The 57,671-nt window shown below is 41.9% G+C and carries 37 protein-coding genes and 1 tRNA gene (1 of these 38 running past the window's edge); 24 read left to right on the plus strand and 14 right to left on the minus strand.

The annotated features are described in order from the left end of the window. Positions 1 to 17: 17 nt before the first annotated feature. From DXA54_RS19960 to pheS, 8 genes are all read right to left on the minus strand, one after another. Positions 18 to 2,249, minus strand: coding sequence for a tetratricopeptide repeat protein (locus DXA54_RS19960; protein ID WP_207903517.1), 2,232 nt, complete (start codon positions 2,247 to 2,249; stop codon positions 18 to 20). A 7-nt stretch (positions 2,250 to 2,256) separates the two neighbouring features. Continuing rightward, complete coding sequence (locus DXA54_RS19965; protein WP_004304398.1) at positions 2,257 to 3,441, minus strand: DUF418 domain-containing protein; 1,185 nt, start codon at positions 3,439 to 3,441, stop codon at positions 2,257 to 2,259. Positions 3,442 to 3,627: 186 nt separating this feature from the next. Further along, the gene (locus DXA54_RS19970; protein WP_120080516.1) at positions 3,628 to 4,671 is read right to left on the minus strand and encodes a porin; all 1,044 of its coding nucleotides are present in this window, start codon (positions 4,669 to 4,671) and stop codon (positions 3,628 to 3,630) included. A gap of 10 nt (positions 4,672 to 4,681) precedes the next feature. Continuing rightward, positions 4,682 to 5,656, minus strand: a complete 975-nt coding sequence (locus tag DXA54_RS19975) for an ABC transporter substrate-binding protein (RefSeq protein WP_120080518.1) — start codon at positions 5,654 to 5,656, stop codon at positions 4,682 to 4,684. Positions 5,657 to 5,762: 106 nt separating this feature from the next. After that, the gene (locus DXA54_RS19980; RefSeq protein ID WP_004300866.1) at positions 5,763 to 7,022 is read right to left on the minus strand and encodes a phosphoglycerate kinase; all 1,260 of its coding nucleotides are present in this window, start codon (positions 7,020 to 7,022) and stop codon (positions 5,763 to 5,765) included. A 93-nt stretch (positions 7,023 to 7,115) separates the two neighbouring features. Next, positions 7,116 to 7,793: an endonuclease III gene (nth, locus tag DXA54_RS19985; RefSeq protein WP_061447805.1), complete on the minus strand. Its 678-nt coding sequence runs from the start codon at positions 7,791 to 7,793 to the stop codon at positions 7,116 to 7,118. Next, positions 7,790 to 8,989 carry an MFS transporter gene (locus DXA54_RS19990; RefSeq protein WP_118161344.1) on the minus strand — a complete coding sequence of 400 codons (1,200 nt, stop codon included), beginning with the start codon at positions 8,987 to 8,989 and terminating at the stop codon, positions 7,790 to 7,792. The genes nth and DXA54_RS19990 overlap by 4 nt, the downstream gene beginning before the upstream one ends. A gap of 148 nt (positions 8,990 to 9,137) precedes the next feature. Next, positions 9,138 to 10,157, minus strand: coding sequence for a phenylalanine--tRNA ligase subunit alpha (gene pheS, locus DXA54_RS20000; protein ID WP_004300862.1), 1,020 nt, complete (start codon positions 10,155 to 10,157; stop codon positions 9,138 to 9,140). A 120-nt stretch (positions 10,158 to 10,277) separates the two neighbouring features. Here pheS and DXA54_RS20005 point away from each other — a divergent pair, with 120 nt between their 5' ends. From DXA54_RS20005 to DXA54_RS20015, 3 genes are all read left to right on the plus strand, one after another. Then, the gene (locus DXA54_RS20005; protein ID WP_004304392.1) at positions 10,278 to 11,294 is read left to right on the plus strand and encodes an energy transducer TonB; all 1,017 of its coding nucleotides are present in this window, start codon (positions 10,278 to 10,280) and stop codon (positions 11,292 to 11,294) included. Between the two features lie 890 nt (positions 11,295 to 12,184). Then, on the plus strand, positions 12,185 to 13,051 hold the full coding sequence (locus tag DXA54_RS20010) for a hypothetical protein (RefSeq protein ID WP_009040537.1): 867 nt from the start codon (positions 12,185 to 12,187) through the stop codon (positions 13,049 to 13,051). 128 nt (positions 13,052 to 13,179) lie between these two features. Further along, positions 13,180 to 13,392 carry a hypothetical protein gene (locus tag DXA54_RS20015; RefSeq protein WP_004304389.1) on the plus strand — a complete coding sequence of 71 codons (213 nt, stop codon included), beginning with the start codon at positions 13,180 to 13,182 and terminating at the stop codon, positions 13,390 to 13,392. 54 nt (positions 13,393 to 13,446) lie between these two features. On the opposite strand, the gene DXA54_RS20020 is transcribed toward DXA54_RS20015, so the two are convergent. From DXA54_RS20020 to DXA54_RS20030, 3 genes are all read right to left on the minus strand, one after another. After that, on the minus strand, positions 13,447 to 13,866 hold the full coding sequence (locus DXA54_RS20020; protein WP_004304388.1) for a hypothetical protein: 420 nt from the start codon (positions 13,864 to 13,866) through the stop codon (positions 13,447 to 13,449). Between the two features lies 1 nt (position 13,867). Then, positions 13,868 to 14,866 carry an AAA family ATPase gene (locus DXA54_RS20025; protein WP_004311410.1) on the minus strand — a complete coding sequence of 333 codons (999 nt, stop codon included), beginning with the start codon at positions 14,864 to 14,866 and terminating at the stop codon, positions 13,868 to 13,870. 97 nt (positions 14,867 to 14,963) lie between these two features. Then, positions 14,964 to 15,037 (minus strand) — tRNA-Ala (locus tag DXA54_RS20030). 115 nt (positions 15,038 to 15,152) lie between these two features. On the opposite strand from DXA54_RS20030, the gene DXA54_RS20035 reads away from it, so the two are divergent. From DXA54_RS20035 to pulA, 3 genes are read left to right on the plus strand one after another with little or no spacing between them, the layout of a single operon-like run. Beyond that, complete coding sequence (locus tag DXA54_RS20035; RefSeq protein WP_004304386.1) at positions 15,153 to 15,455, plus strand: DUF4286 family protein; 303 nt, start codon at positions 15,153 to 15,155, stop codon at positions 15,453 to 15,455. Further along, positions 15,452 to 16,018, plus strand: coding sequence for a crossover junction endodeoxyribonuclease RuvC (ruvC, locus tag DXA54_RS20040; protein ID WP_004300848.1), 567 nt, complete (start codon positions 15,452 to 15,454; stop codon positions 16,016 to 16,018). The genes DXA54_RS20035 and ruvC overlap by 4 nt, the downstream gene beginning before the upstream one ends. 51 nt (positions 16,019 to 16,069) lie before the next feature. Beyond that, complete coding sequence (gene pulA, locus DXA54_RS20045; protein WP_120080520.1) at positions 16,070 to 18,076, plus strand: type I pullulanase; 2,007 nt, start codon at positions 16,070 to 16,072, stop codon at positions 18,074 to 18,076. Between the two features lie 80 nt (positions 18,077 to 18,156). Here the strand turns inward: pulA and DXA54_RS20050 are convergent, their stop codons facing one another. Continuing rightward, positions 18,157 to 22,290, minus strand: a complete 4,134-nt coding sequence (locus DXA54_RS20050) for a two-component regulator propeller domain-containing protein (RefSeq protein ID WP_120080522.1) — start codon at positions 22,288 to 22,290, stop codon at positions 18,157 to 18,159. 395 nt (positions 22,291 to 22,685) lie between these two features. Between DXA54_RS20050 and DXA54_RS20055 the strand changes: the two genes are divergently transcribed. From DXA54_RS20055 to DXA54_RS20100, 10 genes are all read left to right on the plus strand, one after another. Further along, positions 22,686 to 25,859: a SusC/RagA family TonB-linked outer membrane protein gene (locus tag DXA54_RS20055; RefSeq protein WP_004311414.1), complete on the plus strand. Its 3,174-nt coding sequence runs from the start codon at positions 22,686 to 22,688 to the stop codon at positions 25,857 to 25,859. A 19-nt stretch (positions 25,860 to 25,878) separates the two neighbouring features. Next, positions 25,879 to 27,525 carry a RagB/SusD family nutrient uptake outer membrane protein gene (locus tag DXA54_RS20060; RefSeq protein WP_004300844.1) on the plus strand — a complete coding sequence of 549 codons (1,647 nt, stop codon included), beginning with the start codon at positions 25,879 to 25,881 and terminating at the stop codon, positions 27,523 to 27,525. Positions 27,526 to 27,539: 14 nt separating this feature from the next. Then, positions 27,540 to 28,943 (plus strand): glycan-binding surface protein, encoded by a 1,404-nt coding sequence (locus tag DXA54_RS20065; protein ID WP_004304381.1) that lies wholly within the window; start codon positions 27,540 to 27,542, stop codon positions 28,941 to 28,943. A gap of 24 nt (positions 28,944 to 28,967) precedes the next feature. Next, positions 28,968 to 31,190: an endo-1,4-beta-xylanase gene (locus DXA54_RS20070; RefSeq protein WP_120080523.1), complete on the plus strand. Its 2,223-nt coding sequence runs from the start codon at positions 28,968 to 28,970 to the stop codon at positions 31,188 to 31,190. Positions 31,191 to 31,522: 332 nt separating this feature from the next. Continuing rightward, complete coding sequence (locus DXA54_RS20075; protein WP_120080529.1) at positions 31,523 to 33,181, plus strand: sialate O-acetylesterase; 1,659 nt, start codon at positions 31,523 to 31,525, stop codon at positions 33,179 to 33,181. Between the two features lie 16 nt (positions 33,182 to 33,197). Further along, on the plus strand, positions 33,198 to 34,613 hold the full coding sequence (locus tag DXA54_RS20080; protein WP_004311418.1) for an MFS transporter: 1,416 nt from the start codon (positions 33,198 to 33,200) through the stop codon (positions 34,611 to 34,613). Positions 34,614 to 34,652: 39 nt separating this feature from the next. Further along, positions 34,653 to 35,783: an endo-1,4-beta-xylanase gene (locus tag DXA54_RS20085; protein WP_008648849.1), complete on the plus strand. Its 1,131-nt coding sequence runs from the start codon at positions 34,653 to 34,655 to the stop codon at positions 35,781 to 35,783. Between the two features lie 26 nt (positions 35,784 to 35,809). Next, positions 35,810 to 36,787, plus strand: a complete 978-nt coding sequence (locus tag DXA54_RS20090) for a glycoside hydrolase family 43 protein (protein ID WP_004300838.1) — start codon at positions 35,810 to 35,812, stop codon at positions 36,785 to 36,787. A gap of 37 nt (positions 36,788 to 36,824) precedes the next feature. Continuing rightward, complete coding sequence (locus tag DXA54_RS20095; protein WP_008648848.1) at positions 36,825 to 38,963, plus strand: alpha-glucuronidase family glycosyl hydrolase; 2,139 nt, start codon at positions 36,825 to 36,827, stop codon at positions 38,961 to 38,963. 107 nt (positions 38,964 to 39,070) lie between these two features. Continuing rightward, positions 39,071 to 40,525, plus strand: coding sequence for an ATP-binding cassette domain-containing protein (locus DXA54_RS20100; RefSeq protein ID WP_008648847.1), 1,455 nt, complete (start codon positions 39,071 to 39,073; stop codon positions 40,523 to 40,525). Positions 40,526 to 40,560: 35 nt separating this feature from the next. On the opposite strand, the gene DXA54_RS20105 is transcribed toward DXA54_RS20100, so the two are convergent. After that, on the minus strand, positions 40,561 to 42,381 hold the full coding sequence (locus DXA54_RS20105) for a PAS domain-containing sensor histidine kinase (protein ID WP_004311422.1): 1,821 nt from the start codon (positions 42,379 to 42,381) through the stop codon (positions 40,561 to 40,563). 492 nt (positions 42,382 to 42,873) lie between these two features. Here DXA54_RS20105 and DXA54_RS20110 point away from each other — a divergent pair, with 492 nt between their 5' ends. The 8 genes from DXA54_RS20110 (at position 42,874) to fsa (ending at position 54,971) form a co-directional block, all read left to right on the plus strand. Next, positions 42,874 to 43,377 (plus strand): RNA polymerase sigma factor, encoded by a 504-nt coding sequence (locus tag DXA54_RS20110; RefSeq protein ID WP_008648845.1) that lies wholly within the window; start codon positions 42,874 to 42,876, stop codon positions 43,375 to 43,377. A gap of 66 nt (positions 43,378 to 43,443) precedes the next feature. Further along, positions 43,444 to 44,511, plus strand: a complete 1,068-nt coding sequence (locus DXA54_RS20115) for a FecR family protein (RefSeq protein WP_004326488.1) — start codon at positions 43,444 to 43,446, stop codon at positions 44,509 to 44,511. A 19-nt stretch (positions 44,512 to 44,530) separates the two neighbouring features. Beyond that, entirely contained in the window at positions 44,531 to 48,127 is a 3,597-nt protein-coding gene (locus DXA54_RS20120; RefSeq protein WP_008648842.1) for a SusC/RagA family TonB-linked outer membrane protein, read from the plus strand. Between the two features lie 20 nt (positions 48,128 to 48,147). Further along, a complete protein-coding gene (locus DXA54_RS20125; RefSeq protein WP_008648836.1) occupies positions 48,148 to 49,575 on the plus strand; it encodes a RagB/SusD family nutrient uptake outer membrane protein in 1,428 nt (475 codons plus the stop codon). Between the two features lie 19 nt (positions 49,576 to 49,594). Continuing rightward, complete coding sequence (locus tag DXA54_RS20130; protein WP_004326491.1) at positions 49,595 to 52,099, plus strand: zinc-dependent metalloprotease; 2,505 nt, start codon at positions 49,595 to 49,597, stop codon at positions 52,097 to 52,099. A 321-nt stretch (positions 52,100 to 52,420) separates the two neighbouring features. Next, complete coding sequence (gpmA, locus tag DXA54_RS20135) at positions 52,421 to 53,167, plus strand: 2,3-diphosphoglycerate-dependent phosphoglycerate mutase (protein WP_004300826.1); 747 nt, start codon at positions 52,421 to 52,423, stop codon at positions 53,165 to 53,167. Positions 53,168 to 53,194: 27 nt separating this feature from the next. Beyond that, on the plus strand, positions 53,195 to 54,247 hold the full coding sequence (locus DXA54_RS20140; RefSeq protein WP_004300825.1) for a class I fructose-bisphosphate aldolase: 1,053 nt from the start codon (positions 53,195 to 53,197) through the stop codon (positions 54,245 to 54,247). A gap of 67 nt (positions 54,248 to 54,314) precedes the next feature. Beyond that, positions 54,315 to 54,971: a fructose-6-phosphate aldolase gene (fsa, locus tag DXA54_RS20145; RefSeq protein ID WP_120080525.1), complete on the plus strand. Its 657-nt coding sequence runs from the start codon at positions 54,315 to 54,317 to the stop codon at positions 54,969 to 54,971. Between the two features lie 107 nt (positions 54,972 to 55,078). Here the strand turns inward: fsa and DXA54_RS20150 are convergent, their stop codons facing one another. Then, a protein-coding gene (locus DXA54_RS20150; protein WP_008648834.1) for a two-component regulator propeller domain-containing protein crosses the window boundary here: on the minus strand, positions 55,079 to 57,671 show its 3' portion. The gene runs 1,355 nt beyond the window's last position; 2,593 of the gene's 3,948 nt are visible here — the last part of the coding sequence; its start codon lies beyond the right edge, outside the window; it ends in the stop codon at positions 55,079 to 55,081.

Genomic DNA, 57,671 nt, shown 5'->3' on the forward strand with positions numbered 1-57,671 from the left:
TTGTTGTATATAAAGGTTTAATACCTGTAGTTGGCCGAATACTTACATAAATCCAACATCAGAGGAATATCTTCTTCCCGAATTCCTTGTGTGAGAAGAGCTTCTTCATCTTTATGGAACATTTCCAGGAATCGTTCCCGGTTTCCACTAGCCGTAATGGCTTTTCCATAGAAAACGGACGCTTTCTGAATATCTCCCATCACCCAGGCAACATGTCCTGCATTCATATAGTCAATAGCCAGAGGCTTTTGTTCTATTATTTTTTCATAATACTTCATCGCCTGTTCATGTTTCTGGCTGATAAATGAACACCATCCGATACCACGCCATGCCTTAATACAGTTGTTCTCGATGAAATCCAGTTTGAAGAAATAATTCAGTGCTTCTTCATATTGCCCCAATTCGGCCAGACAGCTACCGATATGGAAAGTCACATTGGTATCTTCCGGAGCAGCTTCTTCTACCTTCTTATAATAGGTGATTGCTACCTGGTAATTTCTGTTCAACCGATAACAAATAGCCAGATGGCGATTGTTCCAGATATTATCCGGTTTCAACGTGTCTGCTTTCAGGTAAGCCTGGATAGCTTCTGCATATTTCTTTCTTTTCTGCAATGCATAGCCAAACTTCTGGTAATATTCAGCACTCTCTCCTTCGAATCCGCCAATCGTTTCCAACTCTTCATAAATTTCAATAGCCTCGTCCCAACGTTCCTTTGACAGGTAGAAATCGGCAATGGGGAATAATACATCTTCCCAGTGCAATATATTGTCGAGTGCAGGGACATGATGAAGATCGAGCTTCTCTTTAAAAATATCTCTGAATTCACTCTTGCGCACACTAAGTTTGAAGAAACGATACAAATCGTGCAGGTACTGGTTGCTGACCGTTCCCGGACGTTCATTGAATTTCTTCATCGTCTCAACATTCGATTTCTCCGCCAATTCTGCAACCTGTTGTTCATTCAGTTGGCTCAACATCATATCCTGTTGTGACTGTGGCAATTGATGGATCGTGAAAAAGAGAGAGTACTTATCACTGTTACTGAAGAATCCCGATTGAAGAATTAAATCCAGTAGACTGCCTCCCTGATTTCCTGCCTGCTTCATTGCCTTGAGCACATTAGACTGTTGCTTGCTGAATGGATAAAACCAGTTATGCACCTCGCGGAAGAACGGATAGTTTTTCAAAGCCGCAAAAGTACTCATATATACATCTGCACCCTCCAACTGCAATTCGTTCATTTCACGCAATTTATCCCCCAGTCCGGATTTCTCGAATGCATCTTCCCAATCCGGATTCATGTCGTTGTTCTCTTCATCGCTTTCTTCAAAGCCGAACCGCATATTTTTCATGGAGGAAACATTCTTCAGCATTTCGGGAATAATCTCCTCCCTCATTTTTTTGTCAATCTTTTCCGTTTCCTGACATAATAGCATTTGGCGGTAAATGCGAGCGACATCTTCTCTGAATGAAGGAATTTCTTCCATGAGATCCACCCTTTTTATCAGTTCCGGATAGAAAGTAAGGCGGCTTCTGTAAATGTGGAAAATAATCATCGCACCAACCAATGCCCGTTGGCTGACGTTGACGTTGGGATGCTCGTAAGCATCAAGCAACCACATTATTTTTCGTAAGTCGAAACATTCCATCAAGCTCAATGTGAGGGCACTGACAAATAAGCATAAGTCGTCTCCCGGAAGTAATTCCGAGGCAAGCATGGCTTTTGCATCTTCCTCGTCTTCGGGAGTCCAGGCACTGTTTGTCCATGTTCTGATAAACATAAACTTGAGCGTGTCCTCATGCCGCTTTAATACTTCATCCATCTTTTCGTCAGACAGTAATCCACTGACTGCCAAGTCGTCATTAAAAGACTCCAGTATGTGCAATATGGTTTTAAGACCATAGTTTGACAAATCTGACGATTTGGGAGTACGTCGTACTTCATGATAGTATCTTGATGAAGCGTTATCCAATATGAGCAAACGTGATTGGTCGGCAATTCCCCACGTGTCTGATACCATTTTCTGATACAGATTCCATCGTTCAGGGTCATTTGCTCCCTGTTTCATGTATTCCAGCATATATTTGTAGGAAGTCTGCAATTGTTCCAGGCGAGTGCGTAGATCCCAGTCAGGACACTGCCACAGCAGAGATTCCAACTGCATCAGAGCTTCCTTGAGCCTTTTCTCTTCAAGTAAGGTACGTATATATGCGTATTGTTCATTAATCGTTTTTTCGTTCATCATTATTTAATTATTTATTTTTTCCAATCCAGGTCAAACGTTTCCAGAGACCCTCAAAAGGACCATGTTTATGGTGTCGGAGCCACCACGAACAGAATACCATTTGTAATAGAACAAAAAGGATGCCAAAAAGGAAGCTATAGGTGATTCCTAAATATCGTCCCAATTCGAATCCCCAATGATAGAACAAAAGAGAACCGAAAATGGATTGCCCGAGATAATTCGTTAAACTCATTTTACCATAAGATGTGAAACGCATAAAGAAACTGCGGTCTTTCACACGGTAGAAAGTCAACAGTAATCCTGTCACCAGTAATACCATGAAACTAAGGCTGCTGAATGAACTTAATATCAACTGTAGAGGAACAAGGACGGCACTCCGTTCGATGAATTCCGGCAACATATTGTTCAATCCGTAGATGGGGAAGAAGCAGAGAAGCGAAATGGCTAATGCTTTTAACCACAAGCGTTCGTTCTGTTCGCTATACAGGAAATATTTGCGGCGGCCAACCAGCATTCCGAATAGGAATAATCCCGGTGTTTGTAAGATACGTCCATGTTCCAAAGCCCAGGTCATGTTAGCCATTTGTCCTTCCCACATATTCATGCGGACTGTTTCAAGGAAGTTGCCATGTTTTTGTACGTCGAAAGCGATGCTGAAATAATAACCTGCCAAACTTTTACCTGCCACATAGTCAGGATTGCACAAGGCATAGATCAGTTTTGCCCAGTCGATAGGTTGAAGGATTAATAAAGTAGCAAAGATGGCAACTGTACGGTCACTCATCCGGCAGAATATCGGCAGGATAATTCCTAAAATCGCATACATGGTTAATATTTCGCCGGTAAAGAAAGCGGCATTGAATTGTCCTATAATGAATAGGATGAATAATCTCCATAAAAAACGCAGGCGGAAATCTTTCCCTCTCCGTTGTTGGTTATTGTCCTGAATATAGAAACTGAAACCGAAGAGCAAAGCAAATACAGCGTATGCTTTATTACTGAATGTGAAGAATAATCCTCTCCAGATAGCCTGATCGGTAAATTTCATCCATTCAAAAGGGACTTCTTCCGGGAAAGAATAGAAATTAAAGTGTTCGATGCTGTGCAAGAGGATGATCCCCATTACTGCCAATCCTCTTAATACGTCGGCCACGTCTATTCGGGCGTTGGTTTCGGCGATTTTGTGTTCCATGATTTTTGTTCTGTTATTAATAAGGTTTATATTTTATAATTATTTGATTCGGCTGCTTCAACTCTACTGCTTTAATCCTATTGTTAAGGTACTACTTACTATAGCCTTGATACTTTACCTTGGAACTTAACCCTGATGCTTCGGCTCTAATACTTGATACCTAATACTTAAATTTAGTCCTTGAATTTAAAACCTCACTTGTACCTGTGCTTGTATCAGGTTGGAATCTTTTTGTCCATCTCCTTTCTTATTACAAAAGGTGTATTGTGCCTGTAACCGGCATCTGGGATAAAACCAGTATTGTACGCCTGCAATATAGTTATTTTGTTTGAAATCTGCACTCTTGTTAGGGTTGAAATAATCGAACGAAGCGATGAAATCGAAATTCCGGGCAAAACGCACGCTTCCTGTTGCATAGAAACCTTCGCTTTTCACACTCCGATCTTTTCCGGCAAGATATTCCGTACGCAGATTAAAAGTGGAAGTGGTGACAACCCCTCCTGCACTCCAGCGTCTCTTGGCGTAATTTTCTCCTACTTTGATTCCGGTATATTCAGAGTCAGCTATGGCGTGTCCTGTTCCGCGGATAAACGAACCACCTACGGACAACCATTTCAGCGGATTAACCATCAGATTACCGACCACATCTTTTTGACTGTTTTTGTCTTTGGTGTTCAGTCCCTGTCCGTTCATTACAGCTACTTTATATTGTAGGAAGTCACGAAATAATTTCCCGTGAAGCATCATACCGATATCCCGTCCGGAAGTCATTCCGTAACACTTATCGCTACCGCTTACTCCTGCCAGATAGCAGACAGACTGTGAATAGCAATTGATAAGTTCTACTGTAGTAGGAGACAATTCGTTTTCTATGGTATAAGGAACCTTGAATTCACCGATACGTGCCGTAAGTCCGGGGAGAAACTGATAATCGGTATACACTTCGAGTAACATGCCCCCGTTGTAGAAGTCGTACATAAAATCACAAGTCCACCGTTTGGTGATCTTTCCGTGTGCCATGAAAATGATTCGTTTGATGTCGAATGTGTTATCCGGATTCGCTGCATCGTCATAAGTGTATCCCAGTTGGGCATATCCGGAGAGACTAATCCGTTCTTTCAGTGTGTTGACAACTTGATTTAATGGTGTCTGCTCCTGTGCCAGGAGAGGATTTTGCATACTTGTAATGCATACTACAAAGGTTAAGAGTTGGAGTAGTGTTTTTCGCATGAGTTAGTTGTTATTTGATTTTGATTATAGTTGATACTGTGGGAATAAATGTAGTGTCAATCAGATTCTTTTCAGAGTAGGTTTGGGGTATTCGGTGGTTTTCTTTCAACCAGTGTATAGCCTTGTCTATCGCTTCAGCGGAGGGGCGTTTTGCTTTTTGATAATTGGGGAGGGCGACGAGTCCTGTCAGATTTTCGGGCACACCTATTTCTATCAATACTTGCTCCCATTCTTTCTGCGGGTGCATTTTTATGTAATCTACTCCCAGGTTATATCCTGTGATGAGTAGCTCGATTTCTTCTCTCTTCTCGTTGAGCGCTTTTCGTGAAAAAGCGGTAGCGGTGAAATCGATACCCAACTCTTGCGTACTTACCAATGAACGATGTTTACTGTTCATGGCGATGGATGCGGCAGGGTCGGGTAGGAAAGAGGCATCAATTTGATTGTACTGCAACATTTGCAGACGGAGAGGAAGCTGGCCGATTTCCGGCATGTTTATTTCCGCATGCTTGATTCCGGCTTTGCTTAATAGCTGGTCGGTGGCATATTCGATAACTGTGTTGCGCGACACGGCGATATTCTTTTCCTTGAGCTGTTCCAGTTGGTTGATGTTACTTTCTTTGGAGACAATGAAGCAGAAATAACCATCATTCTTCAGGATGAATCCTAAATCAGTATGATGAATAGCTTGTAATGCTACCGCACTGGGATAGTCAGTAATCATGCCATCTATTTTCCGGGTTTGGAAAGCAGCGTCCCGGTCGTTGGCAGAGTTGAATGAAAGAATGGTCAAATCCAGTCCTAATGAGTCGTAAATGCCTTGCGTTTTGGCTATATGAAAAGGAAGTCCGTCCAGTGTAGGCATCATGCCCAGGGTAAGTGGTTGCAGTTCGGTTAGAGGTAAAAAAGAGCTATCTCCTTTCTTTCTCTGACAAGAGTAAAGGAAGAAAAGGATGAACCAAAAGAATAGTATCGGTCTTTTCATACCTCGTTTTTATAAATAAGAGGAATTCTGTTTTTATAAATAAGGGCAACTCTTTTCACAAAGAACTGCCCTTCTAATAATTAACTATGTGATTTTAACAATTATCTTATTCTTGAATAGCAGCGATACCCGGAAGAACTTTTCCTTCGATTGCTTCGAGCAATGCGCCACCACCAGTTGAAACATAAGATACACCGCTAGCCAAACCAAACTTGTTAACACAAGCTACAGAGTCGCCACCACCCACAAGTGAGAATGCGCCGTTCTTAGTTGCTTCAACGATTGCTTCACCTACTGCACGTGAGCCGTGAGTGAAGTTGTCAAATTCGAATACGCCTGTAGGACCGTTCCAAAGAATAGTCTTAGATTCTTTGATAACGTTAGCGAAGATTTCTTCAGTCTTAGGACCGATATCAAGACCTTCCCATCCGTCAGGAATTTCGTCAACAGCACAGAATTTAGTATTTGCATCGTTAGAGAATGCGTCAGCAATCTTAGCGTCAACAGCCAATACCAGGTTTACACCTTTTTCTTTTGCTTTTTTCATCAAATCCAAAGCCAGGTCAAGTTTGTCGTCCTCACAGATAGAGATACCGATTTTGCCGCCCATAGCTTTAGTAAATGTATAAGTCATACCACCAGCGATAATCAGGTTGTCTACCTTGCTCAACAGGTTTTCGATGATTTCGATTTTAGAAGAAACTTTAGAACCGCCCATGATAGCAGTGAACGGACGTTTGATATCGTTCAATACTTTATCAACAGCTTTCACTTCTTTTTCCATCAAGTAACCGAACATCTTGTTGTTTACATCGAAATATTTAGCGATCAATGCTGTAGAAGCGTGTGCACGGTGAGCAGTACCGAATGCGTCGTTTACGTAGCAGTCAGCGTAAGAAGCCAATTTCTTGGTAAATTCTTTCTGGCTTTCTTTTACTGCTTTCTTAGCAGCAGCTTTTTCTTCGTCAGTTGCATCTTCTGCCAAACCTCTTGGTTTACCTTCTTCTTCAGCGTAGAAACGAAGGTTTTCGAGCAACAGCACTTCTCCCGGTTGCAGAGCAGCAGCTTTTACAGCAGCTTCTTCGCCCATGCAGTCGTTAGCGAACTGAACTTCAACGCCCAGCAATTCAGACAGATGCTTGATGATATGTTTCAAAGAGAATTTATCGGCAACGCCTTTCGGACGGCCCAGGTGAGAGCCAATGATGATGCTTCCGCCGTCTGCCAGGATCTTCTTCAAAGTAGGAAGAGCTGCACGCATACGAGTGTCATCTGTAATGTTGAAGTTTTCGTCCAGGGGTACATTGAAGTCCACGCGAACAAATGCCTTTTTACCGGCAAAATTGAATTTGTCAATTGTCTGCATAATACTCTATTTTTATTTAAAAGTGTTTTTAAAATTCTTCTTTTAGAACGACCGCAAAGTTACTATTTATTTCGGTTCCTTGCTATTAAATCGTTATTTATTCTTGGCTTTTGGTTCCTCTTTTGTAACTTTATAGGTGTTACAGAAATATTTGCACATCATTTGCAAACCACAGGTGTCACATTTGGGAGTACGTGCCTGACAAACGTAACGGCCGTGCAGGATGAGCCAGTGATGGGCAATCGGTATGAGCTTTTCCGGAATATTCTTCACCAGTTCTTTTTCCACGCTGAACGGGGTGGTGCAACTGTCCGGCACCAGTCCGATACGGTGGCTGACACGGAACACGTGTGTATCTACCGCCATTGCCGCTTTTTTGAATACAACCGACTGAATCACATTGGCAGTCTTTCTTCCTACACCGGGCAACTTTATCAGATCTTCCAGATTATCCGGCACCTCGCTATTGAAGTCATTCACCAGCATCTTTGCCATACCGACCAGATGTTTGGCTTTGTTGTTGGGATAAGACACGCTTCGTATATATTCGAAAATCACTTCCGGCGTAGTGGCAGCCAGTGCTTCCGGAGTCGGAAAATCTTTATACAAAGGAGGAGTGATGATATTCACCCGTTTGTCCGTACATTGTGCAGAAAGAATAACAGCGATCAGCAACTCATACGGATTGTTGTAATGCAGTTCGGTTTCGGCTACAGGTACATTGTCCTGAAACCAGGCGATTACTTTCTCATAACGTTCTTTCTTTCTCATCGTAGCTTGTTTTTATGGTAATGAGGCGTCACTTTTAGTTTGAAATAGAGGGTGGAAACTACCGTCAGGCAGGCTCCGAAAAGATAGGCCTTATCAAATGTACTTATTTCTGCGATATATCCTCCCGTCAGCATACCGATACCGATTCCTACATCCCAGGAAGTGAGGTAGGTGGAAGTCGCTGTTCCCCGCTGACTGTTGGGGGCGAGGTTGACAAACAGCGTGTTAAATGCCGGAAACATAATTCCAAACCCGACGCCCATTAATAATGCGATGCCAAAAAACAGCAGGGTACAGGCTGTATCATTCCATTGAATCAGATATACACAAGTTGAAAGCAGGAAGAAGCTGAAAACAACCAGGTATAATCCGGCAGCTATTACTTGCGTTATTTTTCCGCGATCCACCAGTTTTCCTGAAAAGATACGCGAGATGGCCATACCGACTGCCATAAAGGTGAAGAAGAATCCGGTTTGTGTGTTCAATCCTATTTGGCGGGCGTACATGGCAACATAGTTGGTCGTCATTCCGTAAGGGATGGAAAGCAGCAGCAGACTAAGTCCGGCAGGCAGTCCTTTCATCAGGATAAAGCGGTCGAGCGAGATCGGTTCCCGTTTCACAGGAGGCTTGTAGGGCGTTTTAACCAGACTTGCGCATAGAAAACCTAAAATACAGGAACCGAATGCATAGCAGAATATCGTAGCAAAAGAAACTCCCGCATCATGCAGAAACAGTCCGAACATCGGTCCGATGGACATGGCTGTGTTGTTGGTAAGTCCGTAATAACCTAAGCCTTCCCCTCGCCGGGAAGAGGGCATAATGTCTATTACTACCGTGTTTCCGCCTACTGTGACCATTCCGAAAGAGACGCCGTGAATGATTCGGAATATAATAAATAAGGTAAGGGAACCGGCAATTAAATATCCGCCGAACATCATCATAAAGATGAAGTAAGCAAACAGATAAAGAGGTTTTCGGGCAAACGTGTCGAGCAGATAACCGGAAAATGGACGGATACAGAGAGCTGCCACCGTGTAGCAGGAGAGGACAATGCCGATAGTGGAATTTCCAGCCTGGAAGAATTCGGATAAATAGAACGGCAAAACAGGAATCAGCAACCAGAAACCGAAGTATAGCAGGAAGTTGGCTGCCAAGATGAAACAATAACTGGGAGTAATGAGTCTATCCTTTGCCATAATGAATGATCGTTCAATCGACCGATTCGCATTGATTGGAAACCAACGCCGTTGGCCTGATTGGTCTGTTGATGAATATGCCAATGTCCCGATCACCGTCCGACGGTTTCATTGGGAACATTGGCATACTGGTAAATTTAGCACATTATTAATATGCCGCTTCGAATTCTTTTAGGAAGCGTGTATCGTTTTCAGAGAACATACGGAGGTCTTTCACCTGATATTTCAGGTTTGTGATACGCTCGATACCCATACCGAGGGCATAACCGCTGTATATTTTGCTGTCTATACCATTTGATTCAAGTACGTTCGGGTCTACCATACCGCAACCGAGGATTTCTACCCAGCCGGTGTGTTTACAGAACGGACATCCTTTACCGCCGCAGATATTACAGCTGATATCCATTTCCGCACTTGGTTCGGTAAACGGGAAGTAAGACGGACGCAGACGGATCTTTGTATCAGCACCGAACATTTCTTTGGCGAAGAGCAGCAATACCTGCTTCAAGTCGGTGAATGATACGTTTTTATCTACATACAGCGCTTCTACCTGATGGAAGAAACAGTGTGCGCGATAGCTGATAGCTTCGTTACGATATACACGTCCCGGACAGATGATGCGGATAGGAGGCTGTGAAGTTTCCATCACACGAGTCTGTACAGAAGAAGTATGTGTACGCAATACTACGTCCGGGTGAGCTTCGATAAAGAAAGTGTCCTGCATATCGCGTGCCGGATGGTCTTCGGCAAAGTTCAGTGCCGAGAACACGTGCCAGTCATCTTCAATTTCCGGACCTTCGGCAATGCTGAATCCCAGACGGGCAAAGATATCAATGATTTCGTTCTTTACAATGGTGAGCGGGTGGCGTGTACCGAGTTCTACAGGATAAGCCGAACGCGTCAAATCCAGTCCGTCACAATCGTTGTCCTGACTTTCAAACATTTCTTTCAGCGCGTTGATTTTGTCCTGCGCTTTTGTTTTCAGTTCATTCAGTCTCATGCCGACTTCTTTTTTCTGTTCGGCAGCTACATTACGGAAATCTGCCATTAAGTCGTTAATGGCTCCCTTCTTACTTAGGTATTTGATGCGGAGAGCTTCGAGTTCTTCGGCATTGGAGGCGTGTAAGGCTTCCACCTCTTTCAGAAGTTGTTCAATCTTAGCTATCATATTTTTGATGTATTGTTATTCAGTTTCTTAGTAAAAACCGTGCAAAGATATAATTTTATCACGAACCATCGAAATAATTTGTATCTTTGTTGCCGATATGTACCGAAAATCCGGCAACTTATGAAAAAGATTGTTTTCTGTCTTCTGCTTTTAACCTTTTCTTTTCGCCTTGCGGCCCAGATTGACTATTTGGAGCCGGTGAAACCTTTTTCCACTTATACAGGCGAGTTAGGCGAATATTATCGTAGTGTGTTTTCTTTACTTAATACGGGCTTCCAGAAACAGCCTTATGCGCGTTTTGCAGCTATCCCTTCCTTTTCGCCGGAGTATGCAATGTCGGTAGAGAAGAGGAATGGACGTTATACCCTGGTTTCGAACACATTATCGCGTACTTATTGGCAGGCAGAGAAGGGGACGGTGACGGTGGATACTAAATCGGTTGTCATTAGTGCTTCCCTATATCAGTCTTTAGGGGCTATCTTTCGTTTGGTGACAGAACAGGTACAGGATTTGGACGGTTCTACGGCTGGTTTGGATGGAATTGTTTATTTTTTCTCTTCTACGGATGCTAAAGGTAAAGAGCAGATGGGACGTAAATGGTCGCCGGAAAAGGGAACGTTGATGGAACGTCTCGTGTTGGTTTGTCAGTCGGCTTATATGTTATCCCGAGGGGAAAATATTTCTGAACAGACGTTGGCAGTGGAGGCCGCTGCTTTATTAAAAGCATTGCAACAGCGCACCAAGGAAGAGCCGGATGCTTATAAGCGGCCGATGTATATCGGAATTTATCCGGTGGGTCCCCGTTCAAAGACGCTTTCCGGAAGGCAAGTGGAAGAACCTGCTCATTTCTCTGCGATGGCTCCGGAAGAATATATTGCCAGTGAAATGGTTTATCCGTCAGGGCTTTTGGAGAAGAATGTTTCGGGTTATGCTTTATGTGAGTTTACTATTGATAAAGAAGGGGTTATCCTTCGTCCTCATATTCTACGTTCCACTCATCCGGAATTTGCAGAGGAGGCTCTCCGCATTGTCAAAGGAATGCCGAAATGGTCACCTGCATTGGTGGGAGGAAAGCCGGCGGATAGTAATTACACTCTTTATGTTCCTTTCCGTCCGCAACTCTATCGGAATAAATAAGCAACTTTGCATCTAAAGTCCGATTAATAAAAAAGAAATATTGCATTTATAAGTTGAACTTATACTCTCTCCAATAAATAAAAAAAATAAATTTGCTGTCATCTGTCACAGATTGTAACTTAACTGTTTGATTATGAAAAGTTAATGGCGTGACAGCAGCATGGTGACAGCACTGTGACGGCAATAATGCTGTCACTGCAAAGCTAAGAAGATATAAACGCACTGCAAAGACGGTATGGTAGAGATGCATACCCAAATCAAGTAAAAATCACAGATGAAGTTTCATTGCCTGAATAGTATTAACCACAGGCAGATAAGCTATTTTATTTATTACCCCTGTACTTACGGGGCGGGACCTGCCTTGTAACCGATAGTTTCAAGCCTTGAAACTATTGGTTTTGCGGTTCGAAACTACAGTTTCATCGCCTTGAAACTTTAGTTTCTCTTGCTTGGAACTATTAGTTTCTTACTGATGAAACTATAGTTTCACACTGATGGAACTTTAGTTTCTCACCGATGAAACTATTCTCCCGTGTAGTTGTTTACTTATTTGTCTTATATAAAATTCTATTGTAACTAAAAAGCTTGTCATTTATTATCTTTCTTTTCAGAAAAAAGAAGTATATTTGCAATCAAGGACCGGACCTTTGACAGCCGGACTTGTATTTATAGGACATTTAATTTATTAGTAGGAAAGTCGCATTTTCGAATAGATGATAAATCAAATGTCCGTGCCAAGCTTATATCCCTATCGATATATAAGTTCTGGTGCGGGCATACTGTATTTTTCATCTATGGGTATGCGACTACCTCTACTAGGAAATACATGTATCGTTCGCACCTTTTTTTATATCTGGTTGCGACGCATACATCTAAAAATAAAACGAGGTATGACAACAAAACAATGGATTGGTATTGAAGAAGCGGCAACCAAGTATCAGGTATCTACCAGACGTATTATTACTTGGTGTAAAAGGCAAGAGATTATTTATTCAGAAGTCGGCGATTATCTAATGCTTGATGAAAACAGTCTGACGGATTGTCTTGAACGAAATATCCGGTTCAGTCTTTCCGAAGAAGAACACAAACGCCGGATGGATGAGAAGATGAAGGAAAATGAAGAGGAATTTTTTCTACTTCAATCACTGAAAGAGTTGACCCCATTGATCCGGTTAATAATAAAGGAGCTTGCCGGAATGATAAGGAATGATGAAAGACGGCAACTATTTCTTTATACCGTCTTACAAGGAAATATTAAGGATTTTAGTGTCCGGAAACGCATGAAATATCGTCAAGCGCAGAAAGCATTTGAGGGACTTGTACAGGAAATAAAATCTCAAGCGGGATTCCTTAGGACTTATAAGGAAGAAAATATCCGTCTTAAAGCAACAGTACGGGCGTATGAAATGAAATTCCGCCAAAATGGCTTTGATAATGATATGTTCATGAGAGAGGCGGAAGAAACGAATCCGGAAATTTTTATTCCCGAAGATATAAAAGCGGCAAAGGCTTTACTTGATACTCCTATCACAGAATTGAAATTCGATATTCGGTCGCAGCGGATCATTTCTGAAGCTGATATAAAAACACTTCGGGAACTGCTACAAATCACTTCTCAATATGGGTTTAGGAAGTTGCGTGATATGTTACGGAATTTCGGGCTGGTTTCACAAAAGAAAGTGGAAAAACGCTTGAAAGAGCTGAATGTACTGGACGTTGCCGGCAACTGCAATTTATATAGGTATCTGGATGAATGACACAGATTGGGCTGGAGTGTTTCTTTGATAGTATAATAACATGGCTGATTTCTTCAAAAATCATTAAAATAGAAAACTTTTCTTCGTTTGTATTGTCTTATAGCCATAAACTTTTAAAACGAAAACTTATGGATGATATGATTAACAGGCATGATTCGATAGCCGAGGAAAATATCGAGCCGAATGGTCGTCCGGCTAAGGACCAGTTTGAGGAATGGAGCGGCGAGGTTGCCGACCGTGCCGATGACGCATTTAAGAATGACAAGAAAGACGGTCCCATTAAAGATCGTGAGAAACGTATAAAAGAAATGGACGAAGTGATTAAAAAGGACCTTGAATAAAGGTCCTTTTTTTGCTATTTATGCAAAAAAAAGGAAGTCTGATTTGTCGGGATATTATTTGATTGTAATTTCTATTTGTATATTCTTGGGTATAAGCTCTACTCCATATTTTTTCTTGAACATAGCTTTAGCTCTTTGTACCGAAGTGTCATTGGAGGGATTACGGCTTGATACAATAATAGCCTTTTTTTTAATTGTATGGTTGGGGGCTGATAATTGCTGGATACTGGCTTCCAGTTGTTCAACAGCATGAGGCAGATCTTTCCCCTTTAATTCAACAAAATATTCGTTGTGACAATGGTCGAGTATCAGGTAGTCACATCTGATGCCATCAGTAATTTGGCAACCATCAACCTTTATTTTTGTGAGTAGATGCTGATTGGGATTTGAGAAAACGCATTTGCATTTATTTTCTTTTACTACCAGCAACTTATCTGTTACTTCCCATGTGCAGGCTTGTTTGAATATTGCCATATTATTCTAAATCTAATAATGAAGAAAAAATCCTTCCCTGTTCATCTGAAGTAGAGTCTATTTGGTCGGCGACAATGATGTTATATTCTTTATCTAAGATAGAAATGATATGTCCTTTTTCTATCTTATAGGCAGTAATTTTATTAAAGTCAACCCAACTGCTTTTAGGCATGAGTGCTGCAATCTCTTCTTCTTTTTCCGGGTGTAACTTAGATACGTTACCGGCTTCTAGCATATTGTTTAAAGCCGACAGTAGATATGGGCTATGAGTTGTTATTGTCAGCTGATGACATTCTTTTACTATGTGTTGGAGCAAAGCAATTTGAGTTTCAGGAAAGAGATTAAGTTCCGGTTCTTCTATTACGAAGTGAGTGTCCGATTGCTCCTTGGTGATGTAATCAATAACCATGAGTAAGGGTACGACGGATTGAATACCCGACGATGCGTCTTTGAATGGAATGATTTTATCATAATTGCTTAAAACTAGATTCTCACTAGCCTCACGGACTTGGAATATTATATTGAAAATAGGAACTTGATAATTTACGAATAGGTTCTTTGCTTTTTCATAGAAAGAGGCAAATTCCAACAATGTGACTGGTATAGGTGCTTTGGACAACACCAAAGTAGCTATGGAGCGGGAGAATGTACTAATGAAGAAGCGTTCTGCCGGAATGTATAAATTATGGCTTGTCGAATGGTACGAAAAAGTGAAATTGAAGGAACCATCTTCGTAGGTGATATCTCCTTGTTCTGAAGAATAACTAATATAGCTGTCCGGATTAAAATACGAAATAATATTGTACTCGGAGAACTTAGTCATTAAATAGTCGGAATCAACCTTCAAAACTTTATCCCTACTATTCTCGAAGATAGTAATTAGTTTGGCCACTGTGCTCTTTCCGGCTCCTTGTTCACCTATGAAGATATTGAAGTCTTTCAATGCAATATCTGCTGAAGCGATAGCTCCAAAATTACGAATGATAAGTTTGCGCTCCATAATTATCAAATAACTTGGTTCTGATTCGTACAATATAATTACTTCAAGAAGGCTATCAAAAAAGAGCAACTCTTTTGGAAATTGCTCTTTTAAAAAGTGGAGCGTATCGGACTCGAACCGATCACCTCGACACTGCCAGTGTCGCGCTCTAGCCAGATGAGCTAACGCCCCTTTTCTATCTTATATGATAACGTTTGTAAACGAATCTTTTTTGTTGCCGCAAATATAATGCATTATTCTGAAATAATTGCTATGTTTGCGGTAAATAATAGTATGAAATTAAGATATGCTGATTTATAATACAACTTTTCAAGTGGACGATGACGTTCACGACAATTTCATGATTTGGATAAAAGAGAGTTATATTCCTGAAGTACAGAAACACGGTGCGTTGAAGGCACCCCGCATTTGCCGGATATTAAGTCATCGGGAAGAAGGAAGTGCGTATTCTTTGCAATGGGAGGTGGAAAGCAGTGGGTTACTGCATCGTTGGCATTTGGAACAGGGAGTACGTTTGAATGACGAACTGGCAAAAATATTTAAAGATAAAGTGATCGGGTTTCCGACCCTGATGGAGGTGATAGAGTGATTCAACCGGTAAAAGAAAAGATAATCCTGGGGATTGACCCCGGTACGACAATCATGGGATACGGTGTTCTAAGAGTGAAAGGAACCAAGCCCGAAATGATTGCGATGGGGATTATCGACTTGCGTAAATTTGCCAACCACTATCTGAAACTTCGCCATATCCATGAACGGGTATTGAGTATTATTGAAAGTTATCTGCCTGATGAGCTGGCTATTGAAGCGCCTTTCTTCGGTAAAAATGTACAATCGATGTTGAAGTTGGGCCGTGCACAGGGGGTAGCGATGGCAGTGGCGTTGAGCCGGGACATTCCGATTACGGAATATGCTCCTTTGAAGATAAAGATGGCTATCACCGGAAACGGGCAGGCATCCAAAGAACAGGTAGCGGATATGTTGCAGCGGATGTTGCGCTTTCCCAAAGAGGATATGCCTACTTTTATGGATGCAACAGACGGATTGGCAGCAGCCTATTGTCATTTCCTGCAAATGGGGCGGCCGACCATGGAAAAAGGTTATAATAGCTGGAAGGATTTTATAGCGAAGAATCCGGATAAGGTGAAGTAAAGCGACTGATTATAGGGATAGATATAAAGGAAATATCTAGGGGAGGTTTAAATGAAGATGGGAAGTAATTATTTAGCAATATTAGGGGTGACTACAGTGACAACAGTAATGAGCTGCTCCCCTGCGAAAAAGGAATATGCTTCTTTTGAGCTGTATCCGGTTCGTACGGGAAGTCTTACGGAAATGGAATATACGCCGTTGGCAACCAAATTTTATCTTTGGTCACCAACTGCAGAAGAAGTACGCCTGATGCTATATGATGCCGGTGAAGGCGGACATGCTTATGAAACAGTAAAGATGGAGCCCACAGAAGATGGAACCTGGACAACTTCAGTAGATGAGAACCTGCTTGGCAAATTCTATGCCTTCAATGTAAAAATCAATGATAAATGGCAGGGAGACACGCCGGGAATCAATGCCCATGCTGTCGGAGTGAATGGGAAACGTGCTGCCATTATTGACTGGAAGACTACAAATCCCGAGGGATGGGAGAGTGACAGACGTCCTTCTCTGAAATCTCCTGCTGATATGATTATCTATGAAATGCATCATCGTGACTTCTCGGTTGATTCTACTTCGGGAATTAAGAATAAAGGTAAATACCTCGCATTGACTGAACACGGGACCATGAATTCAGATAAGTTATTGACCGGTATCGATCACTTGATAGAACTGGGAGTGACACATGTACATCTTCTTCCTTCTTCTGATTATGCTTCTATCGACGAAACAAAACTGGAAGAAAACCACTATAACTGGGGATATGATCCGGCGAATTATAATGTGCCGGATGGCTCTTATTCAACTGACCCTTATCAACCTGCCACTCGTGTGAAAGAGTTCAAACAAATGGTACAAGCACTGCATAGAGCTGGTATCCGTGTGATAATGGATATGGTTTATAATCATACTTTTAATACCGTTGAAAGTAATTTTGAACGTACTGTTCCCGGTTATTTTTATCGTCAGAAAGAAGACGGGACATTGGCAAATGGTTCCGGATGCGGTAATGAGACGGCAAGTGAACGCCCTATGATGCGCAAGTTTATGATAGAGTCCGTTCTTTATTGGATAAAAGAATATCATATTGACGGTTTCCGTTTTGACTTGATGGGAGTGCATGATATTGAAACCATGAATGAGATCCGGAAAGCGGTGAACAAGGTTGATCCTACCATTTGTATTTATGGAGAAGGTTGGGCAGCCGACACTCCCCAATATCCGGCAGATTCGTTGGCAATGAAAGGGAATGTTTCCCACATGCCGGGAATTGCCGTATTCTCGGATGAATTGCGTGATGGGCTTTGCGGACCTGTGTGGAAAAAGGAGAAAGGGGCTTTCCTCGCCGGAGTTCCGGGAGCAGAAATGAGTGTTAAATTCGGTATTGTGGGTGCTATTGAGCATCCGCAAGTACGGTGTGATTCTGTTAATTACAGTCAGAAACCGTGGGCGGAGCAGCCTACCCAGATGATTAGCTACGTTTCCTGCCATGACGGTTTGTGTCTTGTTGATCGCTTGAAAGCAAGTATGCCGGGAGCTACTCCCGAGCAACAGGTTCGACTTGATAAGCTTGCGCAGACGGTAGTCTTCACTTCGCAAGGTATTCCTTTTATCTATGCAGGAGAAGAAGTGATGCGCGATAAACAAGGGGTGGACAATAATTATAAGAGTCCGGATGCAGTCAATGCTATCGATTGGCGACGTAAAACGACGAACGGAGATGTTTTCATGTATTATAAGCGACTCATAGATCTGCGTAAGTCCCATCCCGCTTTCCGTATGGGAGATGCGGAAAAGGTTCGGAAGCATCTGGAGTTTCTTCCGGTGGAAGGACAAAACCTGATTGCATTCCGCCTGAAGGATCATGCGAACGGAGATAGTTGGGAAGATATTATCGTGGCTTTTAATTCCCGTATGACTCCTGCGCGTTTGGAAGTGCCTGTTGGTAAATATACAGTGGTATGCAAAGATGGTGTGATAGATGTGCGTGGATTAGGTACGCAGATCGGACCGGAAGTAATTATTCCCGGACAGTCTGCATTGATTATGTATAAGTAGCTTTAGTCATTATTTGTCATATCAATAACGGCTTTCTTTCTAATTTAGATTCTTGTTTGTAACAAGTCTAATTCTGTTTGTTACATCTGTTGTTCTTTATATTCACTCGGTGAAATTCCGTAAAAGTCTCTGAATGTATTGGAAAAATGAGAGAGGTTGGAGAAGCCTGTAGCGTATGCAACTTCCGAAACGCTTAGATTCTTCTCACGTAGCAGATTGGCAGCTTGTTTCAGTCTGATAGAACGAATGAAATCTCGTGCTGACTGATTAGTCAACTCCTTTAATTTGCGGTGCATATGTACGCGGCTCATTCCAACGTTGGCTGCCAGCATCTCTACATTAAGGGTAGGGTCGGCAAGATGGTCATTGATGGTTTTCATTACTTTACTCATCAAGATCTCATCATTGGACTTCATTTCTATCTTTGTTATTTTTTCTTCTACTTGTTGTTCACCTACCAGTTTGCCGCGCAGTCTTTCCCGATTGGCTATCAGATTACTGATAGTAGTTCGTAATAATTCAGTGTTGAATGGTTTTACGATATAAGCATCTGCTCCAATTTCAAGCCCTTCGATTTGGTCTTCGGCTTTCGATTTGGCGGTTAATAATATAATCGGTATATGATTGATATTGATATTCTGTTTTATTTTCCGGCAGAGAGTGATCCCATCCATTTCGGGCATCATAACATCACTGATGACGAGATCGGGTTTCTCCTTCAAAATGGTTTCCAGTCCTTCCCGTCCATTTGTACATTCATAGATACGGAAATCACTATCCAGTTCGCTACGTATGTAGCGGCGTATTTCTTCATCATCTTCTACGATTAAGACGCGATAACGTGTTTTTGCTTTGGGTTTCCTGTACTCGTTAGTTTTGTTTTCTTCTTCCGTTTCATAGATCGAATCTTTGGGAAGTTGGGAGATTGTTGGTTCGCTTCCGGTTTCTTCAGGATTTTCCAGTTCTTCTGCTTTCAAGTGATTACTACCTAACGGCAGGCGGATGATGAAACGGGTTCCTTGTCCGTCTTCGCGGTTTTCTGCTTTGATGATGCCGTGGTGCAGTTCCACTAACGACCGTGAAAGATGCAGTCCGATTCCTGTACCGAAATTAGATTGTGTCATGTCGTTGTCAATCTGATAGAAACGTTCGAATATTTGTTCTATTTTGTTTTTGTCAATACCGATTCCGTTATCGGTGATATCTATCTCGAAATAATCTTTCAAAGCACCCCGGTAGGCATCGTTGTGACCGGTTTTCAATAACACTTCGATATTTCCTCCCTCATGTGTATATTTGAAAGCATTGGAAAGGACATTCATCAATACTTTGTCAAAGTTATTTGGATCAATCCATACTTTCAGAGAATCAGCACCTTCCAGTTCTTTTTCGAAAGTAAATGTGATGTTCTTTTTTTGCGCTTGATAATTGAATGTTTGCATCAAGTCATTGATAAATCCTACGATGTCTGTTTCCCGGAATTTCAGATGCATTTGTCCTTTGTCCAGTTTTCGTATGTCCATCAGTTGATTGATCAGACGTAGAATACGTTGGGCATTCCGGTAAATCATGAGATAAACCGGTTGTTTCTCGGAATGTTCGGCTAACAGTTTCTCTAACGGGCTGATGATAAAAGTCATCGGGGTACGTATTTCATGTGAGATATTAATGAAGAATTGTAATTTGGCTTCGTTAATCTGTTCCATGTGTTTTTGTCGCATCACTTCTTGCCGGTGGCGGATACGTGACAGAATATACATGGTAAGAGCATAGATTAGTAATGCTCCGAGGCATCCCCAGATTACTTTTGCCCACCAGGTCTGGTACCAGGGTGGAGTGATGGCAATAGTAACTGTGCGGATATTAGAGAAATTATTATGGTCGCGTGCCTGTACGGAGAAAGTGTATTTCCCCGGTTTCAGACTGCTATAAGTCACCCGGTTTGTTCCCGGTTGCGTACTGATCCATTCATCGCCTAATTCTTTTATCTTATATTGATAACTAATCCGGTCGGGATTGCTGAATTCCAAAACAGAAAAATCAATGCTGAATGTATTTTCATTATATGCCAGTGTAAATTGCTCGGTATCCATGACAGCAGTATCAGTGATGACATTGTTGCCGGATTTATCCCCTTTTTTCACAGGGCGGTTAGCAACGTGAAAGCCGGTAATCAATACATTCATTTCTTTTTTGATTTCGGTGATATCCTGGGGGTAGAAAGCTGTTACTCCATTGGTACCTCCAAAAAATATCTTGCCGCGTTTATCTTTAAATACAGCAGTGCGCGTAAACTCATTTCCTTGCAGACCGTCGCCTGCATAATAGTTGATAAACTTCTTTTCCGGAGGATTCAGTTTGGAGATTCCCTGATGGGTACTGATCCATATATTTTTTTTCTCGTCTTCAGCCAGGCCGCAAATAATATCACTGGGGAGTCCATCGGCAGTAGTGAAAAGTACAGGTGTTAGTCTGTCTTTATTCAGGCAGACCAATCCTTCGGAAGTACCAGCCCAGATCTCTCCATTACTACTTTCCAATAAACTGTAAACGACATACCCGGGGAGGAGATTGTTTTGCTTTTTATAATTGATAAAATTGTCCGTTTGAGGATTGAGTACGGCCAGACCTTTATAAGTGCCGATCCATATCATTCCCTCTCTATCTTCCAGTAGGTAGCTGATCCAATCGTTTGGAAGTCGGTTGATGCTCCAGTCATCGTTTTCGTTGCGGGTAGATTCGTAATAGGTGACATGTTGAGTTGGTAAATTGATTTTGTATAAGCCCGAACCATAAGTACCCACCCAGAGATTCTTGTTTTTGTCTTCAATGATGCAGGAAACTTTGGGCTTGCCTGCGTTAAGATTTCCTTGTAAAAGCGAGGTGGCATCTTGACATGTTCCGGTTTGTTTGTTCATCCGTGCCAGACCATTGAAGTAAGATCCTAGCCAAAGTTCCTGATTGGAATCTTCATAGAGACATAGGATAGTGCCGGGGACAGATTGGGGATTACCTGCCTGATGGGTGTAATGGCGTAATTGTTTTCCCTGATCGTTTATGGCATATAATCCGTCGTTATCCGTACCTATCCAGATTGTAGCTTGTTCATCTGTATGAATAGCCATAACACAGCTGGAACCAATGGTGTTGTTGTGTATTGATTTGTAGCCGTAGTAGTCGAACTTATTTGAAATGCCGGGCACTAGTATCAAACCTTTCTGAAAAATGCCCAGCCATAAATTGTGATCTTTATCTTCGATTAACGAGTGAACCTTGGATTTGGAGAAGTCAAAGGGACCCGCATTAATCTCACTGTCCACAATAATATCTTGTTGAGGCTGATATTCTTTTACTCCTTCACCGTCTGTTCCTATGATAAGTTTTCCACGGGTATCAATGATGAGAGTCCGGATATTCAAATTCATCCGGTTTTGGTAGAGGACAGGTTCGAAGTTTCCTTCCTGCCGGGATGATAGTCTGAAAAGACCTTTTGTCAAGGTTCCTACGAAAATTTGTCCGTGTGCATCCTCACAAATGGCAGAAACGTCATCACCTGCTATATGATAAGGTGCTTTATAGCTTTTAAGCTCTTTATTTTCCGGAGAATAACGGTAAAGTCCTTTTTCTTCTGTAGCAATCCATAAATTTTGCCGGGAATCTTCGAAAATGACATTCAGGTAGTTACTACCTATCCGGTCTGTCAGTTCGGTTTCGATATGGAAGGAGGCGGGATTGCTGTTCTTTTTTAGGGATATGGCGCCTTGTCCGGAAGTTGCTATCCAAAGATCTCCGTTCCGGCGTTCAATAATGGAAGTGATATGAGGATTCTTTCGTCCGTCTTTCCGAGAGATGAATAATTCGTGAAAGTTGTCTGTGGCGCGGTCATATCGCTGTAAGCCATTGATGCATCCGATCCAGAAATTACCGCGACTGTCTTCGAATAATGTCCGTACATAGTTGTTTTTCAAACTGGTGCTATCCGTAGCATTATGTCGATAGATCGAGAAACGTGTCCCGTCGAATTTATTAAGTCCGTTTTCGGTAGCTATCCAGATAAATCCTTTCCGGTCCTGATATACGGCATTGATCAGACTGTTGGAAAGTTCTTTGTCTGTTGAATAGAATTTGCCGGTCTGTGCTTTCATAACAGGAGTGCTTCCTATCAGGAAATAGTATATGGAAAAAAGGAATAGGATTTGTGCTTTCATACTCATTAATATAAGCAGGGTTTATTGGTGCTTTTTATATAGACAAAGATACTATATTAAATTAAAATAGCATTAGCTTTGTTACTTTTCCTTTTACTGATGTTACGTGCAAACCCTTTAGGGATGCTTCTGGGAGGGGTATGTAACGGGTGTGCAATAGCTTGTAACGTACATGCAAGTGTATGTAACCGCCTGTCAATTGCTTGAAACAAAATCTCCACCTATGCTTGATATATTATCCATAAATTTGCATTAACCAAAAAAATGAATTGTCGGACACCTTAAAATAATAACTGCTTATGGAAACATGAATTCCTTACTCTATTCCTTATTATAAATAAGAAGAGAAAAACCTATAACTTGGATTAACCACTATCATTATTAATTAAAAAAATGATTTTATGGAAAGCACAAATCATTATTTTCGACCGTTAGGTCTTATCATTCTTTTCTGCCTCTTCCCTGTATGGGTATTGGCACAGACTGTTTCCGTGACGGGGATGGTCAAAGATGCATCGGGCGAACCGATTATCGGAGCCAGTGTAGTAGAAGCTGGCACTACCAATGGTATAGTTACCGATTTGGATGGTAATTTTAAGTTGAATGTATCAGCCAAAGGTAGCTTGAAGATTTCTTTTATCGGATATCAGACACAAACGATTCCTGTAGCCGGGAAAAAGCAGTTTGATATTACCCTCAAAGAAGATGCAAAAGTATTAGACGAAGTAGTTGTAGTTGGATATGGTCAGATGAAACGTAGTGACCTGACCGGTTCTGTTGTATCGGTCAACGATGAAGCCATTAAGAAATCTGTAGTGACTTCCGTTGACCAGGTACTGCAAGGACGTGCTGCTGGTGTGCAGGTACAGGCTAATAGCGGTATGCCCGGTGGTAGTTCTTCCATCCGTATTCGTGGTATCAACTCTTTGAATGCCTCCAATGAACCTATCTTTGTCATTGACGGTGTTATCATCGACGGTTCCACAGGTTCGGGAAGTGATAATGCACTGGCATCTATCAATCCTTCGGACATCGTCTCTATGGACGTATTAAAGGATGCTTCCGCCACTGCTATTTATGGTGCGCGAGCTGCAAACGGTGTGATTATGATTACTACCAAACGTGGACAGAAGGGTGAGGCGCAAATAACTTATGACGGATATATAGGATGGCAGGAAATGCCTAAAAAACTGGATATGCTGAATCTGCGTGAATATGCGGAGCATAAGAATGTTCGTTCAGGAAAAGACTATTCGGGAAATGATTGGGGAATAGTGAACAAGGATAATAACTTTGTTCGTCCGGATTTACTAGGTGAGGGTACAGACTGGCAGGATGAGATGTTCTCTAAAGCTATGATGACCAGTCATAATCTTTCTGTGACCGGAGGTACTGATAAAAGTAACTATGCATTGGGAGCAGGTTACCTCAATCAGGATGGTATTGCTGTTGGTTCAGGGTTCAGGCGTCTGAACTTACGAGGTAGTTTTGATGCCCAGGTGAAGAGCTATTTAAAAATGGGTATTAACTTTGCGTTTAGTAATTCCCGTCAGAAATTGACTGTATCTGACGAGTCGTTGATTAGAACTGCTTTATTGCAGAGTCCGAGTGTGGCTGTTCGTAATGCTGAAGGCACATTTGACGGACCGGATACGGACGAATGGGTACAAACGAATCCGGTGGGTCTTGCCATGATTAAGGATAACCGCAACGAGAAAATGGGTATTCGGGCAAACACCTATGCTGAAGCTACTATCATTGACGGACTGACGTTTAAAACGGAATTGTCTTTCGATTATGGGGTAACTAATACTTATAAATTTGATCCCTCATATACTTTTGGTGCGATTGAAAATACGGACCGTCAGGGGACTTTCTCCAAATCATATAATAAGTTCTGGAGTTGGAGAAATATCGTGAATTACATGAAAACTTTTGGAGTGCACAATGTGAATGCAATGATTGGCCAGGAAATGCAGGAGAGCAAATGGGAATATCTGATGGGAAGCCGTATGGGATATTTGTCCAATGCCGCAACCGACCTGACATTGGGAGATGCCGCAACAGCCAAGAATAATGGTAATAGTGGAGAAAGTTCGATTTTATCTTATTTCGGCCGTCTGTTCTATTCATACGATGACAAATATCTGTTGACATTTACTCTTCGTCGCGACGGTTCTTCCAAATTCTACAAAGATAATCGTTGGGGATGGTTCCCGTCGGCTGCTTTGGCTTGGAAGGTTTCCAATGAATCTTTTTTGAAAGACAACAATATTATTAATAATCTGAAATTGCGTTTAGGATGGGGTGTTGTAGGTAATCAGAATGTGCCTAATAATGCATATAAAGCCATTTATTCATCTGTTGCTACCGTTTGGGGAACAGGATTGCTGGCTGGCAATACTCCGAATCCCGAATTGAAATGGGAGTCTACTTATTCAAGTAATCTGGGACTTGATATTAATCTTTTCCAGAACAGGATTGAATTGATAGCCGATATTTATTATAAGAAAACAAATGATTTGTTGTTGCAAGTGCCTCTTCCTGCTTACGTGGGAACTTCAGGTCAGGGCTCTACTTCCGCACCCTGGAAGAATGTGGGTTCTTTGGAGAATAAAGGACTTGAGTTGACTTTAAATACAGTGAATATTGATAAAGGCGGATTTCAATGGAGAAGTAACGTGGTATTCTCTATGAACCGTAATAAAGTAAAATCGCTGGATACGGCAACCAGCCTGATAGATAAGAGTAATCAGACAGGCGAAACAATAACCGTACTGACACGTACATCGGTAGGAAACCCTATCGGACAGTTTTATGGTTATAAAGTGATTGGCCGCTTTGAAAAGGCTACTGACTTTTACTATAAAGATGCTTCCGGAGCAATTAAGCCGGTAGCATTGCCTGAAGGTATGTCGATTTCCAAGAATAGTATCTGGATTGGTGATTATATTTTTGAAGATGTAAACAAAGACGGTGTTATCAATGAACAGGACCGTACTTATATCGGTAATCCTGAACCGGACTTTACTTTCGGCTTCGGTAACTCTTTCTCTTATAAAGGCTTCGACTTGAGCATTAACCTGACCGGATCGGTGGGAAATGAAGTTGTAAACTGGGGGCGTCGTGAACTTGAAAATCCACGGGGCAATAATAATATCCTGAAATCGGCGTTGGATTATGCACAACTGGCTTTGATTGATCCGAATGGTCCGGATGATTATCGGAATATACAGATTGTAGGCGGTGACCCTTATGCTTGCCGTATGGCTATTGCCAAAGGGACAGATGATTCCAATTATCGTTTCAGTGACCGCTTTGTGGAAGATGGTTCTTTCCTGCGTATTCAGTCTATCTCTTTCGGCTATACGTTCCCGCGTAAATGGTTGGCACCGATTGGTATTCAGAATCTGAAACTTTATTGTAACCTGCAGAATGTATATACATTCACAAAATACAAAGGGATGGACCCGGAAATAGGTTCTGCCAATCAGGACGCTTTGCTTACAGGCTTTGATAACTATCGTTATCCTTCTCCGCGAATTTATACATTCGGTCTGAATTTAACCTTTTAATCATTTAAAGTGACTAAATATGAAAACAAGTAAATATATATACTCTTTCATGTTGGCTGTAGCTTTGGCGTTTGCAGGATGCAGTGACTTCCTCGATTCTGAAGATAACTCCAATATCGCAGGAGATAACTTTTATCAAACGGAAGATGATTTCCGGGCAGCAACAGCTCCTTTGTATAATAAGGTGTGGTTCGACTTTAACGATAAGTTCTATTATGGACTGGGTGATGGACGCGGATTTAACCTTTGTGCGACAACCTCTAATTATATCTATCCTTTTGCCGATTTGACCGAAACCGGATTGACGGGGCCGTTAGTTTCGGCTTGGGGCTCATTATACAATATAGTACAGCAAACTAATAAGATTATTAACGGGATCAAAGGTAACTCATCCAATAGCGAAGAAGTGAAGAACCCATATATTGCTGAAGCACGGTTCATGCGTGGAGTTGCTTATTCCTATCTGGCGATGTTATGGGGAAATGTTATTATAAATGAGGATACGGATGAACTGGTGGCTAATCCAATTGTCAATACTAGCCCGGTAAGTGATGTCTATGAATTTGCGATGCGTGACTTGGAATTTGCGGCAAAATATTTGCCGGAGGTTTCTTCTGCTGCCGGACGTGTCAATAAATACAGTGCCTTTGGCATGTTGTCGCGTGTTTATCTGACGTATGCCGGTTATAGTAGTAACCCTAATAGTGCGACCCGTAATCAGGACTATCTGGATTTGGCAAAGAAAGCGGCTTTAAAAGTGATAGAAAACAGAAATTTTGAACTGATGACTGATTATGCCGATTTGTTTATGATTGATAAAAATAACAACTCGGAAACACTGTTTGCTTTACAATGGGTTAGTAATGGTACGTATGGGGAATGTAATACGATACAGGACTATTTTGCTTGTGAGTCGGCTATTACCGGTAATGACCGTGCATGGGGCGGTTATGTTTTTGCACAACCGGACGTGATTTGGGAGTATGAAAAAGGAGATAAACGGCGTCAGCCGACTTGGATGGCTTATGGCGATCATTATCCTGAAATACAGAAAGCAAACGGAGGATATACTTGTGAGAAGAAAGCATCGGGTACTGTTTCCGGAATTTATTGTAAGAAATATGTTTGTGGTTCTAGCAAAGATAATGCGAAGATCACTTCCGGAAGTACTCCTATCAATACTTACATGTTGCGTCTGGCAGAAGTATATCTGATTTATGCAGAAGCTATATTGGGAAATAATCCTTCAACAGATGATGCCGATGCAATGGAATACTTTAACAAAGTGCGCAAGCGTGCCGGTTTGGAACCCCAAAATTCGATTACTTACGAAGATATTCGTCGTGAGCGTAGACTGGAACTTTGTCTGGAAGGACAGTATTGGTATGACTTGGTACGTAGAGCTTATTATAAACAACAGGAAGTACTCAATTATATCACCGGACAGGATAGGGGTACTGCTATTCCTGTAGTATGGGATGCGGATACACAGACTTTGAAGAGAGACGAGGATTCGGATGAAACGAAGCGTGCCATAGGTGACGTCGATTCCAGTATATTCCTTCTTCCTTATCCGGAATCGGAGACTGTGCAAAATCCTTTGTTGAAAGCGGATCCTATGCCTTATGCATTTAAGGAAGACAGAATAACCGATTTGTTTAACTAAAAACGAGAATACGAATGAAAAGCTTGATATATAAAAATAGTATGAAAGCATTTGGCTTATTGGTGAGTCTGCTCATCTGCTCTTGTTCATTTGTTTCGTGTGACGACGATGACGATAATGGCGGAAGTTCTGTGATGAACATAACAGGGATCTATCTGGAAGACGCGAAGTCGAATGTTCCTGACCGTTTGGTTGATTTTGCCCGTTTGGGACAACTGATCCGAATTGAAGGTGAAGGATTCAACGGATTGAAGAAAGTGTATATTAATGGATATAACTGTTATTTTAATCCGGTATTTGTTTCGAATAAATCTTTTCTGGTTAGTGTGAACAGTAAAGTTCCGACTACAGAAGCAGACGAGAATGTACGTAATACAATTCGTTTGGTAAAAGATGGCGGTGAATACGTTTATGATTTCCAGATTCGTGCTGCTGCACCGTCTATAACGAAAATCTCCAACTGTATGCCGAATGTAGGTGAACCTATCATTGTTTATGGAAGTGGATTGACGGAAATAGCAAAAGTCGTTTTCCCCGGAAATGTGGTGGTGACAGAAGGTATTATTTCTGATCTTGACGGTGAATATTTTATGGTGGATATGCCTGCCGGAGTTTCTGAAGAGGGCGGTTCTATTTTCGTAGAAGGTTCGAATGGTGGTGCTTATTCTCCTGCCTATTTCAATTATAAGAAAGGCTTGTTGTTGAACTTCGACGGAGTGGGTGCACAAGGGGCATGGGGCGATTCTGAAAGTATGATTCAAACAACCGAACTGGAATCAGCTTCGATTGGTGAAGGTAATGTGTCGCAAGGTGCTTACTGTCGTTTGCCATTAGAAAGACAGTTGCCGGTGGCAGCAGCGAAGAATCGTTGTGCTGAAGTTTGGACAGCTGGTAATGGCACTGATCCTGACTGGTTGACGCTGGGTGTCCCTGCTGAAACTCCTGTTGCCGAATGTGCTATTCAGTTTGAAATTTATGTGCCCGAACCTTGGTCTGAATCCGGATTCCTGAAGATTTGTGGTCAGAACGGATTCAACGGTGGAGAATGGGAGAGAGACTGTTATAATTACGTACCGTGGCTTGTAGACGGAAAGATTGTTCCTTTCCAGACAACCGGTTGGCAGACTGTAACTGTTCCGTTCAGTGAATTCTACAAATCGAAAGCATCCAGCGGAGCTTGGACCACTTTTGCCGATGTGGCCGCTACCCGTGCATCTGCTTCTTATGCCAACTTCGGTTTCTATTTTGAGAACTCTGATATTACATTGGATAAGATCACAGGTGCGAGCTCGGATAAAGAAACAGAGTTTCTATCCAAAGCAACTTCCGTGAAAATTTATATTGATAACTGGCGTGTCGTACCTTTGACGAAGCCGGAATATACCGATTTCCCGGACGAAGAAGAGGATGCAGAATAATAATGACTTTAAATTGAAAAGATTATGAAATACAGAAATATGCTTCCGTTTGTTGCCTTGTCGGTGCTGATATTGACATCGTGTGACGATAATAAGATGGAGTGGTATAAAGACCCTACACATGGAGCGGTTACTTCTTCCGAACTGCCTTTACAGTTGGCTGAAAAGATTTCCCGTTACAAGCCGTTGAAAGAATATTTATCCGATCCCAACTTTAAGTTGGGTATCGGAGTGGGGATGGATGAATATCTTGGTGACGAGACAACGACTACTATTGTGAATGAGAACTTTAATGATCTGACGATAGGATATGCCATGAAGCACGGTCCTATGGTTGATTCTAAAGGGAATTTGAAATTTGATAAGGTAGATCAATTGTTTACAAAGACTACAGAAGCGGGTATAAGCATTTATGGGCACTGTCTGATTTGGCACACTAATCAGAATGCGAGTTATCTGAATAGTCTGATTGCACCGGAAGTTATTCCGGGACCGGCGGGCAGTAATTTGTTGGATCTGTCAGGCATTGAAGATGGAACCTTTGATGGCTGGAATCGTAAAAATGGAAGTGATGCGATGTCCATTGTGGAAGGGGAAGGACTGACAACTACTTCCAAAGCATTGAAATTTGCAGTAGGATCTTCTGTAACGGCTGCTCATTCAGTGCAATTATATACTCCTGACATTTCAGCAGTAAGTGGGCATAATTATGAAATTTCATTTTTTGTCCGTTCGGATAATCCCGGTAAAGCCCGGTTGACTTTTGATGGGTTAGGAAATAATTATCCATATAAGGATTGGTATGCTACAGGTGGCAGTTGGACGGAAGCTTTTGAGACGACGTCTCAATGGCAGCAGGTAAAGATTACAGTGAATGATTTTGTTAGTACTACATTTCAGGTTGCATTTGAGTTTGGTTATTTGCCGGATGTGACTTATTATGTAGATAATATTGTTGTGACAGACAAAGATGCGGAGCCTACTGTGGCTAATCTGATTTCTAACGGAGATTTTGAAAGCAAAGCTATTACTCCTTGGGGAGCTTGGAGTAGTGGAAAGGCCACGATTTCGGAAGAAGGTGAAGGATATGGAAGTTCATATTCGATGAAGCTGACTAGTTCTGTTGACGGAGGGGCGGGCAATGCATATAAGGCACAGGCTGGATATGGCTTTGATACTCCTTTGGAAGTCGGCAAGACCTATGAGTTCTCTGCTATGATTAAAGCAAGTGTCTCAACTACTTTCCAAATTCAAATTCAGAACTCAACGAGTTATGCAGGTGAATGCTATGTAGATGGAAATGTGAGTACGACTTGGACAGAATTTAAGAAAGAGTTTACAGTGTCTAAAGAGGATATGAATCGATTCTGTATCAATTTCGGAGTTAGTGCGGGTGATTATTATATAGATAATATCGTATTGTCGGAGAAAGTGGTGGAGACACGTGCTGTCACTCGTGCTTCCGGTCCTACTATCATTGAGAAGACCGACCAAGAAAAAGCCGAGATTATCAGAGATGCTATGGAAGACTGGATTTCAAAGATGGTTACCCATTGCAAACCTTATGTTCATGCATGGGACGTAGTCAATGAACCAATGGATGACGGAAAAACATCAGACATTAAGACAGGTAAAGGCAAAACTGATCTGGCTTCTGATGAATTCTACTGGCAAGATTATTTCCTGACTCCGAAAGACTATGCAGTAGAAGCTTTCAAACTTGCCCGTCAGTATGGAAATCCGGATGATAAACTATTCATCAATGATTATAATCTGGAATATAACCTCAATAAGTGTGACGGTCTGATTAAATATGTGGAATACATCGAAAGCAAAGGGGCCACAGTGGATGGTATTGGTACACAAATGCATATTGCTATTGATTCCAATAAAGACAATATTGCTCAAATGTTCCAGAAACTGGGTGCTACCGGCAAGTTGATTAAAGTATCCGAGTTGGATATTAAGGTTAACACCTCGTCGCCTACTACTGAAAATCTGGCACAACAGGCAGAAATGTATCAGTATGTTATTGATATGTACAAGAAGTATATTCCGGTGGATAAACAATATGGTATTACCATCTGGGGAGTATCGGACAATGAAAAAGAACATGTGAATTGGATACCGAATGACGCTCCGAACCTTTGGGATGCTAATTATGCACGTAAACATGCTTATAAGGGAGTGGCCGATGGTTTGGCTGGTAAAGATGTCAGCGGAGACTTTACCGGAGATTTGGAATAAATGATTTTATAACGATTAAAGAAGGGGAGAGTGAGGGTTACAGTAGTTGTTATTATCTTGGAGTGGATCAAATGAATAACAATAACTACTGTAATCCGCTCGTTCTAAAACTTTCCCTTTCCTCTTGTTTATCGGTGGTTTCAGCTTGAATGTAACATTGCAACAAGTTTTTGTAACATACGTAAACGATGATGTAACAAGCGAGTAATGATTTGAATCAGAATTTCTGGGTAAGTGGGAAGAAACTTCCTAAGTTTGCAAAGTGGAATCCCGATGGATTTCTTCTCTTGCTAAATTATCATGAAATAAAGACATATAAAAGAAAAGACAGAATGAATAAGTATTGGTTTTATAAGGTAGGGTTAGTAGTTGTGTTCCTTTGCTTCGCCTTGTTGGGTGGAGCAAAGGTTAAACTTCCGACTCTTGTTTCCGACGGAATGGTACTTCAGCGTGGGGAACCTGTCAATATCTGGGGAACGGCTGATCCTGATGAAACCGTTGATATAACTTTCCTGAAAAAGAAATATAAGACTGTTGCTGATGTACAAGGTAACTGGAAAGTGACTTTGCCTATATTGAAAGCTGGCGGACCTTATACGATGGCCATTAATGATATCGAATTAAAGGATATTCTTATTGGTGATGTTTGGGTATGTTCGGGACAGTCGAATATGGAATTGCCTGTTTCACGGGTTACAGATCGTTTTCGCGATGAAATATCTACGGACAGTAACTATCCGATGGTACGCTATATAAAAACACCTCTGCTCTATAATTTTCATGCTCCGCAGGCAGATATTCCGGGAATTTCCTGGCAAGCGATGACTCCTGAAAATGTGATGCCTTTCTCTGCTTTGGCCTATTTCTTCGCTAAAGATGTCTATCAAAAGACAAAGGTTCCGGTAGGAATCATAAATTCCAGTGTCGGAGGTTCACCGGTAGAAGCGTGGATCAGTGAGGGAGGGTTGAAGCCTTTTCCATTTTATTTGAATGAAAAGCGTATCTATGAGTCAGACGATTTGATGGAGTCGATGAAAAAAGAGGAGAGGAAGAAAAGTCATGCCTGGAATGTGGCGTTGTTTCAGGGAGATAAAGGGATGCATGAGGCTACCCCTTGGTATGCTGCCGATTATGATGATAGCAATTGGACAGAAACAGATTTGTTTACTTCCGGCTGGGCAACAAACGGACTGAATACCGTCAATGGCTCCCACTGGTTCCGTAAAGACTTTCAGGTGTCTGCACAACAGGCGGGAGAGAAAGCGACTCTTCGTTTGGGATGCATCGTAGATGCAGATTCGGTCTATGTAAATGGCGCATTTGTGGGGACTGTCTCTTATCAGTATCCTCCCCGTATCTACACCATTCCTGCCGGATTGTTGAAAGCCGGAAAAAATACAATAACCATACGCCTTTTCAGTTATGGCGGTCGTCCTCAATTTGTAAAGGAAAAGCCTTATAAAATCCTTTTCGGAAAAGGTCAGCCGGAAAAAGGAGAATCGGAGATCAATTTGGAGGGGAGTTGGAAATATCATCTCGGTGCTCCTATGCCCGCTGCTCCGGGACAAACGGCTTTTCATTATAAACCCACAGGACTGTATAATGCAATGATTGCTCCTTTGCTGAACTATACGGTATCCGGTGTCATCTGGTATCAGGGAGAATCGAATGTCTCACGCAGAAATGAGTATAAAGACTTGTTGACGGCTATGATTAGCGATTGGAGACAACGATGGAATAAGTCGGATATGCCTTTCTATATCATTGAGCTGGCGGATTTCCTTTCACCCACAGATAAAGGAGGACGCACTGCCTGGGCGGAATTCCGGAAAGCGCAGGCGGAAGTAGCCGATACAAATAAAAATGTTACTCTGATTAAAAATAGTGATTTAGGAGAATGGAATGATATTCATCCATTGGATAAAAAGACGCTAGGGCAACGAGTGGCAGCAGCTATCTTGATAGAAATGAATACGAAAAACAGAAAATGACCAATTTATCTATTTTATGGAGAATACAATAAAGACCAATGAAGCGAAAGGTTTCTATAAACTCTCTTGGCTTCAACGTATAGGATTCGGTTCCGGTGATTTGGCGCAAAACCTTATTTACCAGACCGTATGTATGTATCTGCTGATTTTTTATACCAATGTATATGGACTTAAACCGGAAGTGGCAGCCGTGATGTTTCTTATTGTCAGGATAGTGGATGTCCTTTGGGATCCTCTGGTGGGTGCTTTCGTCGATAAACACAATCCTAAACTAGGTAAATACCGTTCATATCTTATTTGGGGAGGAATTCCGCTGACTGGTTTTGCTATTCTTTGTTTTTGGAACGGCTTTTCGGGTTCACTGTTCTATGCCTATTTCACTTACGTTGGATTATCCATGTGTTATACATTGATTAATGTGCCTTATGGAGCACTGAATGCGTCACTTACCCGCGATACGAATGAAATCACGGTGTTGACGTCAGTGCGTATGTTTCTTGCCAATTTGGGTGGTTTGGCTGTGGCATACGGTATTCCGATACTGGTGAAGGTGTTGTCTCCCGATGGTAAAATCAATACTACTGCATCTGCTAACGCATGGTTTATTACGATGACTATTTATGCTGTTATCGGATTGGCGTTATTGATGTTCTGCTTTAGCCAGACGAAGGAGCGTGTGGTTATGGATCAGGAGGAGACATCTAAAGTAAAAGTGTCCGACTTGTGGGTAGAATTTTGTAGAAATAAACCTTTGCGTATTTTGGCGTTCTTTTTCATTACTGCTTTTGCAATGATGGCGATTGGTAATTCTGCCGGTTCATATTATATGATTTATAATGTACGTGCACCGGAGATGTTACCTTATTTCATGGCCTTGGGCTCGATACCCGCATTCATTTTCATGCCGATGGTACCTGCCATTAAACGTGCCATTGGAAAAAAGCAAATGTTTTATGTATTCCTTTCAGTCGCTATATTGGGTATGGCATTGCTGTATATTATTTCTGTGGTTCCGGTACTCAAAACGCAGATATGGTTGGTCTTTGTGGCGCAGTTCATAAAATCGACGGGAGTCATTATTGCGACAGGGTATATGTGGGCTTTGGTTCCCGAAGTAATTTCGTATGGCGAATATACTCATGGTAAACGTATTTCGGGTATAGTCAATGCTTTGACTGGTATTTTCTATAAAGCGGGAATGGCTCTTGGAGGAGTTGTACCGGGACTTGTTATGGCTTTTGTCGGATTCGACCAGACAAATGAAGTGTCACAATCACCTTTTGCCGAACAGGGAATACTGTGGCTCGTAGCCGTTATTCCGGCGTTGTTGCTTTTGGTCGCTATGTTCATTATTTCTAAATATGAATTGGAAGATAATGTGATTGACAATATAAATGAGGAGATAGAATCGCGCTGTAAAAAAGGCGAATAGATAAGATAGTAGAATGTTTATTACTCAAAAATATAACGTATGAAACTCAAACGAATAATTCTGTTGTTATTGACAGTGATGTTTTCTTTTTCTTATGGAGAAGTTTTTGCGAAAGATGGAAATTCGCTGAAAAAGGCTTTGAAAAACAAGTTTTTGATTGGCGTGTCAGTGAACACACATCAAAGTTCCGGTAAGGATGTCGCAGCTGTTGAAATTGTAAAGAAGAATTTTAATTCCATCGTGGCGGAAAACTGCATGAAGTCTTCTGTCATTCATCCGAAAGAAAATAAGTATAATTTTGCGCAGGCAGATGAATTTGTCAGTTTTGGTGAGAGCAATCAAATGGCTATCATTGGTCACTGCCTGATTTGGCATTCACAATTGGCTCCTTGGTTTTGCGTAGATAAGGACGGGAATAATGTTTCTCCGGAAGTCCTGAAGAAACGGATGAAAGACCATATCACTACCATCGTGAAACGCTATAAAGGCCGTATCAAAGGCTGGGATGTAGTAAATGAAGCGATTGAAGATAATGGAGTATATCGCAAGACAAAGTTTTATGAGATTCTGGGGGAAGAATATATTCCATTGGCTTTCCAGTATGCACACGAGGCTGATCCGGATGCCGAACTTTACTACAATGACTACTCAATGGCCCAACCGGGGAGAAGAGAAGCCGTCGTGAAAATGGTGAACGATTTGAAAAAACGTGGAATCCGTATTGATGCCATAGGTATGCAAGGACACATCGGCATGGACTACCCGAAAATCAGTGAATTTGAGAAGAGTATGCTGGCCTTTGCCGGAACAGGAGTGAAGATAATGATAACAGAACTGGATTTGACGGTGATACCATCACCGAATCCCAATGTAGGTGCAGAAGTTTCCGCTTCCTTTGAATATAAGAAAGAGATGAATCCTTATCCGGATGGATTACCGGAAGAGGTATCGAAAGCATGGACTGAAAGAATGAATGACTTTTTCCGTCTGTTCCTGAAACATCATAACCTCATCACCAGGGTTACTCTTTGGGGAGTAGCCGATCAGAACTCTTGGCGTAATGACTGGCCGATGAGAGGCCGCACGGATTATCCGTTACTTTTTGATCGCAATTATCAGCCGAAGCCGGTAGTCGGCCTGATTATCAAAGAGGCTGAAAAAACAAAATAAGTTTCTAACAGAAAAACCGAAAAAGCATGAAAACAGAAAAAAGATATTTAGTTCCCGGTGATTATATGGCTGACCCTGCCGTACATGTATTTGATGGCAAACTGTATATTTATCCCTCGCACGATTGGGAAAGTGGTATTGCTGAAAATGATAATGGCGATCATTTCAATATGAAAGATTATCACGTGTATTCTATGGATGATGTGATGAACGGTGAAATAAAAGATCATGGAGTGGTGCTTTCCACAGAGGATATTCCTTGGGCGGGCCGTCAACTATGGGATTGTGATGTGGTTTGTAAAGATGGTAAGTACTATATGTATTTTCCATTGAAAGATCAGAATGATATATTTCGTATCGGGGTAGCTGTGAGTGATAAACCTTATGGTCCTTTTATACCGGAAGCTAATCCGATGAAAGGAAGTTACAGCATCGATCCGGCTGTATGGGATGACGGAGATGGTAACTATTATATATATTTCGGTGGATTGTGGGGTGGACAACTTCAACGTTACCGTAATAATAAAGCCTTGGAATCTGCCATTTTGCCGGAAGGAGAGGAGGAGGCAATCCCGTCGCGTGTTGCTCGTTTGAGTGAAGACATGATGGAGTTTGCCGAAGAACCCCGTGCAGTGGTAATTCTGGATGAAGACGGTAAGCCATTGACAGCAGGGGATACGGAACGCCGTTTCTTCGAAGCTTCGTGGATGCATAAATATAATGGTAAATACTATTTTTCCTATTCTACGGGAGACACTCATTTGCTCTGCTATGCAACAGGTGATAACCCTTATGGTCCGTTTACTTATCAGGGAGTCATTCTGACTCCGGTGGTAGGATGGACTACTCACCATGCTATTGTAGAGTTTAAAGGTAAGTGGTATCTGTTTCATCACGATTGTGTACCATCAGAGGGAAAGACTTGGCTCCGTAGCCTAAAAGTCTGTGAACTTCAGTATGATGCAGACGGGCGAATCATTACTATCGAGGGAAAAGATGAATAATAGAATACATTAAAACAACCGCTTCTATCTGAAAAATATGCCTAGAAATATATTTGCATTGATATTCACTATCCTTTTTTGCTTTTCTTCTATTTGGGCAGAAGATGGAAGTGCCTTGTGGCTTCGTTATGCATCGGGAGCGAAAGCGGAAATTACCAGCAAGAAACAATCACCTACATTACGTATTGCGGTTTCCGAATTACAGAACTTCTGGCAGGGAGGAATCCCGGTTACTTTGGAGGTCCGGAACAATAAAGAACTTCGTGCACTTGGAAATGAGGGATATACGATTCAGACCTCCAAAGGTGGCAATCAAATAACGATAGCTTCTTCCGGTGAACAAGGAGTACTTTATGGAACGTATCATTTACTCCGTCTGCAAGCTACCGGACAACTACCGGAATCAGCTTTGCAATCCCTCAATATCTCCGAACGACCTGATTATCGAATTCGTATCCTGAATCATTGGGATAACTTGGATGGTACAATCGAACGCGGATATGCCGGACATTCACTTTGGAAATGGGACGAACTTCCGTCTGTTGTCTCTCCCCGTTATGAAGCCTACGCTCGTGCCAATGCTTCTATCGGCATTAATGCCACTGTAATAAACAATGTCAATGCAAGTCCTAAGATACTATCTAATGATTATTTGCAGAAAGTCAAAGTCTTGGCCGACGTTTTCCGCCCTTATGGCTTGAAAATATATCTTTCTATCAATTTCTCTTCTCCCGCAGCTTTAGGCGGTTTATCCACTTCCGATCCGTTGAATAAAGAAGTGATAAACTGGTGGAAGCAGAAAGCCAAAGAGATTTATTCTCTGATTCCCGATTTCGGAGGTTTTCTGGTGAAAGCGAATTCCGAAGGGCAGCCCGGTCCGTGTGATTACGGACGGACTCATGCCGAAGGGGCCAATATGCTTGCTGATGTGTTGAGGTCCTATCATGGCATTGTGATGTGGCGCGCTTTCGTTTATTCTCCTACCGACAGCGACCGTGCCAAACAAGCCTATCTTGAATTTGAACCTTTGGATGATAAGTTTCGGGATAATGTTATTGTGCAGATCAAGAACGGTCCGATAGATTTCCAACCCCGTGAACCATTCAGCCCGCTGTTCGGAGCCATGAAAAAGACGGCAGTTATGCCCGAATTTCAAATCACACAAGAGTATCTTGGTTTTTCCAATCATCTTGCATTCCTTGCTCCTATGTGGAAAGAGTGTTTAGACAGTGATACTTATCTGCAAGGTAAAGGCTCTACCGTTGCCCGTGTGACAGATGGTTCTTTATTCTTTCATCCGCTCACGGCTATTTCCGGAGTGGCAAACATCGGTGATGATACTAATTGGTGTGGACATCCTTTTGCTCAAGCCAACTGGTATGCTTTCGGACGATTGGCATGGAAACATTCGCTCTCTTCCGAACAGATAGGAGAAGAATGGTTGAAACAAACTTTTCTTCCCGTTACCGGTGCGCAAACCGATACTCCGGCAGGAGAAGTCATTCAAAAAGAGCAGATCGACGCTGAACTCTCCCTTCTCAACTTCCAAGTGCTTCAGAAATCGAGAGAAGCAGTAGTAGACTACATGATGCCTCTCGGCTTGCATCATATCTTTGCATGGGGACATCATTACGGACCGGAACCCTGGTGTGATATTCCCGATGCCCGCCCGGATTGGCTGCCTCCTTATTACCACCGTGCCGACAACATGGGGATAGGTTTCGACCGCAGCAGTACAGGAAGTAATGCTACCGGACAATACCATTCTCCATTATGCGAGCAACTGGACAATGTGAATACTTGTCCGGAGAATCTGCTCCTTTGGTTTCACCATGTCCCTTGGAATCATCAGATGAAGAGCGGACGTACACTTTGGGCAGAACTGTGCTACGCGTATGATCGTGGTGTAAACGAAGTGAGAAACTTTCAAAAAGTGTGGGACAGGATGGAACCGTATATTGATTCCGAACGTTTTCGTGATGTGCAACACCGCCTGAAGATTCAGGCACGGGATGCTGTCTGGTGGCGGGATGCTTGTTTGCTTTACTTCCAGCAATTCAGCAGACAATCGATACCTTACGAATTGGAACGTCCCATACACGAGTTGAAAGATATGATGGAATACAAATTGGATATTACCAATTTTGAATGTCCACCTTATGGGTTTAGTAAGTAAATAAAGATATTCCTTCTACGGAACGAATAAGAATATGTTTGCAATTTGGCGTCTTTTATGATAAAATTGTTACCTTTGCGGGCAATAATAAAACAGAATAAAAGAATATGAACCAAAATACATTCTGCATGGCGGGGGGCGTAGCACGCAACCCGCTTGTGCGTTTAGCCAAACCCATCACGGCAACTATCGGAGCGAATGAACACATAGCTATTGTAGGTCCCAATGGTGGCGGTAAAAGTCTTTTTGTAGATACCCTGATCGGAAAATATCCATTGCGTGAAGGAACCGTACAATATGATTTTTCCCCCTCTGTCACCCAGACTCTTTATGATAATGTGAAATACATTGCTTTCCGTGATACCTATGGAGCTGCCGATGCCAATTACTACTACCAGCAGCGTTGGAATGCTCACGATCAGGATGAAGCTCCTGATGTTCGTGAGATGTTGGGAGAAATCAAGGACGAGCAACTACAACGCGAACTGTTTGAACTCTTCCGTATCGAACCGTTGCTCGACAAGAAAATTATTCTCCTTTCCAGCGGTGAATTACGTAAATTCCAGCTAACCAAAACCCTGTTGACTGCTCCCCGCGTGTTGATTATGGATAATCCGTTTATCGGACTGGATGCTCCTACGCGTGAACTGTTGTTTTCTTTGCTCGAACGTCTGACAAAAATGTCGTCCGTACAGATCATTCTGGTACTTTCCATGCTCGATGATATACCTTCATTCATCACTCATGTCATTCCTGTGGACAAAATGGAGGTCTTTCCTAAAATGGAACGTGAAGCCTATCTGGAAGCTTTCCGCAGTAGAGATGTGGTTACCGCTTTGGATGATTTGCAGCAACGGATTATAGATTTGCCATCTGATGGCAACAATTACGATTCGGAGGAAGTAGTAAAACTTAATAAGGTCAGTATCCGTTATGGCGACCGAACTATTCTGAAAGAACTGGACTGGACAGTCCGTCGTGGTGAGAAGTGGGCGTTGAGTGGTGAGAACGGTGCTGGGAAATCGACTCTGTTGAGCCTTGTCTGTGCAGACAATCCGCAATCGTATGCCTGTGACATCAGTCTCTTCGGACGGAAAAGAGGGACGGGAGAAAGTATTTGGGAAATCAAGAAACATATTGGTTACGTAAGTCCGGAGATGCACCGTGCTTATCTTAAAAATCTGCCCGCTATTGAGATTGTAGCCAGTGGTTTGCATGACAGTATCGGTCTGTATAAACGTCCTCAACCGGAACAGATGGCTATCTGTGAGTGGTGGATGGATATATTTGGCATTGCAGATTTGAAAGATAAACCATTCCTGCAACTATCCAGTGGAGAACAACGTTTGTCCTTGTTGGCAAGAGCTTTCGTCAAAGACCCGGAACTGCTGATTCTGGATGAACCGCTTCATGGCTTGGATACTTATAATCGTCGACGGGTAAAGAAAGTGATTGAGGCTTTCTGCCGACGCAAAGATAAGACGATGATTATGGTGACACATTATGAATCGGAACTTCCCAACACTATAACAGATCGTATTTTCTTAAAGAGAAACCGGTAAACATTGTTTTCTGATATTTATTTTGAATTTAGATTTTAGTTAATCGGATGCGTAAACCAGAAACAAGAACCTTTCCCCGGTTCTGATTCCACTCCGATTTTGCCGCCTAACTGTGTGACGATACTTTGACAGATAGGGAGTCCCAGCCCTGTGCCGGCAATAAAATTATTCAATTTCACGAATCGGGTAAAGATAGCTTCCTGCTTTTCCGGTTCGATGCCCATTCCCGTATCTTGAACCGAGAATCTGACTTCATTTCCGTTGATTCGGTAATCAATAACAATACTGCCCTCGGAAGTAAATTTCAGAGCATTCGTTACAAAATTCAGCAATACCTGATACAACCTGTTTTTGTCGCTGGTAAAAGTAAGCTCGGGCAGTTCCGGTGCTAAGAGAATCTCTACTTGCTCTGTAGCCCTTACCTGCATAGATTGTAGCAGTTCGTTGCAAAGTTGTTGTGCATCCACTTGTTCCGGGATAATGTCGAAAGTCCCTGCCTCAATCTTTGACAAGTCAAGAATATCCGAGATCAGTTGTAACAAGAGCTTGTTGTTTTCTTCAATAATCGTTGCATACAGATGTTTTTCTTCTGCATCCTCCGCTTCCTCAAGCAAACTGGAAAAGCCTACTATCGCATTGAGCGGGGTACGTATCTCATGACTCATATTCGCAAGAAAAGCAGATTTTAGCCGGTCGGCTTCTTCAGCTTTCTCTTTGGCGCCAATCAGCATCCGCTCTGTCTCTTTCAGTTCGGTAATATCAAAGTTGATACACAGCATTTCGATGATATTGTCCTGGGGCTGGTAATTCCTGACTAATACGTTAACCCGTGTCCAAGTGTAATTTCCATCTGCTCTGCGAATCCGGACATCGCGGGATAGCTTGGAACTTTCTCCTTTTATCACTTTATCCAGGAAGTCGATCATCACAGCTCGATCTTCTGGATGGAAATGGGAATGAATGCCGATGATTTCCGGCAATGGGGTACCCTCTTCTTCACCTACATTCCTGTACCAGCTTCTCAAAGCATACCCATCCCGACTCAAAGCATCGAAGTGCGCGTAACCTACTTTGGCATAATCTCCTACCAGGTCGAAAAAACTCTCGAATTCCTGAATCTTATTATAAGCAATTGTATCTTCGGTCTTGTCTACATTAATTAAGAGGTAGTTGATAGGTTCGTGATTGTGATCGTATAGAGTGGTGACTTTGGTTGTTAAGTCAATGAAACCGGTTGTACTGTTAGGCTGATAATATTTGTTGATTTTGGAAAAGTCGTACCGGAATGTAAAATCTGCGTTCTCATTGTCTTTTATTTTCTGTTTTATCTCTTCCGGCAATATAGGATTCTCGAAAATGTTGACTCCCAAAATATCTTCTTTATTGGAAATACGGAACATTTCCATATCTTTTTTATTCAGGTCGACCATTTGACCGTCCTTATCATATAATTCGATGCCTACCGGAAGATTCTTATAAATATTATGTAGGATCCGCTCGCTATTTTGTAGAGCTTGATGTGCAGATGCTATATGAATTCCCTCTTGGGTTTCGGCAATTCCATATACTTTGGTGTTACCATTTTCGTCTGTTTCCTGGAAGCATGCCTTGCTACGAATCCATACATGACCTTTGGGAGTATCAAACAAGTATATTTCTTCTACAGTCTGTTGTACTTTGTCAAAAGACGGAAAAGTTGCGTATCCCTGATCTTCTTTTAGAATACGCTTGTTGAAATCTTCGAAACTGATGAGCCCGTCTTCTCCTATTCCGAGTAGTTGGGAGATAAGTTCCGAACACTTGTAAGTCTCTGCTTTCAAGTCAGCTTCCCACCATCCTATATTCGCTTTGTTCATAAGCTTTTGTAGGAATTCGTTTTCCTTTTGTTCGTTTATTTTCAAGGTATGTCTGTATTATCAGGTAGTTAGACTATAATTTGCTCGTAAAAATAATCATTTTTGTTGAATTCCACCTTAAAAAAGTAAAAGATAGTATGATTGTATCACAAGGAAAGTATGTATTACAAAGAAAATGGGCATATATGAGCAGAGTATCAATAAATTATCTTCGTGTAAAAAAAGTAATCGAAGCATTCTGTACGCGTAAAGATAAAGCGAAGATTAAATCAACGTCCAGATGAATGGAAACGGCCGGATATAGTTGTGAATCGTATCTTTCTGGAGAGAAACATAGTGTCAAAATATTAAGAGTCAGACGATGGGAATAGAATATGTCTATAACAACAAATGTATTTATATGAATTATAATCTTTTTTAATAAATAGAATGTTTTTTGCTCCAATTGGTTATCTTTGCGCTCTATGAAACGCAAAAAGTAACTATAAATACATGAATAATAGTCAAAATGCTATAACTGTTATATACAGGGAACATTGGCAAAAACTCTATATTCATGCATATAATCTGCTGAATGATGAGGAAAGCGCAAAAGATGTGGTGAACGATGTCTTTTGTTCGGTGCTTGAGAGCAACGAACGGTTGACAACGGAAGAGGATCTGCTGCCGTTATTCTTCATCATGGTGCGAAATCGTTGTATTGACCAAATACGTCATCAGAACGTGGTGCATAAAAATGCGGAAAGATATCTGGAAGAACTTTACAGTGGCTGGACTGTGAAAGAATACCGTGAGTATGAAGACAAGATAAACCGGATGCAGGAGAGTATTCGCCAGATGGCTCCACAAATGCGAACCGTAGTGGAAGAATTCTTCTTAAATGAAAAGAAATGTGCGGAAATCAGTGAAAAGTTACGTATTAGTGATAATACCGTTAGAACGCACATTGCCAGAGCTTTAAAGATACTCCGAAAACAATTAACCATCTTTTTTTAAAAAAAATCCTATCGGGGTGTCATCAGTTTCAGTAACCTTTACGTGTTTAATGAAACTATTGACACTATGATAGACCATTCAGATAAAAAATTAGATTATGCACTTCGTGCCATACAACATCCACAATTAAGAGAAACTGATGAATTTCTTCAGTGGATAGGTATACCTGAAAATAAAGAACTTTTCTTGGAATTAATGGCTTGTAAGGAAGCTGTGATACGTGAGAATCTGCAACGGAAACGCAAGTACAGAAAGAAAATGCGTATCTTGGCAATTGCTTCTTCTGCTGCAGCTGTCTTGATACTGGCTTTTCTGATTCCTTCTTTGCTTCCTTCCACTTCTTTACCTGCAGAACAGCCGATACGTTTTTTTGCTGCGAACAACAATGATGAACATGTGGTCCTACAAATGGATGGTCGTAGTGAACAGCAGTTATTGACAGACAGTGTGATGGATGTGAAAGACTGGAAAACTGTCTCGGCAGACACTGTATGCTGTCAGACTTTGACTACACCACGTGGAAAAGATTTTCTGCTGGTACTGGCTGATGGGACTAAGGTATGGCTCAATGCTGAAAGTCGTTTGCGCTACCCTGTGGCATTTAATGGAAAAGAACGACGTGTGGAACTAGAAGGGGAGGCTTGCTTTGAAGTGGCAAAAGATGCCGAACATCCGTTTATTGTATGTGCTAATGGCATGAATACCATGGTGCTGGGAACTAAATTCAACGTGCGTTCCTATAGTGTTGAAGATCGTCATGTAACTTTGGTGAATGGTAAGGTGCAGGTCACAAACACAGTTAACAATAAGTCGGTAACATTACGTCCGGGACAGGATTTGACCTATACGGAAACCGGAGAGGAAAAAGTATCAGAAGTGAATATCGCTACATATACAGCCTGGACAGAGGGAATGTTCTACTTTGAGGATGTGCCGTTGGAAGAAATCATGGGTGCTTTGGGAAGATGGTATAATGTGAATATCGATTTTGAGCGGTGCGAACTGTACCATATCAGGTTGAACTTCTGGGCTAATAAAAATACCCATTTGGATGAAGCATTGGAACTGCTGAATAAGTTGGAGAAAGTGCAGGTGGACTATCAGGACGGGACCATTACAATCAAGCAGATTTAACTATACAAATACAACTCTTATGAAAAAGCAACAAATTACATTATTAGAAAAAAGAACTAAAAAAAAGCTTGTGTGGATGAGAACTGCCTTTCTATTGCTGGTGTTTACAGCAACAGCCTTGCAAGGATGGGCGCAGAATGCAGAAAACAGGCAGATTTCTTTAGAGATGAAAAACGAACCGCTCGGTTCGGCCTTGAAACAGTTCAGCAATGTATCTGGTTATAAGGTGAATTTTCCCAGTGAAGACGTTGCACCCTATCGTGTAACTGTGAGTATATATCAGATGGCTCCTTTTGCAGCACTTCAGAAGATTCTGGAAGGAAAGCCTTTTGAGTATGATGTGAAACAAAATTTCATCACTGTCCGTAAAGTGAAAGCTACCTCGACAACTGCTTCAGGTAAGTTCAGAAATGTTGGAGGTCAGGTAGTGGATGAAAGTGGTGATCCCTTGCCGGGAGCAAATGTAAAGGTGCTTAACAGTCCCTTTGGTGCTATTACGGACGCAGAGGGAAACTTTACTTGTAAAGTTCCGGTGGATGTACATACATTGGAAGTGTCTTTCGTCGGTATGCAGTCGGAAAAGGTTTCTGTTAAAGACCGTAACAATATCCGGGTGATAATGCATGAGGACAAGCAACAATTGGGGGATGTTGTGGTGACGGGCTATCAGCGTATTAGCCGTGAACGTTCTACTGCAGCTTTCGGTTTCGTTGATTCCGAACAACTGAACAGACAGATGCACAGTGACCTGGCCTCATCTCTGGAAGGGCAGATAGCAGGTTTGCGTATGAATATTAATCCGAATACGGGTGATATGAGTCCTATTCTTCGTGGAGTAGGTACGTTCTCGGATGACGTAGGAACAAATCCGCTGATCGTTGTGGACGATATGTCAACCAATTTAAGCTTGAGCGAGATAAATCCTTATAATGTGGAAAGTATCACAGTCTTGAAAGATGCTGCCGCTGCTAGTATTTATGGTGCTTTGGCAGCCAATGGTGTTATTGTAGTGACCACGAAACAAGCTCAGAAAGAAGGTGCGCACGTGAGTATTAATGCAGACTGGTTTATCACTACCAAACCAAGTTTCAAGAGCTTGAACTTAGCTTCAACAAGTGATATTATTGATTATCAAACAGCTGTTTTTGATGCTAATGTAGCGGAAAAAGGAAGTGCGGCGAATTTTTTATCTTCTTTTCAGTACAATTATTATAATCCCTTGTTCCAACTCTATCTGGATCAGGCCAATGGAGATATTACCAGTAGTGAAGTAAATGCTACGTTGGGACAATGGCGTAATAATGATTATTATAAGGAATATCGTGATAATGCTTGGCGTACGGCTATAACCCAGCGCTATAATGTAACTGTATCACAGAAAGCCGGAAATAGCAATCATTTCCTTTCTTTCAATTATGAAAAGGATAGTCAGCGCGTTATTAGTAGTAAAAGCAATAAAATTTCTTTGTACTATAAATCGAATTATGCGGTCACAAACTGGTTGAATCTGAATGCCGGAGTGGACGTACGTATGGGACGTAGTCATACTCCGAATAGCAGTTATACCAGCTATACCCTGCAACAACGATATGAGCGGATATTGGATGCCGACGGTAACCATTATACTTCTCCTTATGTGAATGTAGGTGCATATCCTTCCTATAATGGGAGTGTTGTAAGAAAAGCTGAAGGTGTCTCACCTTATAGAACGTTTGGTTTCAATGTACTTGATGCATTGGAGGAAAGCATAACAAAGTCACATGATGTTAGTATTCGTCCGTTTGTAAGTTTACAGGCTCGTTTCCTGAAAATGTTCAAATACAACTTCATGTATCAATATGAATGGAATAAAGGTAAGAGTGAACTATTTGAGTCGGAAAATACTTATGCAATGCGTATGCTACATAACAGTATGGTTGATACAAATGGAAAAGCACAATTGCCGCAAGGGGGACGTTTTTCTCAGACAGAAGTTGAAAGTAAGCGTTACACGGTACGAAACCAAATAGACTTTGATAAAACTTGGAAGGACCATGCAGTAACTGCCATTGCCGGTCTGGAATTTCGTGAAAACAAGATTCCGACACCTGCCCGCCAATTGTTGTATGGCTACGATCCGCAAACATTAACTTCTGATTTTATGAATTGGCAAGCCTATCGTGACGGTGTAGGAACCAGTGCTCTTTCTGACAGAACGATTACTTTATCGGGGCTGTCTGCTACTTTGCACGAGTCACGCCATCGTTATGCGTCTTTTTATGCAAATGCAGGATACTCTTATCTGTCACGTTATAATCTTTCCGGAAGTATTCGTTGGGATCAAGCCGATTTGTTCGGGCTCGATATACGTAATCAGCGCCATCCTTTGTGGTCAGTCGGTGCGTCTTGGATTCTGTCGGAAGAATCATTCATGAAAGAGATTTCCTGGCTGGATTACCTTAAACTACGTATGACGTACGGTATTAACGGTAATGTAGATCAAGCTTCGACTACCTATTTTGTTGTAAAGAAAAAAACACAGAGCAATCCCATCAAAACGACTTATTTGACTTACGAGGATGATGATCTGCCGAATCCGAAGCTTCGCTGGGAGAAAACGGCTACTTACAATATAGGATTAGATTTCCGTCTTTTCAAGAATCTGATAAGTGGAACTCTGGAGTATTATAATCGTCACTCATCTGATTTGTTGGTACGCCGATATATGGATCCGACTTTAGGAGCTGGCTCACGTGTAGTAAATAATGGTGAGATGCGTAATCGTGGTGTAGAGCTTTCCCTTTCAGCCAATATCATACGTAAGAAAGACTGGAACTTCGCTGTAGATTTTAACTTTGACCATAATAAGAACAAAATGTTGAAGGTGGATCATAGTGAATCCGACAATGCGAGCCTCTTTATAAAGAGTCCGCTGAACTATTTTATGGAAGGTACTAGTTATAATACGTTATGGGCTTACCGTATAGATCGTATGGAGAATGGATATCCGGTAGCAGTGGACAAAGATGGAAATGATCTGGTGAAATTCAATGAAGATGGTACGGTAGCCAGTATCACTTCTGGTTCTTCGCTCAAAGGTACTGATGACTTGGTGAACCTTGGTTCGCTGACTCCGAAATTCAGCGGGTCAGTAGGGTTAAGATTCAACTATAAGAATTTTGATTTGAATGCATTCTTTGTGTATGCTGGTGGTAATAAACTGCGTAACAGTGTATTAAAAATGGATGACCAGTTAGGTACTCAAACCTTGAAAGGAATTGCCAACCGTTGGACTGCGGATGATTCGAATGCACAGGTACGTATGTACCTCGATATACCGGCACAGGTAAAAACTTATGCAACAACTTTCCAGGATTGGTGGCAATTTGGTGACATCAATGTGAAAGATGCAGGTTATGTGAAATTGCGTAGTTTGAGTGTAGGATATAACTTGCCGTTTATGGTTTGCCAGTACCTCCGCCTCTCTTCTCTGAAAGTGAAAGTGCAGGTAAATAATCTGTTTACCTGGTGTAAGGCAGGAAGTGATATTGATCCGGAAAGCTATGGAATGAATGACGGTACACGTGGCATCGCTTCTCCTAAGACTTACTCCATCGGATTATCAACAAGTTTCTAACCATTTAAAAGATATAAGATATGCGTAAATTACTTTATATATTGCCAGTTATTCTCATATTGGGTTTTGCAGCCTGTGAAGACTATGTGGATATTACTCCTACAGGCAAGAAAACGGTGGATTCTACTGATACTTATTATGAATTGATAGCCCTGCCCAACCGGGCCTACCATCCGGCAGCTTTTGCCTTGTTGAGCGATAATGTCTGGTCGAAAGAATCGAATATCATAGGTAATGAATTTATTTCATGGGATGGTATTAACATGACTTTTAATGAGGCAGCTAACCGGAAAGAGCTAAGTGATAACAATTTATATGAAAATTGTTATACATATATCCTACGGTCAAATATCGTAATTTCATTGGTTGATGCTAGTCTGGGTGATAAAGATGTTAAGGAATTGGCAAAAGCGGAAGCAAAGATCATGCGTGCCTGGGATCACTTTATTCTGATAAATACATTTGCGAAAGCATATAATCCGGAAACTGCAGCCACTGACGGTGGAGTTGCTATCATTGATAAATATGATTTGGAGGCTACTCCAACCAAATCTACGGTTGCTCAAGTATACGATTTTATTATTAAGGATATAGAAGAAGCGCTTCCTTATTTACAGGAAGAGCCGGTGAATGTATATCATCCGTCAAAAGCTTTTGGATATGCGTTGGCTGCCCGTGTTTATCTGTTCCATCGAGATTGGAAAAAAGCGAAAGAAGCTGCCGAAGAATCATTGAAGTTGAATAATACCCTGATTGATTATATTGATTTGGGAGCTAAAGGAGGTCCGACTAAGGTTACTACTTATGCCAAAGGCGGTAACCCGGAAGTGCTGAACTATGCTTATATGGGTGGTCCTACTGAAGTTTTGGCCTTTTGTTATGGTATGCTTAGCCCGGAGATGGTACAACTTTTCGGGCAGAATGATGAACGTTTGAACCAATTCTTTAAAACGAGTGACAACAGTGTATACTACTTTGACGAAGGTTCAGGAGCTGCTTTGTGGAATACTTCGATTACTTATTCTAAGTTTCAGCCTATGTCTGTGGGAATGCGTACTGCCGAAGTTTACCTGATTCTGGCAGAAGCGAAAGCACGGCTGAAAGATATACCGGGAGCTGTCCAAACATTGAATCAGTTGCGTGAAAAACGAATCAAGGGAGCCGAAGCTGTATTGCCGGAACCTGCTACCGAACGTGCGATGGTGCAGGCAGTCATTGATGAGCGCCGTAAGGAGTTAATCTCCGGATTTAGTCGCTTCTGGGATTTGAAACGATACAATACGGAAGCTGATTACGCAAAGACAATCACCCGTACTTTCCCGCTGGTATCTACGGATGTCGAGAAAAAGACATATACGTTGAAGCCGGATTCACGGTTGTATATCATTCCATTCCCGTTGGCTGCCCGTGAAAAAAATCCGAACCTGACAATGAACACTAACGAATAAAAAAAATAAAGAGAAAACTATGCGAAAGATTTTGATGATGGCTGTGTTGGCGTTCCTGTCCTTGCAAGGTGTGGGAGCTCGTGCCAGTGGTATATCTCTTCTGGAAAGTGGAAAGAAGAAACTGGTAGCACAGGAAGATACGGTCAAGAAAGACACTGTTAAGAAAGTAACGGCTTATGAAAAACTGTTGAAAGATGGAGGAAGTGAATGTGAGGGTATGTTTACGGTACGCCACATCAAAGATAACTGGTATTTTGAAGTGCCGGATACTCTTTTAGGACGGTTGTTGTTGGCTGTGACCCGGTTTAAAGCAGTGCCACAGGGTTTCAAAATGCTTAGCGGAGAAGAGGTGAACCGGAGTGTTGTTTATTGGGAACAGCATGATGATAAGACTCTCTTTTTACGCGAATATGTGCAATCACAGTTTGCCCGTCCGGGTGATAACATTGCCGAGGCATTGAAACAATCGACTGTAGATCCTGTAATCTATAAGTTTGATGTAATCGGTAGAAATCCGGAGACTCAGGCACAGCTCATTGATGTATCAAAACTCTTTTTAGGTGATAATAAATTGTGCGGCTTTACCTCAAGCGACCGTTCCATTCTTGGCATCGGTACTTTAGCCCAGGACCGCACATTTATGGATACGATAAAAACCTATCCTATCAACGTGGAGGCAGTGACTTTGCGTACTTATAGTATTAGTGCTGGTAGACTACCGGCTGCACAGACTGGTTCGGTGACTGTGAAACTGAATACAAGCATCGTGATGTTACCCAAAGAACCGATGCAGCCACGGTTTGCCGATGACCGGGTGGGATTTTTCCAAAACTCGTTGACCGAATTTTCGGACGACCAGCAGACTACCGATCGTGGAGCCATCATCCAGCGCTATCGGTTGGAACCGAAAGATCCGGAACGTTACCGTCGGGGACAACTCTCCGAACCGAAAAATCCCATTATCTACTACATTGATCCGGCAACACCGAAGAAGTGGATACCTTATCTTAAAGCAGGTGTCGAAGACTGGAATACAGCATTTGAAGCTGCCGGATTCAAGAACGCTATAATAGCTAAAGAATGGCCGAACGATCCCAATATGAGTTTGGACGATGCGCGTTATAGTGTGATACGTTATCTACCCTCCGAAACGGAGAATGCTTACGGTCCGCGTATTGTCGATCCGCGTAGTGGAGAAATTATGGAAAGTCATATTTGTTGGTATCACAACGTAATGAACTTACTCAAAAAGTGGTATATGGTGCAGTGCGGGCCACTGGATAAGCGCGCACGCACGATGACTTTTGACGACAAATTAATGGGCAGTCTGATTCAGTTTGTCTCTTCACATGAAGTGGGGCATAGTATCGGCTTACGGCACAATATGGCAGCCAGTTCGGCTACTCCGGTAGAGAAACTGCGTGATAAAGCTTGGGTAGAAGCCAATGGTCATACGGTATCAATCATGGATTATGCGCGGTTTAATTATGTAGCCCAACCGGAAGATCGGATTTCCGAAAAAGGATTGTTCCCTCGTATCGGTGTTTATGACAAATGGGCTATCCAATGGGGGTATCGCTATCGTCCGGAATTTAAGGATCCTTATAAAGAAAAAGACGTATTACGTGCCGAAGTAACCAAAAAACTGCGGGGAGATCATCGCTTGTGGTTTGTTGGTGATGAAGGAAAGGGATTTGATCCCCGTAGCCAGAGTGAGGACTTGGGCGACAATAATATGAAAGCCAATGAATATGGTATAAAGAACCTGAAAAGAGTGATGGAAAACATACTGACCTGGACAGCACAGCCTGACGGAGAGTACACTGACTTAACCACCATTTATAATTCGGTTCGTGCCCAACATCTGAAGTATACCCTGCAAGTGCAGAAGAACATAGGAGGACGCTATACCAATAATTTGCCGGATCTCAAAGTGCATGATTATCTGCCACGCAGTTTGCAGAAAGAAGCTGTTGAATGGTTGGGACGCAATTTGTTTGTAGCTCCGCTCTGGCTCTATCCTGATGAAGTGGTGAGTCGTACCGGAGTCAAGCCGGTGGATGAGATTCGTGACCGCCAAAGCTCTGTTGTAGCTTTGCTACTTGCACCGGGAATGTTGTATAATATTTACTCAACCTCATTGTGTTCTTCGGAATCGTATGCACTCGATGATTATTTGAACGATGTATTTACTGCAATATGGAAACCGTTGAATGATCCCAGTGAACTGGAGAATAATTTCCGCCGTCAGTTGCACCGGACTTATCTGGGGTTTGTCGAAGGAATGATTAAACCTAGTAGCAAAGATGGTGCCAATGCAAATCTGGCAATCAGCCGTTCTGATATTCAGCTTTTTGTAGAACAGCATTTAGATAAGATTGAAGAGTCAGTAAAAGAGCAACTTGCTGCTTCTAAGGAGGGAGATCTCAATTACCGGCATTATGCGGCATTGCTGCGCAACGTTCAGAAAATAAAAGAAGGATATTATGGAAAAGATGCTGATACGCGGTCTTCTGATAAATAGCTTTGAGGAAAACGAAGAATAGAAAAAAATAGAAAAATAGAACAGTAGAACAGTAGAACATTTTCTTGTATATATAAACTCTCTCTTTTTACTTTTACAGACTTACTCTTCTCTAATGATAACCTTGCTTTGATGAATCATCATCCATAATGCAAGCTTAGAATTAGAGGAGGGTATTTTTTTATATCCCTGATTACTGCATCCCGCTTCTTTGTAGAAAGAATCATTATTTCTGGGTATTGACAACTATTTATTTTCTAGTGAACTTTGTGAAGAAACAATCTGTTGTATATATAAAAAGAAGAAAGGAGAATTTTAGAAATGAAAAAGATAGTATTACTTCGTCACGGAGAGAGTGCATGGAATAAAGAAAATCGTTTTACGGGCTGGACAGATGTAGATCTGACAGAAAAGGGAGTTGCCGAAGCTGAAAAAGCCGGAGAGACATTGAAAGAATATGGTTTCAATTTTGATAAGGCTTATACTTCCTATTTGAAGCGTGCGGTGAAAACCTTGAACTGTGTTCTCGATAAGATGAATCTGGACTGGATACCTGTAGAGAAAAGCTGGCGCTTGAATGAAAAGCATTATGGTGAATTGCAGGGATTGAATAAAGCCGAGACTGCCGAGAAATATGGAGAAGAACAAGTGCTAGTGTGGCGTCGTAGCTATGATATAGCTCCCCATCCTCTTTCAGAAAGTGATTTGAGAAATCCCCGTTTTGATTACCGTTATCATGAAGTACCCGATGCGGAGTTGCCTCGTACTGAATCGTTGAAAGATACCATTGAACGTATTATGCCTTATTGGGAAAGTGATATATTTCCTAGTCTGAAAACAGCTCATACGCTGTTGGTGGTCGCTCATGGCAATAGTTTGAGAGGCATCATCAAGCATCTAAAAAACATCTCCGATGAAGATATTGTCAAGCTGAATCTACCTACGGCTGTGCCTTACGTATTTGAGTTTGATGAAAACCTGAACGTTGCTAATGACTATTTCCTGGGAAACCCGGAAGAGATCAAAAAACTGATGGAAGCAGTAGCCAATCAGGGAAAGAAAAAATAGAAAAGTTACACATTAAAAAAAGAAGTTATGAGTAAAGTAGTAGAATTATTAAGAGATAAGGCCTGTTATTACCTGGACCACACTTGCGAAACCATTGATAAATCATTGATTCATGTTCCGTCTCCCGATACAATAGATAAAATCTGGATTGATTCGGACCGGAGCATCAGAGTATTGAACAGTCTGCAAACGTTGTTGGGACATGGCCGCCTGGCAAATACCGGTTATGTGTCTATACTTCCTGTCGATCAGGACATCGAACATACTGCCGGAGCATCGTTTGCCCCCAATCCGATCTATTTCGATCCGGAAAATATCGTAAAACTGGCTATTGAAGGAGGCTGTAATGGAGTAGCTTCTACCTTTGGGATTCTTGGATCCGTAGCACGTAAATATGCCCATAAAATACCTTTTATCGTTAAGTTGAATCACAATGAATTACTTTCTTATCCTAACAGTTTCGACCAAGTATTGTTTGGTACCGTTAAAGAAGCCTGGAATATGGGAGCAGTAGCGGTAGGCGCCACTATCTATTTCGGTTCGGAACAGAGTCGCCGTCAGCTCGTGGAGATAGCCGAAGCTTTTGAATATGCTCACGAACTGGGGATGGCAACCATTCTTTGGTGTTACCTGCGCAATAATGATTTCAAGAAAGGTGCTGTCGATTATCATGCTGCCGCCGACCTGACAGGACAGGCCGACCGTTTGGGAGTGACTATCAAAGCTGATATTGTGAAACAGAAACTTCCGACTAATAATGGTGGCTTCAAAGCTATCGGTTTCGGAAAGATCGACGAGCGTATGTATACCGAACTTGCTTCCGAACATCCGATTGACCTTTGCCGCTACCAGGTAGCCAACGGCTATATGGGACGCGTTGGTTTGATTAACTCCGGTGGAGAATCTCACGGTTCTTCCGATTTGCGTGATGCAGTCATTACAGCTGTAGTCAACAAACGTGCAGGAGGTATGGGATTGATTAGCGGACGTAAAGCGTTCCAGAAACCAATGAACGAAGGGGTGGAATTATTGAATACTATTCAGGATGTATATCTTGATTCGTCAATAACGATTGCATAATCAGAGATGAATGGAAATAAATTATTATCTTTGACTATTAGATCGTTAACCATTAAAAATTAAGAGTATGAAATTTTTTATTGACACAGCTAATTTGGAGCAAATTCAGGAGGCTTATGACCTCGGAGTACTTGACGGAGTGACTACCAACCCTTCGCTGATGGCGAAAGAAGGTATCAAAGGAACGCAGAATCAGCGTGAACATTATATCAAGATATGCAAGATTGTCAACGGAGATGTCAGTGCCGAAGTGATAGCAACCGATTATGAAGGAATGATTCGTGAAGGTGAAGAACTTGCCGCGCTCAATCCGCATATTGTAGTAAAAGTTCCCTGTATTGCCGATGGCATTAAAGCGATCAAACATTTCACGGAAAAGGGAATCCGTACTAACTGTACATTAGTCTTTTCAGTAGGACAGGCATTACTGGCAGCTAAAGCCGGAGCTACCTATGTTTCGCCTTTTGTCGGTCGTCTGGACGATATTTGTGAAGATGGAGTAGGGTTTGTGGGAGATATTGTACGTATGTATCGTACCTATGATTACAAGACACAAGTGCTCGCTGCTTCTATCCGCAATACGAAACATATTATCGAATGTGTGGAAGTGGGAGCGGACGTTGCTACTTGTCCGTTGAGTGCTATCAAGGGTTTATTGAATCATCCGTTGACGGATTCGGGATTGAAGAAGTTTCTGGAAGACTATAAAAAAGTCAATGGTTGAGTAAGTAATGAAACTTGCAGTATATTAAAATTTTTAGGCACGGATTATTTGCTCAGGTCTTAGAATTCCGTGCCTAAAGAATATTTGTTTTTTCGGGTAGCTGCTCATTACTCTTTTTTCCGTTCCTGTTTTCTCTTCTCCTTATATTGAGTTGGCGTTTCTCCTGTATATTGTTTGAAAGCCGTACTGAAATAGCGTGAAGTAGTGAAGCCGACCTTCTCGGCAATTTCCGTGAACGACATGTCCGTACTGGTGATTAATGTGATCGCTTTCTCCATCCGGAATTTATTAATGTAATCATTGGCTCCCATATCGGTCAGAGCTTTTAGCTTATTGTAAAGGGAAGCCCGGCTCATACCTATCTCCTTGCAGATAAAAGTGACGTCCAGATTGCTGCTATCCAGATGTTCCTGAATAATTTTATTCAGTTTCAGCAGAAATGTTTCATCTGCCTGGCTGAAAGTGCTCTCTTCCGGCGCAGGGACTAATCCTGTATTCAAATATCTTTTCTTGATAGATTCGCGGTTTTTCAATCGGTTGCGAATGATTTCCATTAGCATTTCTATCTCAAAGGGCTTAGTCAGATAAGCGTCCGCCCCGTTCTTGTAGCCACTCAACTGACTTTGTTTATCATCTCTTGCTGTCAGCAGAATGATAGGAATGTGACTGATCGTAATATCTTCCTTTATATTTTTGCAAAGTTCATATCCATTCATTCTCGGCATCATCACGTCACTGACGATAATATCCGGAGCATGATTTCTGGTCAGTTGAAGGGCTTCCACACCATCGGAAGCAATCACTACCCGTTTGAAATATTCTCCCAGTGACTTTTTCAGAAAATCCGTCAAATCCGGATTGTCATCCACCACTAGAATACTGTAAGGACTCGTATCGAACGTATTTTCCTCCGGTAACAGTTCTTTGCTATCATCGTTCATCAATTCGTTCAGATATGCCTTCGGCTGACAGACGATCTCTTCCGATTGTTGTCTCAAGGGTAGTTCAAAGAAGAATGTTGCACCAGCTTCCTGATTATCCCGTGCACCGATGGAGCCTCCGTGTAGTTCTACCAGAATCCTGGAATAAGATAATCCGATACCTGTGCCGCTTTGCTCTCCTGTACCTTGATAGAAACGGGTGAAGAGTTTTTGTGTATTTACTTGTTTCAATCCGTTTCCCCGGTCAATGATGGAGATACGTACGCTATTTTTCTCGGAAAGCAACTCCGATGTAATTGTTATTTCTGCATCTTGTGGACTGTGTTTCAAGGCATTGATAAGCAGATTGCTTAGAATAATCTCACATTTATCTTTATCGAAACTTACAGTATTGACCTGTGGGTCAAGCTGATAGCGGATACGGACGTTTTTAGCTTCACCTTCGCTGACGAAATCTTGGGATACATGTTCAATCCATTGATTGAGAGCATACGGCTGTATCTGCAATTTACTTTCCCCAACCTCCATTTTGCGTACATCGAGTACCATATTAATAAGGTTTTTCATTCGCTGTGACTGGCGATAGATTGCTTTTATAGGTAAATATTGTGTATCTTCGGCAGAAAGCGATTTCAGTATCCGGCTAAGCGGTGCGTGTATGAGCGTTAAAGGTGTGCGCAGCTCATGACTGATATTAATAAGGAAACGTACTTTTTCTTCATATACCTGTTGTTCATGTTCCTTCATTGCCCATTTCAGTTTTTCTTCCTTACGCTTTAGAGTTCTTCGGAAAGTTTCAATAATAGCGGCAGCAGTAAGAACGGTACAGCTAAGAATAAACCACCATGTCCGATACCAGGGAGGGAGAATGGTTAGTTCCAGTACTTCCTGACTGGGAATCCAACTGCCATCTTTAGCTGTACATGAAGCCATAATCTTATAACTTCCCGGAGGAAGTGAACGTATAGCCAGTTCGGGATTGTACGATTCGATTTGCTGGTCATTCAGCCCTTCTATCTGGTATCTGTACACTTTCTGTCGGAAAATGTCCTTCTCTTTCGACATGATCCGGATAGTGATATTACTGTTCCAGGGAGCGGAGATCCCTGTTGGTCGATTGGTTAATTCGTTATTCACGGATTCTCCATTGATGATGACATCGGATAATTGGAGTTGGGGAAGTTCAGAAGTTGTTAATGGTATTTTGCAGTTAATGTGCAGTAAACCTTTTACTCCACCCATATAGACGTCTCCCTGCATACTTAACAGGCGGGGTTTGGAAAGATATTCGTTCTGGATTACGCCGTCTGATTCGCCGAATAGAACGAACTTTTTTTCTTTGATAAGCCAAGCGAAAAGCATGCTGTCAGCTCCTATCCATACTTTTCCTTGCTGGTCGCATACGATCAAAGTGATTTCACTAAATAGAGAGGTCGGGATCGGAGTCTGTATTTTGGTGGCGGGATTGTAGTGTACCAATCCGTAATTGTTCCCAATCCAGAAGTTTCCCTCTTCGTCTCTTGAAACGGAGTTGATGGTCGTGTCTTTCCAGCATCTGTATAGGGCTTTCAGCCGGTTTGTATGGTTGTCCAGTTCATATATGTGCTTCGTATCATTTAGATAAGTGGTGTTCCTATAATTGCCGATTGGCAGGAGAGCACCGATAATATCTTGTTCTTCCTGTTCTATAGCGGTACTGAAAGTACGTGTATTCAAATCATATATATAGATATGTTCTCCAAGGAACAGAATGCTGTGA

Origin of the sequence: Bacteroides sp. OF03-11BH (assembly GCF_003604005.1) — a bacterium.
Taxonomy (GTDB): Bacteria; Bacteroidota; Bacteroidia; order Bacteroidales; family Bacteroidaceae; genus Bacteroides; species Bacteroides ovatus.

What these genes read in the sequence shown, in the direction of transcription:
- DXA54_RS20115 (WP_004326488.1), top strand. Translation starts at nt 43,444, where the DNA reads ATGATAGACCATTCAGATAAAAAATTAGATTATGCACTTCGTGCCATA.
- DXA54_RS20055 (WP_004311414.1), top strand. Translation starts at nt 22,686, where the DNA reads ATGGAAAGCACAAATCATTATTTTCGACCGTTAGGTCTTATCATTCTT.
- pheS (WP_004300862.1), bottom strand. Translation starts at nt 10,157, where the DNA reads ATGATAGCTAAGATTGAACAACTTCTGAAAGAGGTGGAAGCCTTACAC.
- DXA54_RS19970 (WP_120080516.1), bottom strand. Translation starts at nt 4,671, where the DNA reads ATGCGAAAAACACTACTCCAACTCTTAACCTTTGTAGTATGCATTACA.
- DXA54_RS20105 (WP_004311422.1), bottom strand. Translation starts at nt 42,381, where the DNA reads ATGAACAAAGCGAATATAGGATGGTGGGAAGCTGACTTGAAAGCAGAG.
- DXA54_RS20020 (WP_004304388.1), bottom strand. Translation starts at nt 13,866, where the DNA reads ATGGCAATATTCAAACAAGCCTGCACATGGGAAGTAACAGATAAGTTG.
- DXA54_RS20075 (WP_120080529.1), top strand. Translation starts at nt 31,523, where the DNA reads ATGAATAAGTATTGGTTTTATAAGGTAGGGTTAGTAGTTGTGTTCCTT.
- DXA54_RS20050 (WP_120080522.1), bottom strand. Translation starts at nt 22,290, where the DNA reads ATGAGTATGAAAGCACAAATCCTATTCCTTTTTTCCATATACTATTTC.
- DXA54_RS20095 (WP_008648848.1), top strand. Translation starts at nt 36,825, where the DNA reads ATGCCTAGAAATATATTTGCATTGATATTCACTATCCTTTTTTGCTTT.
- DXA54_RS20025 (WP_004311410.1), bottom strand. Translation starts at nt 14,866, where the DNA reads ATGGAGCGCAAACTTATCATTCGTAATTTTGGAGCTATCGCTTCAGCA.
- DXA54_RS20110 (WP_008648845.1), top strand. Translation starts at nt 42,874, where the DNA reads ATGAATAATAGTCAAAATGCTATAACTGTTATATACAGGGAACATTGG.
- DXA54_RS20080 (WP_004311418.1), top strand. Translation starts at nt 33,198, where the DNA reads ATGGAGAATACAATAAAGACCAATGAAGCGAAAGGTTTCTATAAACTC.
- DXA54_RS19980 (WP_004300866.1), bottom strand. Translation starts at nt 7,022, where the DNA reads ATGCAGACAATTGACAAATTCAATTTTGCCGGTAAAAAGGCATTTGTT.
- fsa (WP_120080525.1), top strand. Translation starts at nt 54,315, where the DNA reads ATGAAATTTTTTATTGACACAGCTAATTTGGAGCAAATTCAGGAGGCT.
- DXA54_RS20125 (WP_008648836.1), top strand. Translation starts at nt 48,148, where the DNA reads ATGCGTAAATTACTTTATATATTGCCAGTTATTCTCATATTGGGTTTT.
- DXA54_RS20005 (WP_004304392.1), top strand. Translation starts at nt 10,278, where the DNA reads ATGAAAAAGATTGTTTTCTGTCTTCTGCTTTTAACCTTTTCTTTTCGC.
- DXA54_RS20120 (WP_008648842.1), top strand. Translation starts at nt 44,531, where the DNA reads ATGAAAAAGCAACAAATTACATTATTAGAAAAAAGAACTAAAAAAAAG.
- DXA54_RS20035 (WP_004304386.1), top strand. Translation starts at nt 15,153, where the DNA reads ATGCTGATTTATAATACAACTTTTCAAGTGGACGATGACGTTCACGAC.
- DXA54_RS19960 (WP_207903517.1), bottom strand. Translation starts at nt 2,249, where the DNA reads ATGATGAACGAAAAAACGATTAATGAACAATACGCATATATACGTACC.
- DXA54_RS19975 (WP_120080518.1), bottom strand. Translation starts at nt 5,656, where the DNA reads ATGAAAAGACCGATACTATTCTTTTGGTTCATCCTTTTCTTCCTTTAC.
- DXA54_RS20010 (WP_009040537.1), top strand. Translation starts at nt 12,185, where the DNA reads ATGACAACAAAACAATGGATTGGTATTGAAGAAGCGGCAACCAAGTAT.
- DXA54_RS20140 (WP_004300825.1), top strand. Translation starts at nt 53,195, where the DNA reads ATGAGTAAAGTAGTAGAATTATTAAGAGATAAGGCCTGTTATTACCTG.
- gpmA (WP_004300826.1), top strand. Translation starts at nt 52,421, where the DNA reads ATGAAAAAGATAGTATTACTTCGTCACGGAGAGAGTGCATGGAATAAA.
- DXA54_RS20015 (WP_004304389.1), top strand. Translation starts at nt 13,180, where the DNA reads ATGGATGATATGATTAACAGGCATGATTCGATAGCCGAGGAAAATATC.
- DXA54_RS20060 (WP_004300844.1), top strand. Translation starts at nt 25,879, where the DNA reads ATGAAAACAAGTAAATATATATACTCTTTCATGTTGGCTGTAGCTTTG.
- DXA54_RS19965 (WP_004304398.1), bottom strand. Translation starts at nt 3,441, where the DNA reads ATGGAACACAAAATCGCCGAAACCAACGCCCGAATAGACGTGGCCGAC.
- DXA54_RS20100 (WP_008648847.1), top strand. Translation starts at nt 39,071, where the DNA reads ATGAACCAAAATACATTCTGCATGGCGGGGGGCGTAGCACGCAACCCG.
- DXA54_RS20085 (WP_008648849.1), top strand. Translation starts at nt 34,653, where the DNA reads ATGAAACTCAAACGAATAATTCTGTTGTTATTGACAGTGATGTTTTCT.
- DXA54_RS20090 (WP_004300838.1), top strand. Translation starts at nt 35,810, where the DNA reads ATGAAAACAGAAAAAAGATATTTAGTTCCCGGTGATTATATGGCTGAC.
- DXA54_RS19990 (WP_118161344.1), bottom strand. Translation starts at nt 8,989, where the DNA reads ATGGCAAAGGATAGACTCATTACTCCCAGTTATTGTTTCATCTTGGCA.
- DXA54_RS20065 (WP_004304381.1), top strand. Translation starts at nt 27,540, where the DNA reads ATGAAAAGCTTGATATATAAAAATAGTATGAAAGCATTTGGCTTATTG.
- DXA54_RS20130 (WP_004326491.1), top strand. Translation starts at nt 49,595, where the DNA reads ATGCGAAAGATTTTGATGATGGCTGTGTTGGCGTTCCTGTCCTTGCAA.
- nth (WP_061447805.1), bottom strand. Translation starts at nt 7,793, where the DNA reads ATGAGAAAGAAAGAACGTTATGAGAAAGTAATCGCCTGGTTTCAGGAC.
- DXA54_RS20070 (WP_120080523.1), top strand. Translation starts at nt 28,968, where the DNA reads ATGAAATACAGAAATATGCTTCCGTTTGTTGCCTTGTCGGTGCTGATA.
- pulA (WP_120080520.1), top strand. Translation starts at nt 16,070, where the DNA reads ATGAAGATGGGAAGTAATTATTTAGCAATATTAGGGGTGACTACAGTG.